Annotated in this window: 47 protein-coding genes and 2 pseudogenes (1 of these 49 running past the window's edge); 21 read left to right on the forward strand and 28 right to left on the reverse strand. The window is 65.7% G+C overall.

Annotated elements, in window-relative coordinates; all coding sequences use genetic code 11:
• Nucleotides 1-719 precede the first annotated feature (719 nt).
• Nucleotides 720-2,234, forward strand: a complete 1,515-nt coding sequence (locus A3CW_RS52490) for a hypothetical protein (RefSeq protein ID WP_154678024.1) — start codon at nucleotides 720-722, stop codon at nucleotides 2,232-2,234.
• Between the two features lie 126 nt (nucleotides 2,235-2,360).
• On the opposite strand, the gene A3CW_RS0124435 is transcribed toward A3CW_RS52490, so the two are convergent.
• Nucleotides 2,361-3,523, reverse strand: a protein-coding gene (locus A3CW_RS0124435; RefSeq protein WP_154678027.1) for an IS3 family transposase whose coding sequence is annotated in 2 segments (ribosomal slippage) — nucleotides 2,361-3,268 and nucleotides 3,268-3,523 — 1,164 coding nt in all. Because the reading frame shifts where the segments join, the coding sequence is not laid out codon by codon here.
• 453 nt (nucleotides 3,524-3,976) lie between these two features.
• On the opposite strand from A3CW_RS0124435, the pseudogene A3CW_RS47475 reads away from it, so the two are divergent.
• The 3 genes and pseudogenes from A3CW_RS47475 to A3CW_RS0124460 all read left to right on the forward strand — a co-directional run bounded on the left by A3CW_RS47475 (nucleotide 3,977) and on the right by A3CW_RS0124460 (nucleotide 6,359).
• Nucleotides 3,977-5,105, forward strand: a pseudogene (locus tag A3CW_RS47475) (IS3 family transposase).
• Nucleotides 5,106-5,198: 93 nt separating this feature from the next.
• A complete protein-coding gene (locus A3CW_RS0124455; RefSeq protein ID WP_028205907.1) occupies nucleotides 5,199-5,666 on the forward strand; it encodes a hypothetical protein in 468 nt (155 codons plus the stop codon).
• Between the two features lie 246 nt (nucleotides 5,667-5,912).
• A complete protein-coding gene (locus A3CW_RS0124460; RefSeq protein WP_028205908.1) occupies nucleotides 5,913-6,359 on the forward strand; it encodes a BspC domain-containing protein in 447 nt (148 codons plus the stop codon).
• 104 nt (nucleotides 6,360-6,463) lie between these two features.
• On the opposite strand, the gene A3CW_RS0124465 is transcribed toward A3CW_RS0124460, so the two are convergent.
• From A3CW_RS0124465 to A3CW_RS0124475, 3 genes are all read right to left on the reverse strand, one after another.
• The gene (locus A3CW_RS0124465) at nucleotides 6,464-7,054 is read right to left on the reverse strand and encodes a YceI family protein (protein WP_028205909.1); all 591 of its coding nucleotides are present in this window, start codon (nucleotides 7,052-7,054) and stop codon (nucleotides 6,464-6,466) included.
• A gap of 54 nt (nucleotides 7,055-7,108) precedes the next feature.
• Complete coding sequence (locus tag A3CW_RS0124470) at nucleotides 7,109-7,696, reverse strand: YceI family protein (RefSeq protein WP_051481689.1); 588 nt, start codon at nucleotides 7,694-7,696, stop codon at nucleotides 7,109-7,111.
• 61 nt (nucleotides 7,697-7,757) lie between these two features.
• A complete protein-coding gene (locus tag A3CW_RS0124475; RefSeq protein ID WP_035513876.1) occupies nucleotides 7,758-8,321 on the reverse strand; it encodes a cytochrome b in 564 nt (187 codons plus the stop codon).
• 118 nt (nucleotides 8,322-8,439) lie between these two features.
• Here A3CW_RS0124475 and A3CW_RS0124480 point away from each other — a divergent pair, with 118 nt between their 5' ends.
• Nucleotides 8,440-9,369, forward strand: a complete 930-nt coding sequence (locus A3CW_RS0124480) for a LysR family transcriptional regulator (RefSeq protein ID WP_028205912.1) — start codon at nucleotides 8,440-8,442, stop codon at nucleotides 9,367-9,369.
• Nucleotides 9,370-9,643: 274 nt separating this feature from the next.
• The gene (locus tag A3CW_RS47480) at nucleotides 9,644-10,024 is read left to right on the forward strand and encodes a hypothetical protein (protein ID WP_051481690.1); all 381 of its coding nucleotides are present in this window, start codon (nucleotides 9,644-9,646) and stop codon (nucleotides 10,022-10,024) included.
• A 14-nt stretch (nucleotides 10,025-10,038) separates the two neighbouring features.
• Here A3CW_RS47480 and A3CW_RS50605 read toward each other — a convergent pair.
• Nucleotides 10,039-10,805 (reverse strand): annotated as a pseudogene (locus tag A3CW_RS50605) (ParB-like protein).
• A 201-nt stretch (nucleotides 10,806-11,006) separates the two neighbouring features.
• Between A3CW_RS50605 and A3CW_RS0124495 the strand changes: the two are divergent.
• A complete protein-coding gene (locus A3CW_RS0124495) occupies nucleotides 11,007-11,822 on the forward strand; it encodes a mechanosensitive ion channel family protein (RefSeq protein WP_028205913.1) in 816 nt (271 codons plus the stop codon).
• 93 nt (nucleotides 11,823-11,915) lie between these two features.
• Here A3CW_RS0124495 and A3CW_RS0124500 read toward each other — a convergent pair whose 3' ends face one another.
• A complete protein-coding gene (locus tag A3CW_RS0124500) occupies nucleotides 11,916-12,602 on the reverse strand; it encodes a DedA family protein (protein WP_028205914.1) in 687 nt (228 codons plus the stop codon).
• Between the two features lie 223 nt (nucleotides 12,603-12,825).
• Here A3CW_RS0124500 and mutL point away from each other — a divergent pair, with 223 nt between their 5' ends.
• From mutL to A3CW_RS0124525, 5 genes are all read left to right on the forward strand, one after another.
• Nucleotides 12,826-14,985: a DNA mismatch repair endonuclease MutL gene (gene mutL, locus A3CW_RS0124505; RefSeq protein WP_051481691.1), complete on the forward strand. Its 2,160-nt coding sequence runs from the start codon at nucleotides 12,826-12,828 to the stop codon at nucleotides 14,983-14,985.
• Nucleotides 14,982-15,962, forward strand: a complete 981-nt coding sequence (gene miaA / locus A3CW_RS0124510; RefSeq protein WP_028205916.1) for a tRNA (adenosine(37)-N6)-dimethylallyltransferase MiaA — start codon at nucleotides 14,982-14,984, stop codon at nucleotides 15,960-15,962. The genes mutL and miaA overlap by 4 nt, the downstream gene beginning before the upstream one ends.
• 241 nt (nucleotides 15,963-16,203) lie before the next feature.
• Nucleotides 16,204-17,610, forward strand: coding sequence for a D-arabinitol 4-dehydrogenase (dalD, locus tag A3CW_RS0124515; RefSeq protein ID WP_028205917.1), 1,407 nt, complete (start codon nucleotides 16,204-16,206; stop codon nucleotides 17,608-17,610).
• A 123-nt stretch (nucleotides 17,611-17,733) separates the two neighbouring features.
• Entirely contained in the window at nucleotides 17,734-19,215 is a 1,482-nt protein-coding gene (gene xylB, locus A3CW_RS0124520) for a xylulokinase (RefSeq protein ID WP_028205918.1), read from the forward strand.
• A gap of 42 nt (nucleotides 19,216-19,257) precedes the next feature.
• Nucleotides 19,258-20,205, forward strand: a complete 948-nt coding sequence (locus A3CW_RS0124525; RefSeq protein WP_028205919.1) for a sugar-binding transcriptional regulator — start codon at nucleotides 19,258-19,260, stop codon at nucleotides 20,203-20,205.
• A gap of 108 nt (nucleotides 20,206-20,313) precedes the next feature.
• On the opposite strand, the gene A3CW_RS0124530 is transcribed toward A3CW_RS0124525, so the two are convergent.
• The 6 genes from A3CW_RS0124530 to A3CW_RS0124555 form a co-directional block, all read right to left on the reverse strand.
• Complete coding sequence (locus A3CW_RS0124530) at nucleotides 20,314-21,423, reverse strand: ABC transporter ATP-binding protein (protein WP_028205920.1); 1,110 nt, start codon at nucleotides 21,421-21,423, stop codon at nucleotides 20,314-20,316.
• A 29-nt stretch (nucleotides 21,424-21,452) separates the two neighbouring features.
• Nucleotides 21,453-22,139, reverse strand: coding sequence for an HAD family hydrolase (locus A3CW_RS0124535; RefSeq protein ID WP_245623731.1), 687 nt, complete (start codon nucleotides 22,137-22,139; stop codon nucleotides 21,453-21,455).
• 11 nt (nucleotides 22,140-22,150) lie between these two features.
• On the reverse strand, nucleotides 22,151-23,020 hold the full coding sequence (locus tag A3CW_RS0124540) for a carbohydrate ABC transporter permease (RefSeq protein WP_028205922.1): 870 nt from the start codon (nucleotides 23,018-23,020) through the stop codon (nucleotides 22,151-22,153).
• Complete coding sequence (locus A3CW_RS0124545; RefSeq protein WP_028205923.1) at nucleotides 23,017-23,961, reverse strand: carbohydrate ABC transporter permease; 945 nt, start codon at nucleotides 23,959-23,961, stop codon at nucleotides 23,017-23,019. Before A3CW_RS0124545 ends, A3CW_RS0124540 begins: the two co-directional genes overlap by 4 nt.
• 144 nt (nucleotides 23,962-24,105) lie before the next feature.
• Nucleotides 24,106-25,440 carry an ABC transporter substrate-binding protein gene (locus tag A3CW_RS0124550; RefSeq protein ID WP_028205924.1) on the reverse strand — a complete coding sequence of 445 codons (1,335 nt, stop codon included), beginning with the start codon at nucleotides 25,438-25,440 and terminating at the stop codon, nucleotides 24,106-24,108.
• A 73-nt stretch (nucleotides 25,441-25,513) separates the two neighbouring features.
• Entirely contained in the window at nucleotides 25,514-26,317 is an 804-nt protein-coding gene (locus A3CW_RS0124555) for an L-iditol 2-dehydrogenase (protein ID WP_245623732.1), read from the reverse strand.
• Between the two features lie 328 nt (nucleotides 26,318-26,645).
• Here A3CW_RS0124555 and A3CW_RS47490 point away from each other — a divergent pair, with 328 nt between their 5' ends.
• Genes A3CW_RS47490 through A3CW_RS0124570 form a run of 3 tightly spaced genes read left to right on the forward strand, consistent with a single transcriptional unit; the run spans nucleotide 26,646 to nucleotide 29,394 of the window.
• Nucleotides 26,646-27,629 carry a metal ABC transporter solute-binding protein gene (locus tag A3CW_RS47490; RefSeq protein WP_081771790.1) on the forward strand — a complete coding sequence of 328 codons (984 nt, stop codon included), beginning with the start codon at nucleotides 26,646-26,648 and terminating at the stop codon, nucleotides 27,627-27,629.
• A 24-nt stretch (nucleotides 27,630-27,653) separates the two neighbouring features.
• Nucleotides 27,654-28,619, forward strand: a complete 966-nt coding sequence (locus tag A3CW_RS0124565; RefSeq protein WP_051481692.1) for an ABC transporter ATP-binding protein — start codon at nucleotides 27,654-27,656, stop codon at nucleotides 28,617-28,619.
• Nucleotides 28,612-29,394 carry a metal ABC transporter permease gene (locus A3CW_RS0124570; RefSeq protein ID WP_028205927.1) on the forward strand — a complete coding sequence of 261 codons (783 nt, stop codon included), beginning with the start codon at nucleotides 28,612-28,614 and terminating at the stop codon, nucleotides 29,392-29,394. Before A3CW_RS0124565 ends, A3CW_RS0124570 begins: the two co-directional genes overlap by 8 nt.
• 3 nt (nucleotides 29,395-29,397) lie before the next feature.
• Here the strand turns inward: A3CW_RS0124570 and A3CW_RS0124575 are convergent, their stop codons facing one another.
• Entirely contained in the window at nucleotides 29,398-30,876 is a 1,479-nt protein-coding gene (locus A3CW_RS0124575; protein ID WP_028205928.1) for a xylulokinase, read from the reverse strand.
• Between the two features lie 609 nt (nucleotides 30,877-31,485).
• Between A3CW_RS0124575 and A3CW_RS47495 the strand changes: the two genes are divergently transcribed.
• The gene (locus tag A3CW_RS47495) at nucleotides 31,486-32,940 is read left to right on the forward strand and encodes a nucleobase:cation symporter-2 family protein (protein WP_051481693.1); all 1,455 of its coding nucleotides are present in this window, start codon (nucleotides 31,486-31,488) and stop codon (nucleotides 32,938-32,940) included.
• A gap of 230 nt (nucleotides 32,941-33,170) precedes the next feature.
• On the opposite strand, the gene A3CW_RS0124585 is transcribed toward A3CW_RS47495, so the two are convergent.
• The 3 genes from A3CW_RS0124585 to A3CW_RS0124595 are packed head-to-tail and all read right to left on the reverse strand — an operon-like array spanning nucleotide 33,171 to nucleotide 39,249.
• A complete protein-coding gene (locus A3CW_RS0124585) occupies nucleotides 33,171-34,706 on the reverse strand; it encodes an efflux transporter outer membrane subunit (protein WP_035513841.1) in 1,536 nt (511 codons plus the stop codon).
• A 1-nt stretch (nucleotide 34,707) separates the two neighbouring features.
• Entirely contained in the window at nucleotides 34,708-37,971 is a 3,264-nt protein-coding gene (locus A3CW_RS0124590) for an efflux RND transporter permease subunit (RefSeq protein ID WP_028205930.1), read from the reverse strand.
• Nucleotides 37,972-37,986: 15 nt separating this feature from the next.
• Nucleotides 37,987-39,249, reverse strand: coding sequence for an efflux RND transporter periplasmic adaptor subunit (locus tag A3CW_RS0124595; RefSeq protein ID WP_028205931.1), 1,263 nt, complete (start codon nucleotides 39,247-39,249; stop codon nucleotides 37,987-37,989).
• 435 nt (nucleotides 39,250-39,684) lie between these two features.
• Here A3CW_RS0124595 and A3CW_RS0124600 point away from each other — a divergent pair, with 435 nt between their 5' ends.
• Entirely contained in the window at nucleotides 39,685-40,338 is a 654-nt protein-coding gene (locus tag A3CW_RS0124600; RefSeq protein ID WP_028205932.1) for a TetR family transcriptional regulator, read from the forward strand.
• A gap of 66 nt (nucleotides 40,339-40,404) precedes the next feature.
• Here the strand turns inward: A3CW_RS0124600 and A3CW_RS0124605 are convergent, their stop codons facing one another.
• Nucleotides 40,405-41,040: a cysteine hydrolase family protein gene (locus A3CW_RS0124605; protein ID WP_407669764.1), complete on the reverse strand. Its 636-nt coding sequence runs from the start codon at nucleotides 41,038-41,040 to the stop codon at nucleotides 40,405-40,407.
• 145 nt (nucleotides 41,041-41,185) lie between these two features.
• Here A3CW_RS0124605 and A3CW_RS0124610 point away from each other — a divergent pair, with 145 nt between their 5' ends.
• Complete coding sequence (locus A3CW_RS0124610; protein ID WP_028205934.1) at nucleotides 41,186-42,172, forward strand: helix-turn-helix domain-containing protein; 987 nt, start codon at nucleotides 41,186-41,188, stop codon at nucleotides 42,170-42,172.
• 47 nt (nucleotides 42,173-42,219) lie between these two features.
• Here the strand turns inward: A3CW_RS0124610 and A3CW_RS47500 are convergent, their stop codons facing one another.
• The 6 genes from A3CW_RS47500 to A3CW_RS0124645 form a co-directional block, all read right to left on the reverse strand.
• The gene (locus A3CW_RS47500) at nucleotides 42,220-42,969 is read right to left on the reverse strand and encodes a CoxG family protein (protein ID WP_035513844.1); all 750 of its coding nucleotides are present in this window, start codon (nucleotides 42,967-42,969) and stop codon (nucleotides 42,220-42,222) included.
• Between the two features lie 32 nt (nucleotides 42,970-43,001).
• Nucleotides 43,002-43,367, reverse strand: a complete 366-nt coding sequence (locus tag A3CW_RS0124625; protein ID WP_028205935.1) for a DUF427 domain-containing protein — start codon at nucleotides 43,365-43,367, stop codon at nucleotides 43,002-43,004.
• 321 nt (nucleotides 43,368-43,688) lie between these two features.
• Nucleotides 43,689-44,195, reverse strand: a complete 507-nt coding sequence (locus A3CW_RS0124630; protein WP_028205936.1) for a carboxypeptidase-like regulatory domain-containing protein — start codon at nucleotides 44,193-44,195, stop codon at nucleotides 43,689-43,691.
• A 197-nt stretch (nucleotides 44,196-44,392) separates the two neighbouring features.
• Nucleotides 44,393-45,898, reverse strand: coding sequence for a DegQ family serine endoprotease (locus tag A3CW_RS0124635; RefSeq protein ID WP_028205937.1), 1,506 nt, complete (start codon nucleotides 45,896-45,898; stop codon nucleotides 44,393-44,395).
• Between the two features lie 136 nt (nucleotides 45,899-46,034).
• Nucleotides 46,035-47,336 (reverse strand): ATP-binding protein, encoded by a 1,302-nt coding sequence (locus A3CW_RS0124640; RefSeq protein WP_028205938.1) that lies wholly within the window; start codon nucleotides 47,334-47,336, stop codon nucleotides 46,035-46,037.
• Between the two features lie 86 nt (nucleotides 47,337-47,422).
• Nucleotides 47,423-48,085, reverse strand: a complete 663-nt coding sequence (locus A3CW_RS0124645; protein WP_028205939.1) for a response regulator — start codon at nucleotides 48,083-48,085, stop codon at nucleotides 47,423-47,425.
• 419 nt (nucleotides 48,086-48,504) lie between these two features.
• Here A3CW_RS0124645 and dacB point away from each other — a divergent pair, with 419 nt between their 5' ends.
• The 3 genes from dacB (at nucleotide 48,505) to A3CW_RS0124660 (ending at nucleotide 53,048) form a co-directional block, all read left to right on the forward strand.
• Nucleotides 48,505-50,187: a D-alanyl-D-alanine carboxypeptidase/D-alanyl-D-alanine endopeptidase gene (gene dacB, locus A3CW_RS47505; RefSeq protein ID WP_081771797.1), complete on the forward strand. Its 1,683-nt coding sequence runs from the start codon at nucleotides 48,505-48,507 to the stop codon at nucleotides 50,185-50,187.
• Between the two features lie 329 nt (nucleotides 50,188-50,516).
• On the forward strand, nucleotides 50,517-51,491 hold the full coding sequence (locus tag A3CW_RS0124655; RefSeq protein WP_028205940.1) for a sterol desaturase family protein: 975 nt from the start codon (nucleotides 50,517-50,519) through the stop codon (nucleotides 51,489-51,491).
• 177 nt (nucleotides 51,492-51,668) lie between these two features.
• A complete protein-coding gene (locus A3CW_RS0124660; RefSeq protein WP_028205941.1) occupies nucleotides 51,669-53,048 on the forward strand; it encodes an SGNH/GDSL hydrolase family protein in 1,380 nt (459 codons plus the stop codon).
• Between the two features lie 103 nt (nucleotides 53,049-53,151).
• On the opposite strand, the gene A3CW_RS0124665 is transcribed toward A3CW_RS0124660, so the two are convergent.
• The 5 genes from A3CW_RS0124665 to fba all read right to left on the reverse strand — a co-directional run.
• Nucleotides 53,152-54,198 carry an L-threonylcarbamoyladenylate synthase gene (locus tag A3CW_RS0124665; protein WP_028205942.1) on the reverse strand — a complete coding sequence of 349 codons (1,047 nt, stop codon included), beginning with the start codon at nucleotides 54,196-54,198 and terminating at the stop codon, nucleotides 53,152-53,154.
• A 14-nt stretch (nucleotides 54,199-54,212) separates the two neighbouring features.
• Nucleotides 54,213-55,430 (reverse strand): 5-(carboxyamino)imidazole ribonucleotide synthase, encoded by a 1,218-nt coding sequence (locus tag A3CW_RS0124670; RefSeq protein WP_028205943.1) that lies wholly within the window; start codon nucleotides 55,428-55,430, stop codon nucleotides 54,213-54,215.
• 56 nt (nucleotides 55,431-55,486) lie between these two features.
• On the reverse strand, nucleotides 55,487-56,005 hold the full coding sequence (gene purE, locus A3CW_RS0124675; protein ID WP_028205944.1) for a 5-(carboxyamino)imidazole ribonucleotide mutase: 519 nt from the start codon (nucleotides 56,003-56,005) through the stop codon (nucleotides 55,487-55,489).
• Between the two features lie 26 nt (nucleotides 56,006-56,031).
• On the reverse strand, nucleotides 56,032-56,922 hold the full coding sequence (locus A3CW_RS0124680) for a phosphoribosylaminoimidazolesuccinocarboxamide synthase (protein ID WP_028205945.1): 891 nt from the start codon (nucleotides 56,920-56,922) through the stop codon (nucleotides 56,032-56,034).
• A 229-nt stretch (nucleotides 56,923-57,151) separates the two neighbouring features.
• Nucleotides 57,152-57,671, reverse strand: the 3' portion of a protein-coding gene (fba, locus tag A3CW_RS0124685) for a class II fructose-bisphosphate aldolase (RefSeq protein WP_028205946.1). Its footprint extends 545 nt past the window's final position; 520 of the gene's 1,065 nt are visible here — the last part of the coding sequence; the start codon falls outside the window, past its right edge — the gene reads right to left on this strand; its stop codon occupies nucleotides 57,152-57,154.

Here is a 57,671-nt window from a genome sequence, read left to right on the forward strand (position 1 = left end):
ATCGCGCTCGATGCGGCGTGCCGTACGCACGCTGATGCCAGTCTTGGCGGCCGCGACTTCCTGCGGATGGTGTTTGCGCTTGTTCATGTAGAGACGAACCTGTTGGTCGGTGATGCGGGTTCCAGACATGAGCTGACCGCTTCTTCTTTAAGCTTCGATCAGCCCATCCTAAAGCCCCGCCGACGCAGCGCTGCCGGTGGCTCGTCGTCTCCGGCGGCTACGCCGCCTGCGACTCCTCACCACCGGCCAAAACAATCGTCAACGACCGGCCAACATAATTGTCGCCGCCCAGATATCTGAATTTCCGTAGCAAAGCCGTATTCGGTTCCGCTCGTGATCCGTATACAGACTCCATATCAATCGACGATACTAAATACGTAGAATTGCCGATTACGCTTATTGCGGACAAGCCTTCCGGCAGTCGACTTTCGTTCTCACTGAGCCAACAGTCAAATCTCGATGAAGTGATTGGGTGCATTAAGTCCGGCGGCATAGCTTTTCTGCTAGCACCCTTTGGGGCAGGGAAAAGTATAACGACCCGCCAAATCTTTCTCCGGCTAGCTAATGAGTTTCGAAAAGATTCTCATATGTCGGTCCCGCTTGCGCTTAATTTACGAGAGCACTGGGCTCAGCCCTATGCTGACGAAATGCTCGAGAGACACGCCCGGTCTATTGGTTACTCGCCCCGCGAAGATCTTACAATTGCGTGGCGCTCCGGGATGGCGACCTTACTCCTCGATGGCTTTGATGAAGTTGCCGCACAATCGATCATCCGAAAGGATGACAAGACATTTATGCGTGAGGCTCGTCGTGAGGCGTTAACCGGAGTGCGGGACTTTCTGTCAAAGATTCCCGCTGGAATTGGCGTACTGATTTGCGGCCGTGACCATTATTTTGACGATGAAGGCGAGATTACCTCTGCACTTTCCGTCGGGGCTAAAGTGTGCAAGGCATTCCGACTCGGCGAATTTACGGAAGAAGGTGTCCGCGAGTTCCTAGATAAAAATGGGGTTTCCAAAGAGCTTCCTGATTGGCTACCAAGAAAACCCCTTCTTCTCGGATATTTGATACAAAAAGATCTTATTGGTGAAATTACAAACATCGATGGATCTGCAGGATTTGGTCATGCGTGGGATTCGTTTTTGACGAAAATTACCGAACGCGAGGCAGCCCTAGAATCTGCGACTATGGAGGCGCAAACACTGCGTGCCGTAATGGAGCGGCTTGCATTTTCGGTACGTGGTCGATCGTCCGGAACAGGACCAATTACTGGCGCGGATCTCTCCGACGCTTTTTTTGCTGAGACGGGGCAATCTGCTGGTGAAGGGGTACTAGCTCAATTGCAGCGATTGCCTGGATTGACCCAGCGCGAGCAAGATCCGGGTTCCAGATCGTTCGTGGACGAAGATATGCTCGCGGCACTGCAGGGGAGCGCCTTTTTTAGGTTGATCGCCGAGAATTTTAAAAATAACAATTCGTTGCCGATAGCGGAGTTATCAGCAAAAGCTATTAACATGACCACGCATTTACTAAAACGCGAGGGTTATCAGACATCTACGCTAATTTCAGTCGCACAGTCACTTCACCGTCAGTCGTCGGGCAACATCCAAGATACACAAGCCTTGGCCGATCTTACGTCAATCGTACTTAGCTTGGCGATTCAGGAGGGGCTGCACAACATTGATTTTAGGGGTCTGGAAATTTCGTCGGCAACGCTTGGAAAGGTCAATCTAGAGGATGTACTTGTACAAGGGGTGACCGTTCGTGATTGCTTGATTTCGGAACTGGTCGTCAGTGCAGAGGGTATGACCGGTGGAATAACCTTCCACAATTGCCTTATTGTTCGTGCAGTCGGCATCGCAGATGAAAGAGGGTTGCCCAGGGAGATATTCGTGGACTGCAAGGTCGAAAATTTCGACGATATGGCGACCAATAACGCCGTCTTGCAATCGAACCTGCCAGCACAGATGAAAGCATTGATGACGGTACTTCGCAAACTGTACAAACAAGCGGGCGGTGGGCGAAAGATGGCGTCGCTTTTCCGTGGGATCACCCAGCGCCAAGTTTCTGATTATGTAGAGAGGGTAGTTAAAACGCTGGAGGCCGAAGGATTTATTAGCATTACGAATGAAATTGTCCACCCTGTTCGAAAGCAAGCCGCGCGCGTCGAACAGATTTTGGCCGCGCCATCCTTGAGCGCCGACTCTCTTGTACAGAAAATCCGTGCGCTCTAGCGGTCAGTAGCCTAGCTATTGGTATGCCGTGCGGAAAGAGTGGGCCGGGGCTTAGCTATCCGCCAGGTTGCATGGGATAAGTTTCATGCAATCTGGGCGCGAACAGGTAGCGGGAAACTGTAGTGGTCAACTCACCCCAGACACTGCGCTAAGTCTTTCTTCCGCAACCGCTGGTGCGAGTCCGTCGTTGAACTGATGCGGCCGTATCCAGTTGTACCGGTGCATCAAGTAGTGGCTGATATCGCGGTGTGCTTCCTGCGTCGACATGTAACCCATCGAGGGCAGCCATTCCGTCTTGAAACTACGGAACAGCCTCTCCATCGGAGAATTGTCCCAACAATTTCCACGACGGCTCATGCTCTGCTGTATCCGATAGCGCCACAGGCGTTGACGGAATTTCCGGCTCGCATACTGAGCGCCCTGATCCGAGTGGAACAGCAAACCTTGCGGTCGGCCCCGCTGCTCGTAGGCCATCTCCAGCGCCTGCACGACCAGATCGGCATCCGGGCGCATCGAGAATGCCCAGCCTACAACCCGACGCGTGAACAGGTCGAGCACCACCGCCAGATAATGCCAACGGCCTTGAGCCCAGACGTACGTGATATCGCCACACCAGACCTGATTCGGCGTACCAGCCTCGAATTCACGATTGAGATGGTTCGGGATATCGATCCGCTCGACCGTGGCCTGCTTGTAGGCATGGCGACCCGGCTGCTTGCAGATCAGTCCGAGTTCCTCCATCAAGCGGCTGACCTTGAAGCGACCAATCACCGTACCTTCCTCGCGCATCATGCCCATGATGCTGCGGCTGCCGGCAGAGCTTCGGCTCTCGACGAACAGCTCGTGTACCCGGCTACGCAGTGCCATGCGCTCGGCGTCAACGCGCTGGGCGCGCTCCCGGTACGCATACAGGCAGGATCGCGATACGTCGAATACCGCGCAGATCAGTTCGACCGATTCGCTTGCACCAATCTGATCAATTACTTCGTACGTTCGATGCCTTCCGACATCAAGAGCGCGGTAGCCTTTTTTAAAATGGCCTTCTCACGCTCGAGGCGTTCGATACGCGCCTCGAGTTCCTGAATGCGCTGCTGATCCGGCGTGATTGCCTTGCTCTGCGGCGTGACGCCCTGACGCTCCATTTGAAGCTGGTGCACCCAGCGACGCAGTACCGTCTCGCCGACGCCGACTGAGCGACTCGCCTCCATATGGCTATAACCCTGGTCGAGCACCAGACACGCGGCTTGCTGTTTGAACTCCGGGGAAAACGTACGACGTTGTTTGGTTATCAGACACCTCTTCATGGCGAGCATTCTCGCCTAAATCAGTGTCCGGGGTCATTAGACCACTACACTCCCCGATACGCCATCTGAGTGACAGCGCCTGGAGTCGTCGCGAGTAGCGATGCGAGTTTAAAACGGTTTATTACGGCCTCGGCCGCCATGCGGGAAAAGGCGGCGCGAAAATCATCCTGTGCTCTTGTCATTCGTAACCACCCTCGATCACGTGTAGTAACATGCGCCAACTATATTTCTCGGCCCTAGACTCGTATAGGGCCAGTTTTTGACGCCACGAATGGCAAATATCGGACCGAACCGAGGACGCGTGCTGCGTACTGCATTGAATCGTTTTGCCGCGGTTCTCATTGACGAGGCCCGCACTTTTTCCGGGCTGGCCTGACCTTCCCCCTCAGAAGTATCCCACTGTAAAGTTAGTGGCAAGGCCGCAGGAGAAACCTTGTCATGAAGAAGTCGCGGTTCAGTGAAGAGCAGATTATCGGGGTGCTGAAGGAAGCCGATGCCGGCATGAAGGTCGCAGACCTGTGCCGCAAGCATGGCATATCGGATGCGACGTTCTATAACTGGCGTAGCCGCTACGGCGGCATGGATGTGTCGGACGCGCGACGATTGCGGCAGCTGGAGGAGGAAAACCAGCGACTCAAGCGGCTGGTAGCGGACCAGGCGCTGGACATCCGGGTTCTGAAGGACGTTCTCGGAAAAAAGTGAGTTCGCCCGCGCAGCGCCGGGAAGTCGTGCAGCAGGTGATTGAACAGCACGACTATTCGGAGCGCCGGGCGTGCGCGCTCGTTGGCCTGAATCGCCGGGCGTTCCGGCGGCCGGCGCCACCCGACGCCGACTACGAAGTGCGGCAATGGCTGCGCGAGCTGGCCCAGGAGCGACCGCGGTTTGGCTCGCCTCGCCTGCATGTCCTGCTGCGCCGGGAGGGCCTGGTCCAGAACCACAAGCGCACTGAGCGGCTGTACCGCGCAGAAGGCCTGTCGCTTCGCCTGAAACGGCGAAAGAAGCGCCCGAGTCATCTGCGCGTGGTAATGCCGATGCCCAACGGCGCAGACGAAAGCTGGGCGATGGACTTTGTTGCTGACACGCTGGTGCGTGGCCGACGCATTCCCATGTTGACCATCATCGACGCGTGGAATCGAGAGTGCCCGCACATCGAGGTTGACTTCTCGCTGACGGGAGTTCGGGTCGCGCGCGTTCTGGAGCAGCTACGTCAGCGGGGCCGGCGGCCCAATCTGATTCAGGTCGACAACGGGCCGGAGTTTGTCAGCAAGGCGCTCGATGCATGGGCACACGAACTTGGCGTCAAGCTGCAGTTCATCCGTCCAGGCAAGCCGGTGGAAAACGCGCACATCGAGAGCTTCAACAGCCGGCTGCGCGAAGAATGTTTGAACAGCATGCGTTCGTCAGTCTTGACGATGCACGCAAGCGAATCGAAGCGTGGCGAACGGACTACAACTCCGTGCGCCCGCATAGTGCCCTGGGGCAACTGGCGCCGGACCAATTCCGGCAACTGCATCAACCGAAAAACGGCGAGCCCGCTAACTTACGAATGGTGTACTCGGCGGGGTAAGGTCAGGCCTACTCGGAACTGGATGAGGCTCTTGGCCTTGAGTATGGGCAGCCCTATCAGTATTCCCTATATCCACGCACCAGGAAGACAAGAGTGCCACAAGCCGCATCTATCCAACAACTCGAAAACAGGGTTGCGAAGTTACTGAAGCGATGCCCGCACCGACTCGTCATCCAGAACAACAAGGCGGCAGCTCTGAGGCAAGACGAGATCATGGGTGCGCCGAGCGATCCCATAGACTTCGACTACCTCGCTTGGTCGGATCTCCAGATCGCATACGAACACGATTGGCCGACCTTCCGTCGCCTCAAGGGGCACCCGGAAACGATGAATCACTACCTTTGGCATTGGGGCATCTTGTGGGATAAGGGACTTGTTCCATACCCTTGGTCAAGGGAGCTTTTCGGCGTGCCTGCGGACATGCCGGTGGAAGATTTTTTGCCGGCGTTGACTAAGGCACACATCATCATCAGACGAGACATGGCTGCCGGAATTTTGCCGGAATACCCCAGTTACCGAGAGATACTTGCAATCGCCCGCAGTTACGGTTTTCCTTGTTAAATCAAGTGATTGCCTGTAACCTGAAAGCCGCTTGGTTTGGCTTTTAATCCGTTGGTCACAGGTTCGAATCCCGTACGGCCTACCAAAGCATCAAACAAAAAGCCCAGTCTTCGGACTGGGCTTTTTGCTTTGCAGCGTACGGCGCAAGCTCAAGCGACTTGAGAGGCTCGGCGCGCGAGCATGCGTCCAGCATGTATACTCCCTCCTCCCCCGCCGTCCCATCCCCGCTGCACAGGCCACGTCATCATGAAGTTCACGACCCTTGCCTGCGCCCTGCTCGCGCTTTTCTGGCTCAGTCTGCGCGTTCAGGCGCAAATCCAACCGCAACCCGAAGACTACGCATACCTGCGCCGCATTCGCGTGCCGGACGCCGTCGTCAATTGCGTTGCCGCGCTCGACCAGTGGGTGCACAAGGCGCAGCGCTACGATTCGCTGCTCGTGCCCGATCGGCGCGCGCTCTCGGCGACGATCGAGCAACCCGCGCCCGTCAACGCCACGCCCATGCCCGCCGCAAGCGAGGCGCTTACGCCTGTCCCGTCCATCGACACGCTCATCCACCTGCACGCCTTCGCCAAGGTCCGCGGCAAGTACGCCTGGGTTCCCGTGAAGGCCACGTGCGGTATCTGGCATTCGCACGTTGTCGATGTCGCGCTGTCGCCGCGCGGCACGCACGCAACGTCGCCTATCCACTGACGACATTTCGTCGTCCTTATCGCTGCCGGCAACAAAAAAGCCCGCGCGCCAGACAGCGCACGGGCTTCGCATCGAGCGACGCGCGGCCCATGCCGCGCGCAAACTCAGTCTGCCTTGACGCCTTCCACCTGGATCTGCAGCGTCGTAGCCGTCTTGAAACCATACGACTGGCCCCAGTTCACGCCGTAGTCCGCGCGGTCGAATTGCGCCGACGCGTCCGCGCCGCACACTTCACGCTTGAGCATCGGGTTCTGGAAGCACTTGAACGAGTCGATCTTCAGGTTCAGCGGCTTGGTCACGCCATGCAGCGTGAACGTGCCGATCACTTCCACGGGCTTGTCGCCGTCGAAGCGGATCGACGTGCCCTTGTAGGTGGCCGTCGGGTACTTCGCGGTGTCGAGGAATTCGGCCGAGCTCACGTGCTTGTCGAGCTTCGCGTTGCCGGTATCGATCGACGATGCGTCGATCGTCACGTCCACCGTGCCCGTCTTCGCCTCGCGGTCGAGCGTGACCGTGCCCGCGCTCTTCGTGAACTTGCCGCGCCATACCGAGACGCCGCCGAAGTGATCGGCTTCGAAGCTCGGATACGTGTGCATCGGGTCGAGGTTGTAGGTCGTGGCGGCCGCGAGCGCCGGCGTGGCGACGAAGGCTGCGAGCGAGGCGGCAACGGCCGCGGCGAAAATCGTGGTCTTCATGAATCGTTTCCTGGTGCGGGAGAAACTGGGTGAGAAAGCGATGCCGTACGCGCGTCAGTGCGCGGCGGACACGATGTGAAACTTGATCTGCACGTCGTCGGCGACGATCGAGGTGTCCTTCCACTCGCCCGAGCCGATGCCGTACGCGAGGCGCTTGATGGGCAGCGTGCCGTCGAACACCTGGTTGGCGCCGTCCTTGCGGTACTGCACCGGCACGACGACGTCGGTCGTCTTGCCCTTGATGGTCAGCTTGCCGGCCACCGTGAACGCGCCGTTCGCGCCGGACTTGATCTGCGTGGAGACGAAGGTCGCGTGCGGGAAATGCGAGGCGTCGAACCACTCGTCGCCGGCGACTTCCTTGTTGTATTCCGGCGCGCCGAGGTCGAAGCTCGCCACCTCGACGTCGAGCTTCGCGCTCGATGCCGCGACGTTCGCCGGATCGAAGCGCACGTCGGCGGTGAAGTGGTTGAAGCGGCCTTCGACCGGCACGTTCATCTGCTTGAACACGGCGCTCACGGAGTTCTTCGCGGCTTCGGCCGCGGCGTTGGCGTTCGTGGCGAAGGTCGTGGTAAAAGCCGCGCCGGCGGCGAGCGCCGCGCCGAGCGCGACGACGGAAGCGGTATGGGCAAGACGCTGGATCATGGGCAGTCGGTCCAAGGTGGGAGGCATCGGGAAATGGAGACGGCGCTTGCGCGCCGCGAAGTCAGTCGCGCGGCGTGCCGAACGGCAGCATGCGCGCGAGGATGTTCTGTCGGTCGATCAACTGGTGCTTGATGACGGCCAGCACGTGCAGCACGACCACGGTGAGCAAGGTGTAGTTCAGCGAGATATGCACGACGCGCAGCACGCCCTTGAGCGCGGTGTCGGGGCCGATCAGCACGGGCATCGGCCAGATGCCGAGGTACACGACCTGGATGCCGGCCGCCGAGCTATAGAGGTAGCCCGTCACCGGAATCGCGACCATGAGCACGTAAAGCGCGGTGTGGCCCAGGTGCGCGGCGAGCCGTTCCCAGCCATGCATGGAGCCGGGCAGCGCGGGCGCGGTGTGCGTGAGGCGCCAGAGAATGCGCACGAGCACGAGCGCGAGCACGGTCACGCCAATCCACTTGTGCCACGAAAAGTAGCGCAGTTTGGTGGGCGTGATGCCGGGAATGTCGGTCATGACCCAGCCGAGCGCAAAGCCCCAGACGATCAGCGCGGCGATCAGCCAGTGCAGCAGCATGGCGACGCCGTTATAGCGGCCGGCGGGCTTGACGTTAGGGTTCATCGGCATACGACTCCATTATTCGAGGTGTGCACTTTACCCGGCCAAACCTATTCAAACAATCGTCTAAAATGGATGGTTATCATCCACTTTTTCGATAGATCGAAAAGGACCGTACCTCGTGGACCGCACCTCGGACCGCTCCCCTAGCCTCGAGCAGCTGCGCGCGCTGATCGCCGTCGCCGAAACCGGCAGCTTCTCGGCGGCGGCGCGCCAGCTCGACCGCGCGCAGTCGGTGGTCAGCTATACGATCGCCAATCTCGAGGCGCTGCTGGGCGTCGCGCTGTTCGAGCGCGGCAAGCGCAAGCCGGAACTCACGGCCGCGGGCCGCGCGATCCTCGCCGACGCGCGCCGCCTCGATCTGCTCATGGGTCAGCTTAACGCCAAGGCGGCCGGCCTGCAGAGGGGGCTCGAGGGCGAAGTTTCGCTGGCCGTGGACGTGATGTTTCCCTCGCAGCGCCTGGTCGAAGCGCTGCAGGCGTTCGCGTTCACGTTTCCCACCGTCGCGCTGAATCTCACCATGGAAGCGCTCGGCGGCGTGCTCAAGCTCGTGCTCGACGGCGACTGCGCGGTGGGGATCAGCGGGCCGAACCACAACTGGCCGCACGTGATCGAGGCCCAGTCCATCGGCACCGTGGAACTCGTGCTCGTGGCCGCCCCCTGCCATCCGCTCGCCAAGGCGGAGCACCCGGTGCGCATTTCGGATGCGCGCGAGCACACGCAGTTGGTGCTCACCGATCGCAGCCGCCTCACCGAAGGCCAGAACTTCGGCGTATACAGCAATCGCGCGTGGAAGCTCGGCGACCTCGGCGCCAAGCACCGGCTGCTGCTCGCGGGCCTCGGCTGGGGGTCGATGCCGACGCACCTCGTGGAAGCCGATCTCGAAGCCGGGCGGCTCGTGCGCGTCGCGCTCGCGGACCGGCGCTCGGTGAGCTACAACATCTCGCTGATCCATCGCACCGACGCGGCGCGCGGCCCCGCCAGCGAGTGGCTCTGCCACTACCTCACGCAAGGCACGCCGCCGCAAGCGCCGTTGCCCGACGCCCGCTGAAACAACGCGCGAGCGATGCGCCTGCGAGTTGTACGAACGCAACCCCGCGCACGCCTGACAATCCTTAACAAACCCACGCAAGCCGCGTCACGCCGGGCTCACGCGGCAACCGACGCCGACCTCGCGCCATCGGCCTCCGTACGCCCGCATTTATCGAGATGGACCTCCATGCCAGGATCGCGCCACCGCTCGCCGGGAGTGCGGCATGCGCAAAAGCCGCACGCCCCGAATACCCAGCGCGAGCTTTGTGTCACGCGCCCGGTCACTTCGCATCATGGTCAACTTCATCTGCTTTCTGCTCTGGAATCTCGCCCTGCTCTTCGCCGTGCGCGTGGGTTGCTGGCTCATTGGCTGCGCGCGGCCCGATCTCACGCTCAATGGCGCGCATATTTTCATCGGCTTGATGGCGACTGCGCTCGCGTTCGACACGGCGCTCACCTTCCTCGTGTTCGCCGAGGCCGGTGGGCCATGGCAAGCGCACAATCCCGGCGAGACTTACGCTGTGCGCGCCTTCGCCTACGCGCTCGCGGCGTTGATGGCGCTGCTCATCGCCTGGCATGCGCGCCGGCAGGCGTCCCGCAAGGCGCACAATGGACCGCCAGGTGCGCAGGAAATCGAGACGTCTCGCTACAGCAAATCGACGCTGCCGATGTAAGGCGCACGCCGGCTTTAGCCGTTCTTCGCCTTGGCAGGCTTGTCCGCCTTCTCCCCTTTGACCGGTATCACCGCCGGCGCTGGCGCCGCGGCAGGCACCACGCCCGACCAGCCCGGCAGATAACGCGCGTCGGCATCGTGTGCGTGCGATAGCGCGTCGGCGAGCGCCGCGTCGAAATCCTTGCGCAAACGCGTTTCGGATACCTTGCGACGAAGATAGTCGGCCCACAGGAATTCGCTGAACGGCGTCGTGTCCTTCGCGTAGCCTCCTGACGTGCGCAACTCGCCCGCGAGGCTGCGATACGGATCGTCGGCAAGGCCGAGCAGCTGCTTCGGCAACTGGTCGAATTCGCAGCGCTCGCCTGCGGCATCGAACGGATGCACCCACTGGTTGTGCTCCATCATGCGCCAGAAGATGGTGGGCTCGAGCCACGAGAGATCCTTGAGCACGGTCACCCGCACGCTCTCCACCGATTCTTCGAGCCACGCGCGGCCAAGGTGGTGATGATCGACCACGTAGTAGCGCGACTTCGGCCCGAGCACGGCGGAAACCAGTGCGAGTCGATGGCCGCCGCGCGGCCTTTCTTGTCGAGCACCTGCCAGTGCGCGCGCTTGGCGTTCACCTCCCGAAAGCCCACCGTGATCTGCGTGGGACGCAGCTCGTCGAGCTTCACGGTGATGAGATGGAGATCGGTGTTGGGAAGGTTCATGGCGGGCCTCCTGTTTAGTGTCGATTGGTGTCGGGGTCGATCGCGCAACGATACAGCCGAACGGCCATGCATGCGGCATCAATCGAACGCGTACCGCGCGCTCCGTGCGCAGGGTCAACCCTGAGACCGCCGGGCACGTTGGATGCACGCTTTCGCCGCTTCGCCTATAAATGCGCTAAGGGACAGACGGCGCGAACCACGGCGCCCGTCATGCTCCCGCCGATGTCAGTTGCACGTCTTCCAGGCTCAACCAACGACACAAGCGAGGGCATTTTGGATCTCGAAACCATCCGCGTATTCATCATGACCCGGGGCATCGACTTCGGGACCAAGGTCGTGGCGGCGATCGTCCTGTGGGTCATCGGACGCTGGGCCATCAGCCTCGTCGCCGGTTTGCTGCGCAAGGTGCTCGCGCGCAACGAGCGCATCGATCCCACGCTCGCGCATTACCTCAGTTCGATCCTCGCCGCCGTGTTGAACCTGCTGCTGGTCCTCGCGATCCTGCAGGTGTTCGGCGTGCAGACCACCTCGTTCGCGGCGCTTCTCGCCGGTCTTGGCCTCGCCATCGGGACGGCGTGGGGCGGCCTGCTCGCGCATTTCGCGGCGGGCGTGTTCATGCAGGTGCTGCGGCCGTTCAAGGTGGGCGACTTCGTGACGGCCGGGGGCGTGACGGGCACCGTCAAGGAACTCGGCATCTTCGGCACGACCATCATCTCGCCGGACAACGTGGTCAACATCATCGGCAACAACAAGATCTTCTCGGACACCATCTCGAACTACAGCGCGACGCCCGTGCGCCGCGTCGAGCTGACCGCGAAGATCGCCAACGGCGTCGATCCCGTCGATGCCGCCAACCGCCTGCGCGCGGCCATCGCGAAAATTCCGAACGTTTCGCCGGAGCCGCCGCCCGACGTCGAGATTCTCTCGTTCACACCCGAAGGCCCGCTACTGGCCGTGCGGCCCTACACCAACAACGACACCTACTGGCAGGTGTACTTCGACACCAACCGCGCGATTGTCGAGACCTTCAAGGGCGCGGGCTATCCGACGCCCGAAACGCCTTCGATCATTCGCCGCGTGGGCTCCTAGCGCGGCGTTCAACGCACTCGCCAAAACAAAACGGCATCGCCTTCGCAGGCGATGCCGTTTTTCATTGCGTTGCGGCCTGACGATGCCGGGCGCTCAACCGCCGTTGGGCTTGCGCACAGCGCCGCCGCGCGAGTCCTTGCGCAGCATCTTCCACACGCCGCCGATCAGGATCGGCACGATCGCCGCGCCGATGCCGACGAGCACGATCACGTTGAGGTACTGGCGAATGAACGGAATGTTGCCGAAGAAGTAGCCGAGCAGCACGAGCAGCAACACCCAGAACAGCGCGCCCGTGATTGTGAAGAGCTGAAAGCGTCGCATTGGCATTTGCGAAACGCCCGCCACGAACGGTGCAAACGTACGCACGACAGGAATGAAGCGCGCGAGCACGATGGTCTTGCCGCCGTGGCGCTCGTAGAATTCGTGCGTTTTCTGCAGCGCGGTGCGATCGAGGAAGCGTTCGAGCACGGGAATGTGCGTATTGAACACCTTCGGCCCAATGGCGCGCCCAATCAAATAGTTGACCGTATTGCCGAGAACCGCCGCCACGAGCAGCAGCACGATCAGCAGGCCGAGATTCATTTCATGCGTAGCGGCAAACGCGCCGCCGATGAAGAGCAACGAGTCGCCGGGTAGAAACGGCAGCACCACGAGCCCGGTTTCGCAGAACACGATCAGGAACAGCACCGCGTAGACCCAGCCGCCGTATTGCTGGATGAAGACACCGAGAAACTTGTCGATGTGCAAGACAAGATTGACGAACTGCAGGAGCGTATCCAAAAGTGTCCCTTATTGAGCGTGGGCCGCGCGCCTGAAAAAGCGCGTTCGCCCTGTGTTGCGCGAGAAGCCAAATTGACCGCGCCATGATACCGAAAGTGCCCGCGCGCCACGAAAATATCCCGTCAATTTCGGTGAATTTGCGCACAAAGCGCTGCTACATGAAGGTTTCGCGGGCGCTGAAGCGCGTCGGGTCCGGTCGCGCCGACTCGCTATAATTGCGCGCATGTCTTCGAATTCCGAACCCACCGGCGCCGTGCCGGATTCCGCCGGCGCTGCCGATACTGCCGGCACTCCAAGCGCGACCAGCGCCGAAGTCGCGTCGCGCGCCGCGCAGCCCGCCCGCGCGATCCAGGCGCTGCCCGATCAGCTCATCAGCCAGATCGCCGCGGGTGAAGTGGTCGAGCGGCCCGCCTCCGTCGTCAAGGAACTGCTCGAAAACGCGCTCGATGCGGGCGCGAGCACGCTGCGCATCCTGCTCGACGAGGGCGGCGTGAAGCGCATCTCCATCGCCGACGACGGCTGCGGCATTCCCGAAGCCGAACTCCCGCTCGCGCTCATGCGCCACGCCACCAGCAAGATCCGCTCGCTCGCTGAACTGGAGAGCGTCGCGACGCTCGGGTTCCGGGGCGAAGCGCTGGCGTCGATCGCTTCGGTGGCCGAGATGTCGATCACGAGCCGCAGCGCCGACGCGCCGCACGCCGTGAAAATCGAGGGGCACACCGGCGCAATCTCGCCGGCTGCGGGCGGCCAGGGCACGACCATCGAAGTGCGCGAGCTGTACTTCAACACGCCCGCGCGCCGCAAGTTCCTGAAGAGCGAGCAGACCGAACTGGGCCATTGCCTCGAGATGATCCGCCGCAGCGCGCTCGCGCGCCCGGACGTGGCGATCTCGGTGCTGCACAACGGCCGCGCGGTCGAGCACTGGAACGCGAGCGATCCGGCCACGCGCGTCTCGAAGATCCTCGGCGAAGTGTTCGCCACGGCACATCTGCCGCTCGACGAGCGCGCCGGGCCGCTCGCCGTGTACGGTTGTGCGGGCCTGCCTACGGCGAGCCGCAACCGCGCCGACCAGCAGTATTTCTTCGTGAACGGCCGCTTCGTGCGCGACAAGCTGCTCACCCACGCGGTGCGCTCGGCTTATGAGGACGTGCTGCACGGCGAGCGCTATCCGTCGTACGTGCTGTTCCTCGACCTGCCGCCCGAAGCCGTCGACGTGAACGTGCACCCCTCGAAGATCGAAGTGCGTTTCCGCGATTCGCGCTCGATTCACCAGTTCGTGTTCCATGCCGTGCAGCGCGCGCTCGCGCGCCACGCGGGCGCCTCGCCCGAGACGACCTCGGGCGGCCATGCCGCCGCGCTCATCGAGCCGCGGGCGTTGCCGGGCGCCGGGGTGCTGGGCGCCTCGGTCGGGCTGGCTTCGGGCGTCGCCGACTCCCAGCGCGCAGGTGCAGCGCCCGGCGCGGCGGGCGGCTTCGGCGCGGACGGCAAGTTCGGCACCGCGAGCGTGGCGAGCAGCTTCGGCGGCGGCGCGGGTGGCCTGCCTTCGCGCGCGTCGGGTTTCGGCCAGCCAGGCGGCGGCGGTGCAGGCGCGAACAGCAGCAACACCTGGCTGCGCCAGTCGCGCATGACGCAAGGCAGCCTGCCTGTCGCGCAGCCGCTCGCGCTTTATGACGCGTTGTTCGGCCGCAAGGATGCCGGCGCCGGCACGGCGCAAGGTTCGACCGTGCCGCAGGCGCAAGACGGCGCAGCCGGTGCATTCACCGCCGGCGCGCCGCACGCCGCCTTCGAAGCCGGCGAGGACCACCCGCTCGGCTTCGCGCTCGGCCAGGTCCACGGCATCTACGTGCTCGCGCAGAACGCGCGCGGCCTCGTGATCGTCGACATGCACGCCGGGCACGAGCGCATCCTGTACGAGCAGTTCAAGCAGGCTCTCGCCGAACGCTCGCTCGCCGTGCAGCCCTTGCTGATCCCGATCTCGATGACGGCCGATCCCGTCGAAACCGGCACCGTCGAGGAAGAAAAGGCCACGCTCGAAGCGCTGGGCTTCGATCTCGCCGTGCTCTCGCCCACCTCGATCGCGATCCGCGCAGTGCCCGCGCTCCTCAAGGACGCCGATCTCCAGGCACTGGCGCGCGCCGTGCTCGCCGATCTGCACGCGTACGGCGGCTCGCGCGTGCTCACCGAGCGCCAGCACGAGATGCTCGGCACGCTCGCCTGCCATCACGCAGTGCGCGCGAACCGGCGTCTCACGCTCGACGAAATGAACGCGCTCCTGCGCCAGATGGAAGCCACCGAGCGCGCCGACCAGTGCAACCACGGCCGGCCGACCTGGTACCAGCTCACGCTCGCCGATCTCGATCGGCTCTTCATGCGCGGTCAATGACGCAGTCCACGAAACAAGAAAGCGGCGCGTTGCCGGTTGCCTGTCTGCTCGGCCCCACGGCCTCGGGCAAGACGGCGGCCGCGCTCGCGTATGCCGCGCAGTCGGCGGCGCGCGGGCGCACGGTGGAGATCGTGAGCGTCGATTCGGCGCTCGTGTATCGCGAGATGGACATCGGCACCGCGAAGCCGAGCGCCGCGGAGCGTGCCGCCGCCGCGCATCATCTGATCGATATCGTCGATCCTCTGGATGCCTATTCGGCCGCCGACTTTCGCGCCGACGCACTGCGCGTGACGGGCGAGATCGTCGCGCGCGGGAACATGCCGCTGCTCGTGGGCGGGACGATGCTCTACTTCAAGGCGCTCACGCAAGGCCTGAACGACCTGCCCTCGGCCGATCCGGCCGTGCGCGCGCAACTCGACGCCGAAGCCGCGCGCGACGGCTGGCCCGCCATGCATGCCCGCCTCGCGGAGGTCGATCCCGCCACGGCTGCACGCCTCGCCCCGAACGACTCGCAGCGTATCCAGCGGGCGCTCGAAATCTTCATGCTGAGCGGGCAGCCGATGTCGGTGCTGCTCGCCACGCCGTCCACGCGCGAGGATGAAGCCGCGCGCTACCGCTTCGTTCCCGTCGCGCTCGAGCCGTCCGATCGCGGCGTGCTGCACGCGCGCATCGAAGCGCGCTTCGACGCGATGCTCGCGGGCGGCCTCATCGACGAGGTGAAGGCGCTGCGCGCGCGCGGCGACCTGAACCCCAACCTGCCCTCAATGCGCTGCGTGGGTTATCGCCAGGTTTGGGAGTACCTCGATGGCGAGGTCGATTACGACACGATGCGCGACAAGGGCGTGTTCGCCACCCGCCAGCTCTGCAAGCGCCAGCTCACTTGGCTGCGCGCGATGCCGGAGCGCATCGTCGTGGATTGCTGCGCGCAGGATGCGACCGATCAGGCCGTCGCGGCGGTAGCGCAGATCGGCGGCTGAGGCCGCCGCCCCCTTTCCCCGCTTTCTCCTTCCCGGCGCTTTGTGCGCCACAACATCCCCGCTCAGCCCGCGGGTGGTGCACGTCCGTGCGCCGCATGCGCGCGCTCCCCCGCCGCAGCGCGCCACCGAAATCCGCCCTCGCCCGCTTGACTTTCGACCGACCGGATACGATCATTCGTTCATCACTAGAGCAATTGCTCAGGCTTGAGCCGATCGGCCGCTTTGAGTAAGGAGACACCGAATGAACACCGAACGCAGCAATGCGAACGTGATCCTGCACATCGGCGCCGGGTCGTTTCACCGGGCGCATCAGGCGTGGTACCTGCATCGCGTGAACCTCACGCGCAAGCCCGACGAGGCCGCATGGTCGCTCAGCGTCGGCAACATCCGCTCCGACATGAACGCCGTGATGGACGCGCTGGCCGCGCAGAACGGCGCCTACACGCTCGAAACGGTCACGCCGCAGGGCGAGCGCGCTTACGAGACGATCCGCTCGATCACGCGCGTACTGCCTTGGTCCGCCGATCTCGCGAGCCTGATCGACGCAGGCGCCGACGCGAACTGCAAGATCATCGCGTTCACGGTGACCGAAGGCGGCTATTACCTCGACGAGCACGACCGCCTCGACACCGCGAACCCCGACCTCGACACCGATCTCAAGGGCGGCCGCACGACGATTTACGGCGCGCTCGCCGCGATCCTCGAAGCGCGCATGGCGCGCGACGGCGGCCCCGTCACGCTGCAAACCTGCGACAACCTGCGCAGCAACGGCAAGCGCTTTCATGCGGGCATGCGCGAGTTCCTCGCCCTGCGCGGCGCAACGGATCTGCGCGCCTGGTTCGACGCGAACACGGCGTGCCCCGACTCCATGGTCGACCGCATCACGCCGCGCCCCACGCCCGACGTGCGCGAGCGCGTGAAAGCGGCGACCGGCGTGGACGACGCCTGCCCGGTGATGGGCGAGGCGTTCATCCAGTGGGTGATCGAGGATCACTTCTGCGCGGGGCGGCCCGCCTGGGAGCGAGCCGGCGCGGAGATGGTCGAATCGGTGATGCCCTACGAGGAAGCGAAGATCCGCATCCTCAACGCCACGCACAGCTGCATTGCGTGGGCGGGCACACTCGTCGGGCTCGACTTCATCCACGAAGGCACCCACGACGCCGACATCCGCACCTTCGCGCGCGAGTACGTGAGCGAGGACGTGATTCCCTGTCTCACGCCCAGCCCGCTCGATCTCGCGAAGTATCGCGACGTTGTGCTCGAACGCTTCAGCAATCCGTACATCCAGGACACGAACCAGCGCGTGGCCGCCGACGGCTACTCGAAGATCCCCGGCTTCATCGCGCCCACGCTCGCGCAACGCATCGCCGGGGGCGCAACACCTGCCGCCACGGCCATGCTGCCCGCGCTCTTCCTGCGCTTTCTGGAACGCTGGCACAAGGGCACGCTGCCCTACCGCTACCAGGACGGCGTGATGGACGAAGCGGCCGTGCACCGCATGTTCGATAGCGGCGACCCCGTCTCGACGTTTCTCGGCGACAAGCTGCTGTGGGGCGGCCTCGCCGGCAACCCGACACTGGGCGGCGCGGTGCGCGGCGCGCTCACGCGCGTCGACGCGTGGCTCGCCTCGCGCGGCTGCAGCGTTTGAAGCAACACCACGGCCTGATCCGCAACACCCGCGCCACGCGCGCCCTCCGGGTCGGAGCGCATGGCGTCGCGCCCGGCGCGCGGCTAAAGTAGCGCAACTCCTCAACACGACTTCAGCGCGCCTATGTATCTCGGCATCGACCTCGGCACCTCCGAAGTGAAAGTCCTGCTGCTCGCGCCCGACGGCCGCGTGATCGGCACTGCCGGCACGCCCTTCGTCGTCTCGCGCCCCCACCCCCGCTGGTCCGAGCAGAATCCCGCCGACTGGTGGGACGGCACGCGCCGCGCGCTCGCCGCGCTGCGCGAGGCGCATCCGCACGATTTCGCGCAGGTGCGCGGCATCGGCCTTTCCGGGCAGATGCACGGCGCCGTGCTGCTCGACGCGCACGACAACGTGCTGCGTCCCGCCATCCTCTGGAACGACATGCGCGCGGTGGACGAATGCGCCGAGCTGACCGCGCGCGCGCCGCAGTTGCATCGCATCGCGGGCAATCTCGCCATGCCGGGCTTCACTGCGCCCAAGCTGCTGTGGGTCGCGCGCCACGAGCCGCAGATCTTTCGCGAGACGGCCTGTGTGCTGCTGCCGAAGGACTATCTGCGCCTGCAACTCACCGGCGGCAAGGTCTCCGATCCGTCCGATGCCGCGGGTACGCTCTGGCTCGACGTGGCCAAACGCGACTGGTCCGACGCGCTGCTCGACGCCTGCAACATGACGCGCGCGCAAATGCCCGCGCTCGCCGAAGGCAGCGCGCCCTCCGGTACGCTCCTGCCCGCGCTCGCGCGCGAATTCGGTCTGCGCGAGGACGTGGTCGTGGCGGCGGGCGGCGGCGACAACGCGACGAGCGCCATCGGTATCGGCGCCACGCAGCCCGGCGACGGCTTCGTCTCGCTCGGCACCTCGGGCGTGCTTTGCGTGGTGGGCGACCGTTTCCGGCCGAATCCCGCTTCCGCCGTGCATGCGTTCTGCCACGCGATTCCGGACCGCTGGCACCAGATGAGCGTCGTGCTTTCGGCGGCAAGCTGCCTGCGCTGGGTCTGCAAGCTCACGGGCACGAACGAACCCACGCTGCTCGCCGAAGTCGAGCAGCTCAGTGCGCCAACCCTCGCCGAAGCCCCGCTCTTCCTGCCGTATCTCTCGGGCGAACGCACGCCGCACAACGACCCGTATGCGCAGGGCGTGTTCTTCGGCATGACGCACGCGACCGACCGCGCGCTGCTCGGCTACGCCGTGCTCGAAGGCGTGACCCTCGCGCTCACCGACGGACTCGACGCGCTCGCGGCCGCCGGCACCGAAGTGGGCGCGCTGTCGATGCTGGGCGGCGGCGCGCGCAGCGGCTACTGGGCGCAGCTGGTTGCGGACGCATTCAACACGCCCACGCGCCAGCACGGCGGCGGCGAGACGGGCGCGGCGCTCGGCGCGGCGCGCCTTGGCTGGCTCGCGGCGGGCGGCGACGCGCGCGACGTGCTGACCAAGCCGCCCGTGGTGGCCGAGTACACGCCAAATGCGGCGCGCCACGCGGCGCTGCGCGAGCGGCTCACCGCCTACCGCGCGTTGTACCGCCACGTGCGCCCGCTCTTCGAGCCCTCGCGCGAGCGCCTCGCGTAACGCGTGCCGTACACTTCGGCTCCGAATCCACCGACCATCATCGTGCCCAAGTCCACCGAAAAACTCGATCTCGCGACCCGCGCCGCCTGGCTCTACTACGTGGCCGGCAACACCCAGAACGAAATCGCCGAGAAGCTGCAGGTGTCGCGCCCGGTCGCGCAGCGCCTCGTCGCGTTCGCGGTCGAGAAGAACCTCATTCGCGTGCGCGTCGATCATCGTCTCGCCGATTGCCTCGCGCTCGCCGACGCGCTTTCGAAGCGCTACGGCCTTTCGGTCTGCGAAGTGGTGCCCGTGGACAACGACACACCTGAGGAAATCGACCGCAAGCTCGCCGTGGCAGGCGCACAGGTGATGGAGCGCTACCTGAGCGAAGAGCGGCCGATGGTGGTGGCCGTGAGCAGCGGACGCACGCTCAAGGCCGCCGTCGACCAGATCGCGCAGCTGGAGCGGCCGCAGCATCGGCTGGTTTCGATGGTGGGCGCGATCGCCCAGGACGGCTCGTCGAACCGCTACGACGTCGCGCTGCATATCTCCGAGAAGACGGGCGGCAAGCACTTTCTGCTGCCCGCGCCGCTCATCGCGGATAACGAGGCCGAGCGCGCGCAATGGTGCAATCACCGGCTCTATCGCATCGTCGAATCGCTGTCGGGCGAGGCGGATGTCGCGTTCGTCGGCATCGGCAACATCGGCGAGCATTGCCCGCTGCATGAGGACGGCTTCATCACCTCCGACGAAGTGCGCGAGCTGATGGGCCAGGGCGCCGTGGCCGAAATGCTCGGCCTGCCGATCGACGCCGCAGGCAAGCGCGTCGATTCCCCCACGGGCCGCCGCGTGACGAGCGTGTACCTCGAGTCGCCGCCGCGCCGCCCGACCATCGGCTTCGCCGGCGGCGCGCGCAAGCGCGAAGCGGTGATCGCGGCGCTCAACGGCGGCTGGCTCTCCGGGCTCGTCACCGACGAGTTGTGTGCGCGCGCCGCGATCGACCGCTGATCGAAAAAACGCCCGCATGAAGCGGGCTAACAAAGGCAACCTCAGGTACCTCGCCACACAGAACACCGCCTCACGCTGCGAGGCGGCGCGTCCAGCAAGCCAGTGAGATCACGCAGCCAGTTGCTGCGCGAAGCGACGCTCGAACGCCAGGCCGTCCGCATTGAAGAGATGGCAATGATCGGGCGTCGAGCCGACCTTGAATGCCTCGCCGCGCTCATGCCGCTCCAGCGGCGGAATGCGCGCGATCAGGCCATCGGGCGCGACCGGACATTCGGCGTAGAGGTAAGCAGCGTCGCCGAGCGACTCGACCGCCATCGCCTTTGCGCTCACGCCTTCCGCGCCCGTCATGACGTGCAGATGCTCGGGGCGGATGCCCACCGTCACCTTGTCGCCCTCACGCGCGTTGCCCGGGTCGACGGCCACCTTTTGGGTATCACCCGTTTCGTAGCGCACGACGATGCCGTCGCTGCCGATCTGCTGCACCGTGCCGTCGAGGAAATTCATCTTCGGCGAGCCGATGAAGCCCGCCACGAAGCGATTCGCCGGCGCGTGATACAGACGGTTCGGAGTGCCGACCTGTTCGACATTGCCCGCCGAGAGCACGACGATCTTGTCGGCGAGCGTCATCGCTTCGACCTGATCGTGCGTCACGTAGATCATCGTCGTCCTGAGTTCGTCATGCAGGCGCGCAAATTCGAGGCGCATTTTCACGCGCAGCGCGGCGTCGAGGTTCGAGAGCGGTTCGTCGAACAGGAACACCTTCGGCTTGCGCGTGATCGCCCGCCCGATCGCCACGCGCTGGCGCTGGCCGCCCGAGAGCTGCTTGGGCTTGCGGTCGAGCAGATGGTCGATGTGCAGGATCTTCGCGGCGTTCTTCACGGCCGCGTCGATTTCGGGCTTCTTCGCGCCCGCGAGCTTGAGGCCGAACGCCATGTTGTCGTACAGCGTCATGTGCGGATACAGCGCGTACGACTGGAACACCATCGCGATGCCGCGCTTGGCCGGCGGCACGTCGTTCATGCGCGTGCCGTCGATCATCAGATCGCCGCCGCTGATGTCCTCCAGCCCCGCAATCATGCGCATGAGCGTGGTCTTGCCGCAACCGCTCGGGCCCACGAACACGACGAACTCGCCATCGCCGATATCGAGGTTCACATCGCGCAGCACTTCGTTGTCGTCGTAGCGCTTCAGTACGTCTCTGAGGATCACGCTTGCCATGATGTGTCTCCGTTTCTGTGCAAACCGGTTCAGTTCGAACGCGTTTGCGCCTGGTTCATCCAGTGGGCCACCCGCGCGGGCAGCGTCGTCATGTCGTCGAAGATTTGGCTTGCGCCCGCTTCGCGCAACTCGTGCGCGTGCGCGTCGCCGCCCACGTGCGTGCCGCCCACGAAGCCGAGCACCGTCATGCCGGCCGCGCGCGCCGCGCTCACGCCCGTCACGCTGTCCTCGACCACGAGGCACGCGGCGGGCGCGACGTCCATGCCCTGCGCCGCCGCGAGATAGACGTCGGGCGCGGGCTTCGGCCGGGCGACGATATCCGCGCAATACACGCGCGCGCCAAAGAAGCGATCGAGTCCGTTGCGCGCCAGCACCTCGCGCACCACCGCCGTGTAGCTGTTGCTCGCGCAGGCCTTGGTGAGCGTCACGGCTTCCAGTGCCGCCACGACGCCCGGAAACAGCGGCGCCTCGCGCGCTTCGGCCTCGGCCACGGTGCGGATCGCATCGACGTCGGCGGCCGTGAGGCTGCGCCCGAGCGCGTCGCCCGCGCCGCCCAGCACGCGCTCGATGCGCTGGCCGAGCAGCGGCATGACGACGGGCGCCGCGTCCACGCCGGGCCAGCGCGCCTCGAGCTCGCGCACCAGCACGCGGGCCGCCACGGCTTCGCTGTCGATCAGCACGCCGTCGCAATCGCAGATCAGGGCTTGAATGGGCATCGCATTGGCCATTACTTGACGGCCCCGAAGGTAAGGCCGCGCACCAGTTGCTTCTGCGAAAGCCAGCCGACGATCAGCACCGGCGCGACCGCGAGCAGCGATGCCGCAGAGAGCTTCGCCCAGAACAGCCCCTCAGGACTCGAATACGACGCGATGAACACCGTAAGCGGCGCGGCGTTCGAACTGGAGAGGTTGATGCTCCAGAACGCTTCGTTCCACGAAAGGATGATGAGCAGGAGCGCGGTGGAAGCCAGCCCCGGCACCGCCATCGGCATGAGCAGATAGACGATTTCCTGCCAGGTGGCCGCGCCGTCCATGCGCCCGGCTTCGAGAATGTCTTTGGGAATCTCGTTGAAGTACGTGTACGCCATCCACACTGCGATCGGCAAATTGATGAGCGTGTAGACAATCACCAGTCCGCTCACGGTGTCGAGCAGCCCCGAGTTCTTCCACAGCAGGTAGATCGGCACGAGCACCCCCACCGAAGGCATCATCTTGGTGGAAAGCATCCACAGCAGAATTCCCTGCGTGCGCTTGTTCGGGAAGAACGCCATCGCGTAGGCCGCGGGCACGGCGAAGATCAGGCAGACGATCGTCACGCCGGCCGAGATCAGCACCGAATTCCACGCGAACGCGAAGTAGTTGCTGCGCGCGAACACCTCTCTGAAGCTGTCGAGCGTCGGCTGGAAGAAGATCGTCGGAATATAGGCCTGCTGCTCGGTCTTGAACGCCGTGATCGTCATCCAGAAGATCGGGAAGAACAGCGCGATCGCGATCAGCCAGGCAAGCAGCCCCGGCAGCACGCGCCCGATGAACTGCAGCGGCGACGAATGTTTGACCGCGTCGGGCGATTGCGCGGGCGTAGCGGTAATCTGGCTCATTTTTCGTACTCCCCTTTGAGGTTGCGCGCGAGCATGCGCACGAGGAAGAACGACACGATGTTCGCCAGCACGACGGCGAGAATGCCGCCAGCCGAAGCGATGCCCACGTCGAACTGCTGCAGGCCCATCGAGTAGATCAGGTAAGTGAGGTTGGTGGTCGCGTTGCCGGGACCGCCGCCCGTGGTCGTGTAGATCTCGGCGAAGATCGAGAGCAGGAAGATGGTTTCCATCATCACGACAACGGCAATCGCGCGCCGCAGGTGCGGCAGCGTGATGTAGAAGAACAACGCAATGGGGCCCGCGCCGTCGATCTTCGCAGCTTCCTTCTGCTCCTGGTCGAGCGACTGGATCGCCGTGAAGAGAATGAGGAACGCGAACGGCAGCCACTGCCACGCCACGATCATGATGACCGCGGTGAGCGGATAGACGGCGAACCAGTCGATCGGCGTCATGCCCATCGAGCGCATGGCGATGGCCACGAGGCCGTACACCGGATGCAGGATCATGTTCTTCCAGATCAGCGCGCTCACCGTGGGCATCACGAAGAACGGCGCGATCGCGAACAGGCGCGCCACGCCCTGACCGATGAACTTGCGGTCGAACAGCACCGCCATCAGCACGCCGCCGACCACGGTGATCACGAGCACCGCCACGATCAGCTCGATGGTGTGCACGATCGACGGCACGAACGAGGGATCGGTGGCGAGGAACTTGTAGTTGTCGAAGCCCGCGAAACCCTTGAGATCGGGATTCAGCAGGTTGTATCGCGTGAACGAATACCAGATCGTCATCGCGAGCGGGATCGTCATCCACAGCAGCAGCACCGCGACGGACGGCGACACGAGCCAGCGTGAGGCCGTCCGTCGCGATTCGACCTGCTGCGGTTTCTGTGGCGTGCGCGCTCGATTGAATATAGGCATGGGGAGATGGAGATGACGCATGAGGACCACCCTTCTCGGTTGCGCGCCTGTGCGAGGCACGGCGCGGCATCGGCTGTCGCGAGGGTGCGCGCCGCGCCGGTTGGCCCGGCGCGCGCTCGCGCTACTACGCTGGCTGCCTGAACGGCGCAGCCTGACTTCTCGCAGTTACTTCTGATACCCGGCTTGCGCCACGGCGCGGTTGGCAGCGGCATTACCGGCGGCAAGCGCCTGATCGACGCTCATCTGTCCCGCCACGGCGCCCGCTACGCTCTGGCCCACGACCGTACCGAACGACTGGAACTCAGGAATCCCGACGAACTGGATACCCGTGTACGGCACCGGCTTCGCGGTCGGATGATTAGGATCGGCGGTCTGGATCGCCTTCAGCACGAAGTCGGAGAACGGCGCGGCCTTCTTGTACTCGGGATTCTGATAGGTCGAAATCCGCGTACCCGACGGCACCGAAGCCCAGCCCTCGTCCTGCGCGACCATCTGGACGTACTCTTTCGACGTGGCCCATTCGATGAACTTCTTGGCGGCGTCCTGCGACTTCGACGACTTGGGCACCGCGAGCGCCCACGACCACAGCCAGTGCGCGCCATTGGGCGTGACTTCGGTCGGCGCGGCCGCGAAGCCGATCTTGTCGGCCACCTGCGATTGCTGCTTGTTGTAGAGGATGCCGGCCGCCACCGTCGCGTCGATCCACATCGCGCACTTGCCCGAGGACATCAGCGTGAGGTTTTCGTTGAAGCCGTTCGAGCTCGCTCCCGGAGGGCCGTCCTTCTTCAGCATGTCGACGTAGAAGTTCACCGCCTTCTTCCACTCGGGCGAGGTGAGCTGCGCCTGCCACTTCTCGTCGAACCAGCGGCCGCCGAAGGTGTTGGCGACCGTCGTCACGTACGCCATGTTCTCGCCCCAGCCGGCCTTGCCGCGCAGGCAGATGCCGTAGGTGCCGGCGGACTTGTCGGTGAGCTTGTCGGCAAAGTCCCTGATCTGGTCATAGGTCGGCTGCTCGGGCATCTTGAGGCCCTTCTTGTCGAACAGGTCCTTGCGGTAATACGTCATCGAGCTTTCGACGTAGAACGGCAGCGCGTAAAGCGTGCCGTTGTACGAGAGGCCATCGCGCGCGGTCTTCACCACGTCGTCGAGGTCGTAGCTCGCGGGCAGGTTCGTCATCGGCACGATCCAGCCGCGCTTGCCCCATTGCGGCGCCTCGTAGGTGCCGATCATCATTACGTCGAACTGGCCGCTGTTGGTCGTGATGTCGGTGGTCGCGCGCTGGCGCAGCACGTTTTCTTCGAGAATCACCCAGTTCAGCTTGATGCCCGGATTGGCCTTTTCGAACGCCGGCGAGAGCTTCTTCAGCTCGATCATGTCCGGGTTGTTCAACATGGCGATCGTTACGCTCTGCGCGTGAGCCGCGCTCGCCGCGGCGACGAGTGCACCCGCACTCACCGCTCGACTTATGCACTTTGCGGCGGTCTTCATTGCTGGCTTCATGACGTTGTCTCCTTGTTCGTTGCGTTATGTCTTGCTGCTGTCGTGATGCGTTGTGCAAGGGTTGCGGGAAAGGTCAGCTCATCCAGTTTCCGCCATCGACGTTGAGGGTCTGCGCGGTGATGTAATCGGCGTCGGCGGAGGCGAGAAAGAGCGCGGCGCCCGTGAGATCCTCGGGCAGGCCCATGCGCCCGAGCGGCACGGCCTCACCCACGAGGCGCTTCTTCTCGCCGGGCGGACGATGCTCGTAGCGGGCGAAGAGCGCGTCGACCTGCTCCCACATCGGCGTGTCCACCACGCCAGGCGCGATGCCGTTCACGTTGATGCGATGGGGTGCCAGCGCAAGCGCCGCCGACTGCGTGTAACTCAGCACGGCGGCCTTGGTCGCGCAGTAGTGGGAAACGAGCGCTTCGCCGCGGCGGCCCGCCTGCGACGACATGTTGATGATCTTGCCGCCCTGGCCCTGCTCGACCATGCGGCGCGCCACGGCCTGCATGAGGAAGAACATGCCCTTCACGTTCACCGCGAAGAGGCGGTCGTACACGTCCCAGGATTCGTCGAGGAGCGGGCGCATGTCGAAGAGCGCCGCGTTGTTGAAGAGGATGTCGATGCGGCCGAAGCGTTCGACCGCGCTCTCCACGATGCGATCGATGTCTTCACGGCCGGTCACGTCGGCGGAGAGCGCGAGCACGCGCTCGGGGTACGCGGCGGCAAGCGTTGGGGCGACGGACCCGGCGGGCTTCACGTCGACGAGCACGCAGCGCGCGCCTTCGTCCAGATAGCGCTGCGCGACCGCCTCGCCAATGCCGCTCGCCGCGCCAGTCAGCACGGCTACCTTGTCCTGCAAACGTCCGGCCGCTGGGGTCGCGGTGTGTGCCACAGGTTGTCTCCAATTTCGTTCGTGCGGGGCGTGCCCGGCAGACAGTCCAGAGGAGCAGCTGAGCGATCGCCCGACATGTGAGCATTTGCTCTGTCGTTGATCGAATGATCGGATACGAGTCGGAGACTGTCAAGGCGAACAAACGCGATTGGCCGAGATTTCGATGGTGCGACGCGCAAGCCTCGACTGGCTGCGGCCTGCAGATCCGGCCCCCTGACCGGGTGTCAAGCCGACTCGCCAATCAAAGTGATACGTTATATCATCTCGCCTTCGCGACGCCGACGCGCCCTCGCCCGCTTTCAGGCTCCCTATAGACAAGGATAGAACCATGATCACGTTCAGCCGCGCCAACTGCCCGCCCCGGGCTCCCACAACAGGCACGCGGCGTCGCGTCACGCTCGCGCGCCTCGCGGCCGGGCTTGCGCTCGCGCTGGGCGCCACTTTCGGCAGCGCGAGCGCGGCCCTGGCGGCGCAGGCTGGCAGCGCCACGATTCCCGTTGTTGCGGCGGAGAACTTCTATGGCGACGTCGTCAAGCAGATCGGCGGCAACTACGTGGACGTGACGAGCATCCTGAGCAACCCCGACCAGGACCCGCACCTCTTCGAGGCCAGCCCGAAGACCGCCCGCGCGCTACAGAATGCGCGCGTGGTGGTGTACAACGGCGCCGATTACGACCCGTGGATGACCAAGCTGCTCGGCGCCACCGGCGCTGGCAAAAGCGGCACCAGCCGCACGACGATCGTCGCGGCGGACCTCGTCGGCAAGAAAGCGGGCGACAATCCGCACCTCTGGTACGACCCGAAGACCATGCCCGCCGTGGCGCGCGCCGTGAGCGCCGCGCTAGGCGCGGCGGACCCCGCGCACAAGAGCGTGTACGATGCCAACCTGGCAACGTTCCTCGCCTCGCTGCAACCGGTCGACGCCAAGGTCGCGGCGCTGCGCGCGCGCTACCAGGGACAGCCCGTCACGGCCACGGAGCCGGTGTTCGGCTATATGTCGGATGCGATCGGCCTCGACATGCGCAACCTGCGCTTTCAGCTCGCGACGATGAACGACACCGAGGCGAGCGCCTCGGACATCGCCGCGTTCGAGCGCGACCTGCGCGAGCGCCGCGTGCGCGTGCTGATCTATAACAGCCAGGCGACCGAGGCGCTCACGCGGCGCATGCTGGCGCTGGCCAAGCAGTCGAAGGTGCCCTCCGTGAGCGTGACCGAGACGCAGCCGGCCGGCGTGAACTTCCAGCAATGGATGCTCGCGCAGCTCGACTCGCTCGACAAGGCGCTGGCAGTGGGAACAGCAGGGCAACACTAACCGTATTCAGCAAGGACAGACGTCATGACCGGGGCCGGCCCTTCGCCCACCGATATCGCTTCACAGCAAACTGGACAGCGCAACGGCACGCACCGCGCGCCCGCGCCTGTGCTCACGCTAGCGGGCGTGACGCTGACGCTCGGCGAACGCACGATCCTGCGCGACGCGAACTTCGCGGTGAACCAGGGCGAATTCATCGGCGTGCTCGGGCCGAACGGCGCGGGCAAGACCACGCTCATGCGTGCCATTCTCGGCCTCGTGCCGGCCTCGCACGGCGCGATCCGCGTGCTGGGCGAGCCGGTCGCGCGCGGCAACGCGAAAATCGGCTATATGCCGCAAACGCGCACGGCGCTCGCGAGCCGCCGCGTGCGCGGCCGCGACTTCGTGGCGATGGCCGCCGACGGGCACCGCTGGGGCCTGCCGCGCGCCGACGCCGCCACGCGCGCCGACGTTGCGCGCGTGCTCGACCTCGTGGGGGCGACCGCGCTGGCCGATCGCCCGCTTTCGGAGCTTTCGGGCGGCGAGCGCCAGCGCCTGCTGCTCGCGCAATGCCTGCTCGGCGACCCGAAGCTGCTGCTGCTCGACGAGCCGCTCATCAGCCTCGACCCCAACCACCAGCGCGGCGTGGTCGAACTCGTGCGCCGCGTGCAGCGCGAGCTGGGCATCGCGGTGCTGTTCTCCGCGCACGAGCTGAATCCGCTCCTCAACGCGCTCGACCGCGTGCTCTATCTCGGCAACGGCGTGGCCGCGCTCGGCAGCGTGGATGAAGTCATCACCGCGCCCGTGCTCTCGCGCCTCTACGGTTCGCCTATCGAAGTGATGCGCATGAAGGGCCGCATCTTCGTGATGTCGGGCGACGTGGAAGTCGAAAAGCACGACCACGAGCATGAGCACGACCATGGCCATGACCACGGCGGCCACGCGCACGATCACGGTCACGCCGACGGCAACAACAACGACAACACACACGGCCACACGCACGATGCTTGAATACGATTTCATGGTGAACGCCTTCGCGGCGTCGGGCATCGTCGCGGTGCTCGCGGGCGTGGTGGGCTATTTCCTCGTGATGCGCGGTCAGACCTTCGCGGGCCACGCGCTCTCGCACGTGGGTTTCACGGGCGCGACGGGCGCCGTGCTGCTAGGCGTTTCGCCGATGTGGGGCATGGTGGGCTTCACGCTCGCCGCCGGCGTTTCAATGGGCGCGCTCGGCGAAAAGCTCGCGGGCCGCGATGTGGCGATCGGCGTGATTCTTTCGCTCGCGCTCGGCTTCGGCCTGCTGTTTCTGCACTTCTTCACGTCGTATGCCACGCAGGTCACGGCGCTGCTGTTCGGCAACGTCCTGGGCGTGAACCGCGAGACGCTCGGCGTGCTTGCCGCCCTCGCCGTGGCGAGCCTGGCGGCGCTGGCCGCCATCATGCGGCCGCTGCTGTTCGCCTCGCTGCAACCCGAACTCGCCGAAGCGAAGGGCGTGTCGCTGCGCGCAGTCTCGATGCTGTTCCTCGCCATCGCCGCGCTCGCGGTGGCCGCGTGCACGCAGATCGTCGGCGTGCTGCTCGTCTTTACGCTGATGGTCGGTCCGGCCGCCGCCGCGCAGAATCTCACCACGCGCCTGTCCACCGGCCTCGTGCTCGCCGCGCTGCTCGCGCTCGTGCAAGCGTGGCTCGGCGTGACGCTCGCGTTCTACACCGACTGGCCCACCAGCTTCTGGATCACCGCGCTCGCCGCGCTCGTCTATGGCGCGAGTCTGATCGGGCGTCGCTAGTCATCAAGATGCCGGTGCAAACCAGGTTCGAACGCGGCCGTACAGATCGATGAAGCGCGCATAGCGCTGCGCGAGCGCGGCGTCCTCGCGCGGCGACGCCACCTGCGTCGCGGCCGGCGCAAGCGCCGCGAGCTCGCTCATGCGCCAGTGCCCGCAGGCGAGGCCGCCCAGCATCGCGGCGCCGCGCGCCGCTGCGTTCGGGCAGTCGATCGCGTAGAGGTCCGCGTCGAGCGTGTCGGCGAGCAACTGCCGCCAGCGCGCGTCCACGGAGCCGCCGCCCGCGAGCTTGAGCGTCGCCACACTGCGCGCATCCCGCGTGCCTCCATCGGCGGCTTCACGGGTGCTGCGCACGGCGTCGAGGCCCGCGCGCAACGCGAACGCGACGCCCTCGAACGCCGCACGCATGAGCGTGCCGCGCGAGTCGCCAAGCGAAGCGCCGAGCCAGCCGCCGCGCGCCGCCGGGTCGAGCCACGGCGAGCGCTCCCCGCTCAGGTAAGGCAGGAACGCGAGCGTCGCCGATGGCGGCACGGCGAACCCATCCGCATAGGCCGAAGCCCAGTCGTAGGCCAGCCAGCCGCGCGCCGCTTCCAGCGCCACGCCCACGTTCTGCATGGCGGCCATGGTGTACCAGCCGCCCGTCGCCGAGCGGTAGCGATGCAGCCCGCGCCGCGCGGGCGGCTCGCTGCGCGCGGTCACGACGATCTGGCCGCCTGTGCCCGTCGTGAGGAGCGCATCGCCATCGTCGGCCAGGCCGCTGCCGAACGCCGCGCAAGGCGTGTCGCCCGCGCCCGTCGCGAGCACGATGCCGGCGGGCAGCCCGAGCGCCTGTGCGGCTTGCGTGCTCAGCGCGCCGCTCGCTGCATGCGACGCGGCCAGCGGCGCGAACCACCGCGCGGGCAATCCCAGCCGCTCGATCAGGGCGAAGTCCCACGCGCCATCGGGTGCGGCGAGCGCCGTCGCGCACGCGTCCGACGGATCGGCTTTGACCGCGCCACCCAGCGCCACGCGCAGCCAGTCTTTCGGCTGCAGCGCCCAGCGCGCGGCTTGGGCGACCTGCGGCTCGTGCTGCAGGACCCAGCGCAGCAGCGGCCCGGCCATGCCAGGCGCGACGGGGTTGGGCTGCGCATGCCCGGCGTCGTCGGGCCACGCATCGAGCAGCGCATGCGCGCGCGTGTCGGGCCAGAGCATCGCGGGGCGCAACGCGCGGCCCGCTTCGTCGGTGAGCACGACGCCATGCATCTGTCCGGAAAAGCCGATTGCCCGCACCGCGGCGCGCTCGCTCTCGGGCAGCCGCGCGCAGGCCACGACGAGCGCGTCCCACCAGCGATGCACGGCGATCTCGGCCCAGCCGGGCTGCGGTGTTTCGAGCGCGTAGGCCACGCTCGCGGCGGCGCGCTCGACGCCGTCGCCATCAATGATGCCGAGCTTGAGTGAACCGGTGCCGAGGTCGATACCGAGAAAACGCGTCTGCGATGGGTTCATGGGAAACGGTGTGCGAGGTGGGTGAGGACGGGAAAAACAATCATACCGGCGAGATGCGCGGCGAGATCCTCGGCGCCGGATGCGCGTTAAGCGGGGTCTTCAAACCTGCCGCGAACCCGCGCGCAACACAGCCGATTTCGACGCGAAAAACGTCCATTCGCGGGTTAACCCGGTGGGTGAGCGCGCGATGCAAAATGGCTCACATGCCGCGTTCGAAATAGAGATCATAACGGCGCGGCCATATGTGACATGACCCGTTGGGCATCGCCAGCCTGGGCTCGCCGCCCCCGCACACGCTCTGGCACGGTTCGGACCCGCCACGCCCGCGCCGCGGCGCCCATCGCGCAAAGGCGCTCAACCGCCGCAAACAGGGGACTTCCCGCTTTGCGCCGCCGCTCGCGCGGTCCGAACCGGCATCCAGCGTTGCCGCCATGAAGCCGCCGCGCACGGCCCACGCGCGCCGATCCCACCCTTATGTCGCCGGGCTATCGCCACGGGCGCATATCGTCACCGGAAAGCACGGAATAGTCTCCAGTGGTCTTGTTGCATATTTTCTTACCGCATACCTTGGAGGCCATATCCTTAAACAAAGAGACGGAGACAGACGACATGCAAGCCAAGGGCATTGAGGACCAGGCCGCCCAGCGGTCTGGCCAGAAGCAGGTCCACCCCTGCGACGAGCGCCTGCCGTTTAGCCAGCTGCTGACACTCGGTATCCAGCACGTGCTCGTGATGTACGCAGGCGCGGTGGCCGTGCCGCTCATCGTCGGCGGCGCGATCGGGCTGCCGAAGGACCAGATCGCCTTCCTCATCAGCGCCGACCTGTTCGCCTGCGGCATCGCCACGCTGATCCAGACGCTCGGCCTGTGGATCTTCGGCATCCGCCTGCCCGTGATCATGGGCTGCACGTTCGCCTCGGTGGGCCCGATGATCGCCATCGGCACCAATCCCTCGCTCGGCCTTCTCGATATCTTCGGCTCGACCATCGCGGCGGGTGCGATCGGCATCGTGATCGCGCCGATGATCGGCAAGCTGCTGCGCTTCTTCCCGCCTGTCGTGGTAGGCACCGTGATCGCGGTGATCGGCCTCTCGCTCATGGAAGTGGGCATCAACTGGGCCGCGGGCGGCGTGGGCAACCCCGACTACGGCAACCCCATCTACCTCGGCCTCTCGCTGCTCGTGCTGATGCTGATCCTGCTCATCAACAAGTTCGGGCGCGGCTTCATCGCCAATATCTCGGTGCTGCTCGGCATCGTCGCGGGCTTTGCCATCGCGCTGGCGCTCGGTCGCGTGAACCTCGAAGGCATGGCCAGCGCGCCGTGGGTCGGCATCGTCATGCCGTTCCACTTCGGCATGCCGAAGTTCCACAGCCTGCCGATCGCGACGATGGTGATCGTGATGTTCGTGACCTTCATCGAATCGACGGGCATGTTCCTCGCCGTGGGCGACATGGTCGAGCGCCCCGTCGATCAGGCCACGCTCGTGCGCGGCCTGCGCGTGGACGGTCTCGGCACGCTGATCGGCGGCATCTTCAACTCGTTCCCGCATACGTCGTTCTCGCAGAACGTGGGCCTCATCGGCGTGACGGGCGTGAAGAGCCGCTACGTGTGCGCGATGGGCGGCGTGATTCTCGTGCTGCTCGGCCTCTTTCCGAAGATGGCGCAGATGGTCGCCTCGGTGCCCGCCTTCGTGCTGGGCGGCGCAGGCATCGTGATGTTCGGCATGGTGGCGGCGAACGGCATCAAGGTGCTCTCGCGCGTGGACTTCGTGAAGAACCAGCACAACCTCTTCATCGTGGCCGTGAGCGTGGGTTTCGGCCTCGTGCCGGTGGTGTCCCCGCACTTCTTCGCCAAGCTGCCGCCCGCGCTTTCGCCTTTGCTCCATAGCGGCATCCTGCTCGCTTCGGTTTCGGCGGTGGTGCTGAACCTGATCTTCAACGGTGCGAAGAGCGAGAAAGCCGCCGAGCGCGCCATCCGCCGCGCCGGGCACGATCTCGAAGGCCGTCCCAACGCGGATCAGGCGCCGGATGCGGGCCACGAAATGCCGCGCTCGGCCGCGCACTGAGTCGATCGAATTGAGCTGATCGAAACGGGTTTGAATGTATTGAGTTGACGCGAGAGGTGCCCCGCTCGCAGGTGTCCATCTATACACAGGCGGGCGGGGTCTTTTGCTGGTTCGGCGCCATGGGAAACCATGGCGCTTTTTTTTTACCCGCTTTGCGCACGCCCACACGCGAAAAAAACGCCACGGTCTTCCGTGGCGTTCTTGGCTTCCGATTCCGAAGCCGTAGCGCGTTACCCCGCCGTCGCAGCCGAAGCCGCCACCGGCGCGCTGGCCGCGCCGTAATCGGCCGGCGCATCGGGCTCGCGCGGCGTCTCGCCCGAGTGCGCGATCCAGCCGCCGCCCAACGCGCGATACAGATCGACGAGGTTGGTCAGCCGCGCGAGGCGCGCCGTGACGAGCGACTGCTGCGCCGTGTAGAGGCTGGTCTGCGCGGCCAGCACCGGCAGATAGCTGTCCACGCCGTTCTTGTAGCGCAGTTCCGAAAGCGTGAGCGAGCGCTGGTTCGCAAAGGTGCTGCGCTCGAGCGCGGCGATCTGCTCGTCGTAGGTGCCGCGCGCAGCCAAACCGTCGGCCACTTCGCGGAACGCCGACTGGATCGACTTCTCGTAGTTGGCGATCTCGATGCGCTTCTCGACATTCGCGAGTTGCAGGTTCGCGATGTTCGACCCGCCTTCGAAGATCGGCAGCGTGATCTGCGGCGCGAAACTCCATGCTGCCGTGCCGGCCTTGAAGAGCCCGCCGAGCGACAGACTTTCGGTGCCGAACGCCGCCGTGAGCGAGATCTTCGGGAAGAACGCCGCACGCGCCGCGCCGATGTTGGCGTTTGCCGCGAGCAGCGTCTCTTCGGCCTGCATGATGTCCGGACGACGCGTGAGCAGATCCGAAGGCAGGCCTGCCGGAACGTCGTTGAGCAGAGGCTGGCCGTCGAGCGGCAGGCCTTGTGGCAGATCCGCCGGCAGCGGCTCGCCGATCAGCAGCACGAGTGCGTTTTCGGCCTGGGCGCGCGCCCGCAGTTGCGCCTGCATGTTGGCCTGCGCGTTCTCGACCACCGTCTGCGCCTGACGCAAATCGAGCTCGGTGCCGGTGCCCGTATCGAACTGCGCCTTCGCGATGTTGTACGAGTCCTGCGCCGTCTTGAGCGTTTCCTGCGTGACATTGAGCAGGTCGTCGTCGGAAAGCATGGTCAGGTACTGGTCAGCGACTTCCGAAACCAGCGTGATTTCCGCCGCCTTGCGCGCATACGCCGTCGAGAGGTACTGCGCCAACGCCTGGTCTTTCAGGCTGCGGATGCGCCCCCAGAAGTCCAGTTCCCACGAAGCCTGCACGCCCACGTTGTACACGCTGTACGGGTTGTTCACCGTGGTCTGAAAGTTCCTCGGCACGCGCGTACGCGTGTCCGTGCCCACGCCGTTGATCGCGGGGAACAGATCGGCGCGTACGATCTGATACTGCGCGCGCGCCGCCTCGACGTTGAGCACCGAGACGCGCAGATCGCGGTTGTTCTTCAGCGCGATGTCGACGAGTTGTTGCAGGCGCGGATCGACGAAGAATTCGCGCCAGCCGATGTCGGTCGCCGCGGCGCCATTGGCGCTCGGGGCAGCCTGGCCGTTCTGGCCATTCGCGCCCGCAGCAACCGGCTGCGTGGCGTACACGCCGCCTTGCGGGAAACTCTGCGACACCGGCGCTTCGGGCCGGTGGTACCACGGCTCCATCGTGCAACCCGCGAGGAGCGCGGTAGCCAATGCAATTACGGATAGTTTATGCATCTCAATGTCCTTCCTTGCCCGGGCCGTCGCCGTTGCCGCCGTCGTTGCCACCCGTGCCGCCCTGACCGCCAGCGCCACCGCCATCCGCGCCGTTGTCCTGGTCATGGTCGTGCGCGTGGTGCTCTTCGTAGTGCTGGAGCGCGACGTCCGCGTCTTCTTTCTCGCCGGCGAACTTCGCGCGAATCACCACGAAGAACATCGGGATCATGAAGATCGCGAGGAACGTGGCCGTGATCATCCCGCCGATCACGCCCGTGCCGATCGCGTGCTGCGAAGCCGAACCCGCGCCGTTACTGATCGCGAGCGGCAGCACGCCGAGAATGAACGCCATCGACGTCATGAGAATCGGCCGCAGACGCAGTCGCGAAGCTTCGAGCGCCGCCTCGATCGGTCCCATCTTCCCTTCGGCCTGCAGGTCGCGCGCGAACTCCACGATCAGAATCGCGTTCTTCGCCGACAGACCCACGGTGGTCAACAGACCCACCTGGAAGAACACGTCGTTCTCGAGGCCGCGCAAGGTCACCGCCAGCAGCGCGCCGAGCACGCCGAGCGGCACCACCATGATGACCGCGAACGGAATCGACCAGCTTTCATACAGCGCCGCGAGACACAGGAACACGACGAGGATCGAGATGCCGTACAGAATCGGCGCCTGCGAGCCCGACTGGCGCTCCTGGTACGACAGGCCCGTCCATTCGTAGCCGACGCCCGCGGGCAGCTTCGCCGCGATCTGCTCCATGGCCGTCATGGCCTGGCCGGTCGACTTGCCCTGGCTCGCCTGCCCCTGGATTTCCATCGCCGAAATACCGTTGTAACGCTCGAGCTTCGGCGAACCGTACGTCCAGTGGCCGCTCGCGAACGAAGTGAACGGCACCATTCCGCCCGAGCTGTTGCGCACGTACCAGAGACCGAGGTCTTCCGGGTTCATGCGGAACGGCGCGTCGGCCATCGCGTACACCTTCTTGATACGGCCGTCGGTGTCGAGGAAGTTGTTCACGTACGCCGATGCCCATGCGATCGAGAACGTCTGGTCGACCGCCGCCGACGTCACGCCAAGCGCATTGGCCTTCTCGCGGTCGATATCCACCTTGAACTGCGGCGTGTCGTTCAGGCCGTTCGGGCGCACGAGCGCAAGCGACGGGTCCTTCGCAGCCATGCCGAGCAGCATGTTGCGCGCTTCCATCAGCTTTTCGTGGCCGACGCCGCCGCGATCCTGCAGTTCGAAGTCGAAGCCCGACGCGGTGCCGAGTTCAGGAATCGAAGGCGGATTCACCGGGAAGATCATCGCGTCCTTGTAGCTCGCGAAGTGACCGTACATGCGGCGCACCAGCGCCTGGACCTTCTGGTCCGCATGCTGACGCTGCTTGTAGTCCTTCAGACGCACGAACACGAGACCCGAGTTCTGGCCGCGGCCCGCGAAGCTGAAGCCGTTCACGGTGAAGGTCGATTCGACGATGCTGCCTTCGTCCTTGAGCAGCCAGTCCTGGATGGTGGCGAGCGTGCGCGCCGTGGTTTCCTGCGTGGAGCCCGAAGGCGTCTGCACGATCACGAACATCGTGCCCTGGTCTTCATCGGGCAGGAACGACTTCGGCAGGCGCACGAACAGCAGGCCAACCGCGACGATCACCGCGAGGTAGATGATGAGCCAGCGGCCCGAGCGCTTGATCACGTGGTGCACGCCGCTGTGGTACTTGTCGCGGCTCGTCTCGAACGTGCGGTTGAACCAGCCGAAGAAGCCCTTCTTCTCTTCGTGGTGGCCCTTCGGAATCGGCTTGAGGATGGTCGCGCACAGCGCCGGCGTGAGAATCAGCGCGACGAGCACGGACAGCACCATCGCCGCCACGATCGTGAGCGAGAACTGCCGGTAGATGGCGCCCACCGAGCCGCCCGAGAACGCCACCGGCACGAACACCGCGGAGAGCACGAGCGCCACGCCCACCAGTGCGCCGGTGATCTGGCCCATGGCCTTGCGCGTGGCTTCCTTCGGCCCTAACCCCTCTTCCACCATCACCCGCTCGACGTTCTCCACGACCACGATCGCGTCGTCCACCAGCAGGCCGATGGCGAGCACGAGACCGAACATGGACAGCGTATTGATGGAGAAGCCCACCATCGCCATGATCGCGAACGTACCCAGCAGCACCACCGGCACCGCGATCGTCGGAATCAACGTCGCGCGCAGGTTCTGCAGGAACAGATACATCACGAGGAACACGAGCACGATGCCTTCCAGCAGCGTCTTGATCACTTCCTCGATCGACAGGCGCACGAACGGCGTCGTGTCGTACGGGTACTTCACGACGAGGCCGTGCGGGAAGTACTTCGAGAGGTCGTCGATCTTCTGGCGCACGAGCTTCGCGGTCTGCAGCGCGTTGGCGCCCGTCGCAAGCTGAATGCCGAGGCCGGCGGTCGGCGCACCGTTGTACTTCGTGTCGAAGTTATAGTTTTCGCCGCCCAGCGTGATGCGCGCCACGTCCTTCAGACGCACCTGCGAGCCGTCCTGGTTCACCTTCAGCAGGATGTCGCCGAACTGTGCCGGCGTCTGCAGCAGCGTCGCTTCGGTGATGGTCGCCTGGAACGACTGACCTGCCACCGCCGGCGTGCCGCCGAGCTGGCCGCCCGCGATCTGCACGTTCTGCGCGGTGATCGCCGCTGTGACGTCCGATGGCGTGAGCTGGAAGTTCGTGAGCTTGTTCGGATCGAGCCAGACACGCATCGCGTACTGCGAGCCGAACAGCGTGACCGTACCCACGCCGTCGATACGGCTGATCGGGTCCTGGATGTTCGACGCCACGTAGTTCGCGAGGTCGTACTTGGTCATGCTGCCGTCTTCGGACACGAACGCCAGCACCAGCAAGAAGCTGCTGCTCGACTTCGTGACCTTGATGCCGAGCTGCTGCACCACCTGCGGCAGGATCGGCGTGGCGAGCTGCAGCTTGTTCTGCACCTGCACCTGCGCGATGTCCGGGTCGGTGCCCGCGGCGAAGGTCAGCGTGATGGTAGCCGTGCCCGAGTCATCGGAAGTCGACGAAATGTACAGCAGGTGATCGAGACCGCTCATCTGCTGCTCGATCACCTGGGTGACCGTGTTTTCCACCGTCTTGGCCGACGCGCCCGGGTAGCTCGCGCTGATCTGGATGGACGGCGGCGCGATGGTCGGATACTGCGCGACCGGCAGCGTGAACACCGACGCCACACCTGCGAGCATCAGAATGATGGCGATCACCCATGCAAAGATTGGGCGATCAATAAAGAACTTTGCCATGAAGCAGGCTCCCCGTTATTGCGCTGCGGAGGCGGCAGGCGCAGCCGAGGCAGCCTTCGGCCCCGATGCGGCGCTGGCGGCGTTCGCATAGCCCGAAGCCGTTGCCATGTCGGCCGAAGGCGCGCCCGACGGCGGCGGCGGCGGCAGTTGCGCGGCAACCGGCTTGACCTGCGCACCCGGCTTGACCTTGTCCGTGCCCTGAACGATCACGCGGTCGCCGGCGTTCAGACCGCTCTGGACGACCCAGTCCTGGCCCTGCGTGCCCGCAGTGGTGATCGGCGTCGGCACGACCTTGTTGTCCTGGTTGACGACGTACACCGATGCCTGGCCCTTCTGGTCGTGCTGCACGCCGACCTGCGGCACGAGGAACGCGTTGTTGTTGATGCCTTCTTCGATGCGCGCGCGCACGAACATGCCCGGCAGCAGCACGCGGTCGGGGTTCGGGAAAATCGCGCGAACCGTGACCGAGCCCGTGGTCTGGTCGACGGTGACGTCGGAGAACTGGAGCTTGCCCTTTTCCGAATAGGTGCGGCCGTCTTCGAGCACGAGCGAAACCTTCGCGGCGTTCGGGCCGTTGGTCTTCAGGCGACCTTCCTGGATCTCGCGGCGCAGCTTCAGGCCATCGAGGCTCGACTGCGTGACGTCCACGTACATCGGATCGAGCTGCTGCACCGTCGACATCAACGTGGCCGCGCTCGCCTGCACATAGGCGCCCGGCGTGACCTGCGAGATGCCGACCTGGCCCGAGACCGGCGAAACGACGTCGGTATAGCCGAGATTGATCTGCGCGGTGTCGACGGCGGCCTTGCCGGCGGCGACGTCGGCGGCGGCCTGGCCCTGGGCGGAAACAGCGTTGTCGTAGTCCTGCTTGCTCACCGCATTGGCCTGCACGAGCACCTTGTAGCGCGCAACCAGTGCGTTCTGCGTGACGAGGTTGGCCTGCGCCTTGGCGAGCGTGGCCTTGGCGTTGTTGAGCGCGGCGATATACGGCGCCGGGTCGATCTTGTAGAGCCGCTGACCGGCCTTGACGAGCGCGCCTTCGATGAATTCGCGGCGCAGCACGATGCCGTCCACCCGTGCGCGCACTTGCGCGACGAGGAAGGCACTGGTACGGCCGGGAAGCTCGGAGACGACCGGCACGGAGGACGGCTGGACGGTGACGATACCCACTTCGGGGGCTTGCGGCGGCGGCGCCGACTGCTTTTGCCCGCAGGCTGCGAGCACGATGGCAGCCGTCGCGACACTGATTAGGCGGAATGGAACCCGTTCGACGCGCATGGAGCGACCTCTGTCTATAACTGACAATAAAAGCGTGCGGCGTCCTGCAACGAGGAGGACGACCACGCACGCCAGCATCTGGCAAATACCTGACGGATAAACCCGGTACTTCTTCTAGGAAGGCGCGTTCCGGTCTGCATATCCGTCCGGGCGATACTGCCGCGCGCCGCCGCGAGAGGCGTCGCGCATTGGGGTTTCTACGACCACTTGGCCAAGGACGGATATTAACCGGACATCACCACTTGAGGCACCCAGGTGGTGGGGTGCTATTATAGATACATTCGCGAACGAATGTAAAAGGACGTTACGTAACCGTTGAGTGGTACTTCAGGAGCGATCCGCGCATCACCTCCATATTACAAATCAATACATTACGGTTCGCACCCCAAATACATTTATTCCCCCTAACCCGCAGCAACGCACTCAACTTACAAAATGGTCCGCCGAACGAAAGAGGAAGCGCTGGAGACGCGCAACCGGATCCTCGACGCCGCCGAACACGTCTTTTACGAAAAGGGCGTGTCGCGCACTTCGCTGGCCGACATCGCCCAGACCGCTGGCGTGACGCGCGGCGCGATTTATTGGCATTTCGAAAACAAGGGCGACCTGTTCACGGCCATGTTCGACCGCGTGGTGCTGCCGCTCGACGAGCTGAAGGTGGCATCGACGGATCCCGGCGAGCCCGACCCGCTCGGGCGCATGCGCGATTTGTGCATTCTGTGTCTGCGCAATACGGCAACCGACGCGCGCCGCCGCCGCGTGTTCGAGATCCTGTTCCTGAAGTGCGAGTTCGTCGAGGAGATGGGACCCGTGATGGCGCGCCATCAGACCGATATGCGCGAGGGCCTGGCGAGCATCGAGCAGGGTTTGCGCAATGCGATGTCGAAGGGCCAGCTGCCCGCCGACCTCGACCCCAAGCGCGCTTCGCGCGTGCTCCATTCGTTCATTGGCGGCGCGCTGCGCGATATGGCGATCCTGCCGGACGTGTTCGACGTGGCGAGCAACGCCGAGCTGCACGTCGACGCGATGCTCGACGCGCTGCGCTTCAGCCCGTCGCTGCGTATTGGCGCGAGCGAGCCGGACGCCTGAGCCCTGCGCGCGCATCCCGGATCGATCGAGGCGGCCCACTGACGAGGCCGCCTTTTTCTTGACCGCTCAGGCCGACACGCGGTTCGCGCGGGCCCGTTGATTCGACGCGTAGATGTTGTCACGCGCGAGCGGCACGCCTTTTTCGACGGCGGCAAGCCAGGCATCCGTGCTCACGACCGCAGCGAAGCGCGAGTGCATCACCGCGCTGAACACGCGGTGGATCTCCTCGGCGCTAGCCGTTCCCGCCTCGTTCGCGTACGGCACCGAACCCGTCGCATCGGCCAGAAACTCCACGGCAAGACCCGCGTGGGTCGCCTCGAACACCGTCGAGGCGTCGCAGTTGTGCGTCATGTAGCCGGTCACCGTGAGCGTGTCGATGCCGTGCTCGGCCAGCCACGCTTTGAGATCGGTGCCCGCGAAGGCGCTCGGCAGCGCTTTTTCGACATAGTGATCGCGCTCGCGCGAGGCCACGACCGGATGCAGGTCGGCGCCCACGCTGCCGCGCGCGAAGAGCGGCGAGTCCGCCGGGGCGAAGTTCTGCACGACCACGACCGGCACGCCGGCCGCGCGCGCGGCGTCGATCGCGCGGCCGATATTGGCGAGCGACGTCTCGATGGGGGGATATTCGATCGGCAGATCGCCGCTGACATATTCGTTCTGCACGTCGATGACGACGAGCGCCCGGCGCGGATTCGCGGACATGGCCATGCCTCCTGGGGGTGAAAGGAACCGACCGGTCCGAAGACGCGAAGTCGATGGCGGGATTGTGGTGCCGCGCGCGCCGCCGTGACAGTGGCCCGGATGACAACTTTCGCTAAAATCGGGCCATTCCTCTTCGGGACTCGTCATGGCCACTGCTCCCCGTCAGGCGCCTTCACCGCCCCCGTTGCGCGTCGCCGTCATCGCCTTCGACCGCATCAGCCCGTTCCATCTCTCTGTGCCTTGCGTCGTGTTCGGCGAAGACCGCAGCGAAGGCGGCGTGCCGCCGTTTGAACTCGCCGTCTGCGCTGCGGAGCCCGGCACGCTCACGACCACGGCAGGCTTCACGATCGGCGCGCCGCGGGGCCTCGAGGGGCTGCGCGGCGCGGACGTGATCGTCGTGCCGAGCTGGCGCGACACCCACGAGGCGCCGCCCGCCGCGCTTTGCGACGCGCTGCGCGAAGCGCACGAGAGCGGCGCGATCCTCGTCGGGCTATGCCTCGGCGCCTATGTGCTCGCGCATGCGGGCCTGCTCGACGGCCGCCCGGGCACCACGCACTGGGCCGCCGCCGACGATTTCGCGCTGCGCTTTCCGGCCGTGCGCTTCGATCCCGGCGTGCTCTACATCGACGACGGCGACCTGCTCACCTCGGCGGGCACGGCGGCGGGACTCGATTGCTGCCTGCATCTCATGCGGCGCCTGTGCGGCTCGAGCGCCGCGAACTACGTGGCGCGGCGGCTCGTCGTGCCGCCGCATCGCCAGGGCAACCAGGCCCAGTACGTGCAGCAGCCGCTCGCGGCGGCCGGCCGCGGCGACCGTCTGCCGGGTCTGCTCGACTGGATTCGCGCCCACCTCGACGCGCCCCACACGCTCGATTCGCTCGCGCAGCGTGCGCTGATGAGCCGGCGCACCTTCACGCGCCAGTTCCGTTTGACGACGGGCTCGACGGTCAGCGCCTGGCTGCTCGGCGAGCGCCTCGCGCGCGCGCAGCAGTTGCTCGAAAGCACCGATCAGCCGATCGACGCGATCGCCCAGCGCGCGGGCTTCGGCTCGGCCGCGTCGCTGCGTCAGCATTTCGTGGAGGCGTTCAGGATCTCGCCGTCGGCGTGGCGGCGGGAGTTCCGGGGGGCGTGAGGGGTTCGACGGGCGGCGCACCTTGCGCGCGCCGCCCGCTGCCGCATTCAGGTCGCGGTAAACCAGCGCGCCGCATACAGCAGCAGCGCGACGAAAAAGATCATCGCGGCCCACGCCCAATACGGCATGGCGTGCGGCGGCGGCTCGTGATTCAGCGTGCTTGCCGCGCGGCCCGAGAGCGTGCCGCCCGCATGGTGCTGCGGCAGGATATGCGCGCGCCGGGCGAGACCGGCGAGGTTGATCGGCCGCAGGAACACGTGCTGCCGGCGCGGCTGCTCGCCCGCCACGCGGTTCGGCGCCTGGCCGTGCTTGACCGCAACCACGGCGCAGAACTCCGTGAAGAAGTCGTCGGCGAGTTCGTGCAGGGCGTTCTCGATCTGGCGCGGCGGCAGCTCGGAAAGCGGTCCCGTGAGCGTAGCCCACACCGAGTAGTCGATCCGCGTGCTCACATCCTTGCCCGTACCCGGCTCCCGCGTCGTGGCGCGCTCTTCGGGGCGCAGCGCGACGTCGATCTGGCCACGCAGCGAGCCGATGCCGTCCGCGCGGGCGCGAAAGCTCAGCACGCGCCGGGGCGTGAGCGGCACCTGCGCCGTGTCATTGGCAATGTGGGCACGCACTTCGTAGCGTGCGCGCAGCGGCCCGAGCGGCACCGTGAGCGTGATCGCGTATTCGCCGGGGCCGAGCCGCCTGAACGACTCGCAATGCTCCATGCTCGCGCGCACGAGCGCCACGTCCTGCAACGCCGCCCAGACGGCGGCCGGGTCGAGCGGAATTCTCAACGCATCGTTTAGTTCCATGGCGGCTCCCCTATGCAAGCTACCGGGCCATATCAGGAGGTCTGGTCGATCCGGTCTACGCGAGTCGCGTAGAAAGCCAGATACCCCTTGATGCCGCGTGCGTCATCGAGCGGCGCTTCGTAGCTCCAGGCCGCGTCGTCGACGCGCCCGTCTTCGGTACGCAAATGGAAATACGTCGCCTCGCCCTTGAACGGGCAATGCGAGGTCTGGCTGGAGCGTTCGAGTCGCGCCATGTTCACGTCGGCGCGCGGAAAGTAGAAGACGTCGGGGTAGCCGGTTTCGCAAAGGGTGACGGCGTGCAGCGTATCGGCAATGGTGATGCCGCCATGAATCACGCGCACGCGGTGACGGTTCGCGACGAGTTCGATGCGATGGTCCGCAGCCGGTTCGACCGCCATGTTCGGCTCCCCTGTTGGTAGGCGGCGCCTGCGGCGCCCTGCCCTCGCCGGCCGGCAGCCCGCACCGGTTCGCGTGGCACGCCGCCATGAAGGCGCGTGCCGTGCAATGCCACGGGATGGCCGCTCGCCAGTCGCCTGTCGCCGCGCCGATCACGCAATCGACGGCGACCGACGGCAACACGCGAACCCGCTCGCGACACGCCTGAGCGATCGCGGCCTCCCCTCGGCTTCATTATCGGCCAAACTCGTCCTGGCTGCGTGAATCTTATGCGCGGCGCGCGTGCGGCAGCGCCCAAACGCGGCCTGGCCCGGCTGGGCGCCTTACCAGATGAACGCCGCCCGCGCGCTGCCGTTCGAGCCCACCGTCACGGCACTGGTCTTGTCGACGCCCGCATGGCTCACGTGCACGCTGTAGCGGCCCGGACGAACCTTCACGAGCATATACGGCCCGCGCGAAGTCGTATCGAGCACGCTTGCGCCGTGCGAGTCGGTGATCTGCACGCGCACGTCCGCGACGTACTCACCGCTGCGCTGGGTAAAGCGCAACGCCAGTGGCCACTGGCGCTCCGCACCGAGCAGCGCCTTGGATTCATCCAGGCCCACCCCGCCGGAGACGTACGACACGTCGCCCTGCTGCTGGACTTGCGGCATGCCGCCGCCATTGGTGTTGCCGGCGCTCGTGTTGTCGGTGGTCGAGCCGCCGACCGTGCCCGAGGCATCGCCCTGCTGCGCCGCCGCGCCGCCCGCGTAGCCGAGAGCAAGTGTGGCCGCGAGGATCGCCGCGTAAGCGGTCGTATGGACGGGGCGCGAGTTGTGGAAACGCTTCATCGATCGCTCCTTTCAGGTGGTCCGATGTAATGCTTCCGCAAGGGGCATGCCCGATCCGCGCGCAAAAGGTTTTGTGCGCCCCAAAAAAACCGCTGCCGCCGAGGCCAGGGGCCAACGGCGGCAGCGCAGGTACAACGTAATGAAACCTGCTCTCGCCGCGAATCCGGCGCACGGAGCCGGATTCGCGACAGCAGGGATCAGCCGAGATCGACGGGCACGAAAATCTGTGCGTCGTCTCGCTGGATCAGGAGTGCAATGCTGTTGCCAGCCTTCGAAACCATTTGCTTGAGCTGATCGGCGCTCGTCACCGGGCGGCCGTTCACGGCGAGAATCACGTCGCCGGGCTGGACACCCGCATTCTCGGCCGCGCCACCCGACTGCTCGACGAGCAGACCGTGGTCGAGCGAGCCGTTGCTCTTCTCTTCCGGCGTGAGCTGGCGCACCGCGACGCCGAGGCGCCCCTGCATCTGCGCTTGCGGTGCGTCGTTCGAAGCCACCTTCGCGTCGCCCAGCGCGCCGATGGTGGCGGTGAGGTTCTTCGTGCTCTTGTCGCGCCACACCTGAACATCGGCCTTCGTGCCCGGCTTCATGCCCGCGATGAGCGAAGGCAGATCGGACGAATCGTCCACGGCCTGGCCGTTCACGGACAGGATCACGTCGCCGGGCTTCAAACCCGCCTTCGCGGCCGGACCGCTCGCGTCCACCGAACTCACCAGCGCGCCGCGCGGCTTGTCCATGCCGAACGAGTTGGCGAGCGTCTGGTTCATCGACTGCACCGCGACGCCGAGACGCCCGCGGCTCACATGACCGGTCTTGACGAGTTCGTCCTTGACCTTGATCGCCTCATTGATCGGGATTGCGAACGAAAGGCCCTGGAAGCCGCCCGTCTGCGAATAGATCATCGAGTTGATGCCGATAACTTCGCCCTGCAGATTAAAGAGCGGGCCGCCCGAATTGCCGGGGTTGACCGGCACGTCGGTCTGGATGAACGGCGTGTAGTTTTCGTCCGGCAGCGAGCGCGACTTCGCGCTGATGATGCCCGAGGTCACCGTGTTGTCGAAGCCGTACGGCGAGCCGATCGCCACCACCCACTGGCCGACCTTGCTTTGACGCGGGTCGCCGATCTTCACGGTCGGCAGATCCTTCGCGTCGATCTTGAGCACGGCGACGTCCGACTGCTTGTCCGCGCCCACGACCTTCGCCTTGTATTCGCGCTTGTCGGTGAGCTTCACCGTCACGACGTTGGCGCCGTCCACGACGTGCGCGTTCGTGAGAATGTAGCCGTCCGGGCTGACGATGAAGCCCGAGCCGAGGCTCGCGCTCGGCTGGTCCGCCTGCGGACCATTGTCGCCGCCGCCCATGCCGGGCGCGCCGCCGTAGAAGTGCTTGAAGAACTGGTAGAACGGATCGCTCGGATCGATCGGCAGTTGCTGCGAGCCGCTGCCGCCGCTGCGCATCGCCGTCTGCTTCACGACGTGCTTGGCGCTGATGTTGACGACCGCGGGCCCGTAGGTTTCCACGAGACCCGAGAAGTCGGGAATGCCAGTCTTGGCTGCGGCTTCGGCCGGCATCAACGCCGCGGCCTGGGCCTGCGAGATAACCTGCGGAGCAGGCAGATCACGGTGCCCTGCGACGTAGCCCGCCGACAATGCGACGACCACGGCGGCTGCCACGGCACTGCGGGAAAGAACTTTTGTATTCATTGCGGACTCCTTGCGCGGGGTACTCATCACGACGTACCGAAGAGTAAGCCGTGTCGCTTAAAGGAGTCTTAAGTACGCGGAAATCGCAATAATCGCGCAAACGCCCGCGCGGCGGGCATTTGCGGGCGATTCGGAGTCAGAACCGCACGTCCACGAGCAGGCCGCCGGCGGGCGAATCGCCGAGTGTGATGGTCGCGTCGTGCTGATCCGCGATTCGTCGCACGATAGCGAGCCCGAGGCCCGTGCCGGCGATATCGGTGCGCGCGCGGTTCACGCCCGCGCCCACGCGATAAAAGCGATCGAACACGCGTGCGCGCTCGCCTTCCGGGATGCCCGGCCCGCTGTCCGCGATGCGCACGCGCGGATGCCCGTCGACGACGGCGAGGCTCACGTCCACGCGGCCGCCCGCGGGCGTGTATTTGGTCGCGTTGTCGAGCAGGTTGTTGAGCATCACGCGCAATGCATCGGCGTCGCCATGCACGCTCGCCACCGCGCTTTCCTCGATGCCGAGATCGACGCCGCGCTGCTGCGCGAGCGGTGCATAGTTGAGCACGCAATCATCGAGCAGCGCATGCAGATCGACGTTCTGCGCACGCGCATGACCGTCGGGTTCGGAACGCGCGAGGGCGAGCAGTTGCTCGGCAAGACGCGTGGCGCGCGTCACGCCCGCCTGCAGATCGACGAGCGCTTCGCGGCGCGTGTCGTCATCCTTTGCGCGCGCAACGAGTTGCGCCTGGATCTGCACGGCCGCCAGCGGCGTGCGCAATTCATGCGCGGCATCGGCGACGAAGGCCTTCTGCGTGTCGATGGCCTGCGCGAGGCGTTCGAGCAGCGCGTTCAACGCATGCACGAGCGGCGTGACTTCGCGCGGCAGACGCTCTTCGGGCAGCGGGTCGAGCGCTTCGGGATGACGCGTATCGAGTGCGCGCGCGACGCGCGAGAGCGGCCTGAGCCCGCGCCCCACCATGATCCAGACCGCGATGCCGAGAAACGGCAGCACCACGATGAGTGGCCAGAGCGTGCGCAACGCCACGTTCGCGGCGAGCCGGTTGCGCACGGAAACGGGCTGCGCCAGTTGCACGACATTGTCGCCGACGATCGCGCCATACACGCGCCAGTCGCCGCGATCGGTGCGCTCCGTCGAAAAGCCGAGTTCCGCGCGCGGCGCAAGCGGTGCGCGCGGATGCGAGTAGTACATGAGCACGCCGTTGCGATTCCAGATCTGCAGCACGATGCCTTCGTCGCCCGTATCGCGCGAACTGAGGATCTCGTTGAATGGCTCGGAGGGCAGCGCCTCGGCGATTTCCTGCAGCTGGTAGTCGAACAGCTCGTTGGCTTCGGCGAGCGCCTGGCGATAGATCAGCCAGCCCGCGAGCCCGACGCCCGCGACGACGATCGCGAGCAGCCAGAACAGCAGTTGTCGTCGGATGGAACTCATCGGCTAAAGGGGTCTCCTTGTCGATCCGGAGTTAGCGCTTGAGCGCTGACTCCGGTCCCATGCAAGGCCGCGCTTGATTACCGGCTTCATGCGTCTTTGGCGATCATGTAGCCGAGGCCGCGCACGTTGCGGATCAGGTCGGCCCCGAGCTTCTTGCGCAGCGCGTGAATATAGACCTCGACGGTATTGCTGCCGATCTCCTCGCCCCAGCCGTACATCTTCTCTTCGAGCTGGGTTTTCGAGAGCACGGCGCCCGGCCGCGCGAGCAGCGCTTCGAGCAGCGCGAATTCGCGCGCCGAGAGCGCGACGGGCGAACCGTCCTGGGTGACCTGGTGCGAGGCCGGATCGAGCGTGATCGAACCGTGGCGGATGGTCGAATCGCTGCGGCCCGCCTGGCGGCGGATCAGCGCGCGCATGCGTGCGCCCAGTTCGTCGAGATCGAAGGGCTTGATGAGGTAGTCGTCCGCGCCGGCGTCGAGACCCTTCACGCGGTCGGCCACGGCGTCGCGCGCGGTGAGGATCAGCACGGGCAGCGCCGCGCCGCGCGCGCGCAGGGTGCGCAGCACGTCGAGACCGTCGCGCCGCGGCAATCCGAGATCGAGCAGCATGAGATCGTAAGAATCCGCGCTCGCGGCCGAGAGGGCGGCGTCGCCGTCTTCGACCCAGTCGACCGCGAAGCCTTCGCCGCGCAGCGCCTTGCGCACGCCTTCGGCGATCATGCGGTCATCTTCGACTAGCAGTATGCGCATCGTAATGTTGGCCAGGCGGCGACACGGCGCCGCGCTGCGTGAGTGGATGACGATGCGAGCATTCTAGCGCCTGAACAGGGGCGCCGCGCCGCTGCGGCGCGCAGCCGGTCGCGCTGCAATGGCGCGCACTGCGGGCGGTGTTTGAATCACGCCACGCAATGTGCAACGTTTTCTCGCCGGTAATGCGCGCACGCGGCGGGAGGTCTTTACAATGTGCGCTTTTGCGGCGCTCCACCCGTGATTCGGCCGCGATGCGCGTGTTCAGGCTTGTACAGTACGTTCAAGCGAGCGCATCGCGCGCGCACCACGAATCACACGCCGCCCCAATTTTCGCGTCCGCGCGCGGCACCGGCGAGCCCTGGCTTGCCGGTGCCGCGCCCGGCCCAAGCACCGCCCCTGCACTCGCCCGAACGCTTTTCATGCTGCCCGCTTCGCTGTCCCGCCTACGCTCCTTGTTCAGACTGCCTGCCTCGCGCACCGACCGCACGCATCGCGCCGCCGCCACCCCGCGCCTGCCTCGACCGCTCGCCCTCGCCCTGGCCTGCGCCACGCTCGCCGCGGGCTTCGCCGCCGCGCCGGCCGCCTACGCGCAGCCCGAAGGCGCACGCCTGCCCACAGTCAACGTGACCACCGTGCTGCCGCCCACCGTGATGGCGGGCCTCGAGCGCGCACACGTGCCGCTCTCGTCGTTCAGCGTGGTGATCGAAAAGGTCGGCGACCGCCAGCCCAGCGTCGCCGTGAATGCCGGCCAGCCGATGATGCCCGCCTCGACGATGAAACTCGTCACGACGTGGAGCGGCCTCGCGATGCTCGGTCCCGACTATCGCTGGAAAACGAGCGCCTATACCGACGGCGAAGTCGATGCGAGCGGCACGCTGCACGGCAACCTCTATATCAAGGGCACGGGCGACCCGAAGCTCGTGCCCGAAGAGCTGATCGACCTCGTGCAGAAGATTCGCGCGGCGGGCATCGCGCGCATCGACGGCGCACTCGTGCTCGACAAGAGCGAGTTCGATCCGTCCACGCGCGACCTGCCCTCGTTCGACGGCGACGACAGCGCGCCCTACAACGTCGGCCCCGATCCGCTGATGTACGCGTTCAAGTCGGTCTCGTTCACGTTCTCGCCCTCCCGCCAGGGGGTGTCGATCGACGTGGTGCCGCCCGTTGCGCAGTGGCAGATCGACAACCAGATCCGCGAGCGCGCCGGCGCGTGCGGCGGCATGCTGCCGAGCCCGCAGGTTTCGCCCGGCGGCAACGGCGTCGTCACCGCGAGCTTCGCGGGCAGCTACGCCATGCGCTGCGGCGAGCGCACGCTCAACATGGCCGCGCCCGTGGACCACAGCACGTTCTTCGCGGACGGCTTCCTCGCCCTCTGGCAGCAATCGGGCGGCAGCCTCTTCGCCACGCCGGCCGGCGCGGTACGCGAAGGCGTCGTGCCGCCGCGCGCGCGTCTTCTCGCCGTGCACCAGAGCCCGCCGCTCGCGGACGTCGTGCACGACATCAACAAGTTCAGCAACAACGTGATGGCGCGCAATCTGTTCCTCACGCTCGGCGCCGTCGAGGGCAAACCGCCTTCGACCACGGCCAAGGCCGCCACGGCCGTCAATGCGTTCTTGCGGCGCAGCGGCCTGAACATGCCCGAACTCGTGCTCGACAATGGCTGCGGCCTCTCGCGCGAAGAGCACATCAGCGCGCTCTCGCTCGCGAACCTGTTGCAGAACGCGAACGCGAGCCCGGTCGCGCAGGTGTTCATCGACTCGCTGCCGATCGTCGGCGTGGACGGCACGATGCGCAACCGCCTCACCAACGCGGGCGTGGAAGGCAACGCGCATATCAAGACGGGCACGCTGCGCGACGTGCGCGCCATCGCCGGTTACGTGGCGGCCGAGAACGGCGAGAGCTGGATCGTGGTGAGCCTCATCAACGATCCGCGCGCCGAGTCCGCACGCGCCGCGCACGACGCGTTGCTCGAGTGGGTCTACAAGGGCATGCCCGAAGAAAAGCCCGTGTATGTCGAGCCGCATCCCAAGCGCGCGGCAAAAGAGTCGAAGGTCGCGAAGGCCACGCACAAGGCGCCGGCCAGGCGACGCGGCGCGCATTGACCACGCGCTGAGCGCACGCTGTTTGCACACGGCGTGCACGCTGTGTCCACGCCGGGCGGGCGCCGCGGACCTGTCCCCGCGCGCCTCACCCGAGCCCGCCGCGATGCGCCGGGCTCGAAGTTTTCCTCTAGCAAAGCGCCGCCCGTCCTGGGCGCGGGCCGTGTACCCTGACGGGCAAAGGCCGGTAATGCATTGAAAGTTTTGTCTTGCGTGCCCGGCCATCGAGCCGCGCACCCTGCGAACGCACACCAACGCGGCCAATACGATACGAGACAACAAACGCCGCGCTGCCCACCAGCGCCGCCCACGGGACAAGGAGGACGACGTTCGTGCAGTTCGACGCGCAATGGCTGCTGCTCGCCCTCGCTCCCGTGTTTCTCGCCTGCATCGGCTGGGAAGCGTGGCATCTCTCCCGCACGCGGCCGCGCGCTGCATCGAACGACACCCCCGACAGCGCCCGGTACGCCTGGCCCGATACGCTATGCAACGCCGCGCTCGCGCTCATGCACCAGGGCGCGGACAAGCTCGCATGGCTCGTCGCCGTGCCCGTCTATGCCTACGTTTACCGGCACTTCCGGCTCGTTTCGTGGCAGCCTGGGCTCGTCGCGTGGATCGCACTGTTCATTGCGCAGGACCTGCTCTACTACGTGTTTCATCGCGCGAGCCATCGCGTACGCTGGCTCTGGGCCGCGCACGTCGTCCACCATTCGTCGGAGCGCCTGAACCTTTCCACGGCGTTTCGCCAGAGCCTCATGTATCCCGTGGCGGGCATGTGGCTGTTCTGGATTCCGCTCGCCCTGCTCGGCTTCACGCCGGAGCAGATCGTCGCAATCGTGCTCGTCAATCTCGCGTTCCAGTTCTTCGTGCACACCCAGGCCGTGGGCAAGCTCGGCTGGCTCGAATACGTGTTCAATACGCCTTCGATGCATCGCGTCCATCACGCGCGCAACGCGCGCTATATCGATCGCAATTACGCCGGCGTGCTCGCGATCTGGGACCGCCTGTTCGGCAGCTATGTCGAGGAAGACGCGCACGATGCGCCCGATTACGGCATCGTCAAGCCGCTTGCGTCATGCAATCCGCTTAAGGCGACGTTTCACGAATGGCTCGCAATGGTGCGGGACTTCGCGCGCATGCCCGACTGGCGCTCGCGTGTCTCCGCGCTGTTCGCGCCGCCCGATTGGTGCGAGCGCCACGACGCACTGGGCCTCGCATCCGTGACGGCGCCGGCGACGCCCGCGGGAACGCGCTTCGGCGTGCCGGAAAACAACACCGAGGGTGAGTTCGGGTCGCGCAACAGTTGAGAGATTGCGTAGTCTGTCGGCCTTGGCCCTGACCCTGGGGCAGCAGCACGCAGGGGGTTGCATGCAAGGCCGGCGATCGGGAAAAACATCGACAACGGGTGCTCGTGCCACGAGCACCCGTTGCATGAGTAGGCAAGCATGGCATCAAAGGCCACACACAGAGGAGATGAAGTGAATATGAAGCATCAAGGACCGAGACACCGTACGCTGTTGCGCGCCACCCAGATCGCTGCCGCGAGCGCCGCTTTTGCGCTGCTCGCCGCCTGCGGTGGCAGCAGCGGGGGGAACAACAACGCGAGCACGCCGCCGCCGTCGGGCGTCAACATGCAGGTGGTGGCGTTCGGCACGAGCTTGACCGACGCGGGCACGTATTCGGAGCAGATTCTGCCGGGCTTCGGCGGCGGCCGCTTCACGACCAACCCGGGCGAAGTCTGGGCGCAGCACGTGTCCGAGTACTTCGGCAACACGCTTTCACCGGCCTTCGAAGGCGGCTTCGGTCTGCCGCTCACGGCCACGGGCGGGCTTGACTACGCGCAAGGCGGCGCGCTGGTGACGGGCGGCGCCGCGACAGATAACAGCGCCTTGACGAAGCAGCCGGTGGACTGGCAAGTTTCGCAGTACCTCGCGCAGCACGGCAGCTTCAATGCAAATCAGCTCGTGCTCGTGGAAGGCGGCGCGAATGAAATTCTCGGCCTGCTGAGCACCGACTCCAACAACGTCCAGGCCGCAGGCCTGAAGGCATTCGGTGCGGCGCTGGCAAACTCGACCTTCTTCACGCAGCTCGCTGATCCGACGATCCAGCAACAAACGGCGCAGGGCCTAGTCACGGCAGGTTTCACGGCCGCGCAAGCGCAAGCCCTCGTCCCAGCCGCTATTGCCCTGGGTGTCGTCAAAGCGGATACAACCGGCGCCTTTGCCTCGGTCACGCCGATCCTTGCTGCGGCCACCAAACTGGCCACTATCGTCAGCACGCAGATTGCCGGCACGCCCAAGGTCGCAATCGCTACCGTCCCCGATATCGGCAAGACGCCGGCAGCGTTGGCAGCCGATGAGGCGACCCCCGGAACAGTGCCGGGCTCGGCGACCGCGGCTGACACGGCGCTCACGCTCGTCTCGGCGATGTACAACCTCACGCTACTGGAGACGCTGCACCCCACGTTGGCAGCCAAGCAGGCCGTCGTGATCGATACGTTCTCGTGGCTCGACCAGTCGATCCAGAACGCGGCCAGCCTCGGCTTCACGGTGACGAACACGGGCACGGCGTGCAACATCTCGCAGATGGAGACCGACGCCACGAACTACGCGCTCGCGAATCCGCAGGCGGCGCTCGGCTTGCCGGCCACGACGGATCCGGCCATCCTCCAGAAAGCGGCTGCGACCTACGGCAGCAACTTCGGCAGCTCGCTATTCTGCTCGCCGCAAACGCTCACGACGGCCAACGCGCCTACGACCTACATGTTCGCGGATGTCGTACACCCGACCACCGCGCTGCACGCGCAGTTCGCGACATTCGCTGAAACGCAGCTGGCTGCTGCGGGCATCGGCAAGGCGCCTTAATAAGCGTCGCCTGCACCGGATCTTCCGGTGCAAGAAAAAACACCCCACGGACCGTCAGGGTCGTGGGGTGTTTTTCATTGAACGCGAGAAAACGTGCTCAGCCCTACTGCTGCGCCTCGAACGCGGCCGCCGCCCGCCCTAACCGGTCATTGACCGCGATCCACTCGATCGTCTCCGGCAGCTTCTCGATGAGAATGCGCGAGACATTCGCGCGATCGAGCGCGCGCAGCAAGCCATACAGCTCACGCGCATATTCCTGCGGCTCTTCCGGCGCGGTGACGAAATGCACGCCCTGAGCCTGCGCCCAAACGCCTGCGCGTGAGGCGCGCGCCACCAGCGCCACCGTTTCACCCGCATCGCGCGCCGCCGCAAGCAGCGGCTCCAGCGCGTCGAACGGCAGCAGCGCGAGCGGCGTGCGCGGCGCGTAGTGCGCCTTGAGCGTGCCCGAGGCGCGCGGCGCCGTGGCGTCCGAACCATCGGGCAAGCGCGGCGCCTCGCCCAGCACGCGAGCAATGTCGTGCGGCGTCACGTGACCGGGCCGCAGCAACGCGGGAAATCCGCGCGAGAGATCGAGAATCGTCGATTCGATGCCCACGTCGCATGCCCCGCCGTCGAGCACATGCACCGCCGCGCCGAATTCGTCGCGCACGTGCTGCGCCGTGGTCGGGCTCACATGGCCGAAGCGGTTCGCCGACGGCGCCGCCACGCCGCCATGGCCGCCGCGACGCGCGGAAAACGCCGCCAGCAACTGCTGCGCGACCGGATGCGACGGGCAGCGCAGCCCCACCGAATCCTGGCCGCCGCTGACGGCATCGGGAATACGTTCGTGGCGTTTGACGATCAGCGTGAGCGGGCCAGGCCAAAACGCGTCGACGAGCTTTTGCGCCGCCTCGGGCCACTCCGCGGCCCAGTACTGCGGGTCGCCGCCGGGCGGCAAGTGGACGATCACCGGATGGTTCGCCGGCCGCCCTTTGGCCGCGTAAATTCGCGCGACCGCCTCGGGGCTCGCCGCATCGCCGCCCAGACCATAGACGGTCTCGGTCGGGAACGCGACCAGCTCGCCCGCATCGAGCAGCGCGGCGGCGTGCTCGATGTCGGCTGCGGTCAGAGGCGGCGTGCCAGCGTGCGGTGCGTTCTGCTGATCGGACATGATCCGGCCCAACCTCAGCTCGTGGCGATGTGCAGCAGGCGCGCGCAGTCGCGTGCGGCCGTGCGCGCTTCGTCGAGCGTCGGCGCGGTGAAGTTCACGTGGCCCATCTTGCGGCCCGGACGCGCTTCTTCCTTGCCGTACAGATGCAGGCGCGCGGCCGGCATCGCGGCCACCTGGTCCCACGGCGGCGTGACGGGCGCGGCGCCCTTCTGGGGCTTTACCTCGCCCACGGCGCAGGGGAACCACACGTCGCCGAGAATGTTCAGCATCACGGCCGGCGAGTGCTGGCGCGTGTCGCCGAGCGGCATGGACGTCATGGCGCGCACCTGCTGCTCGAACTGGCTCGTGGCGCACGCATCGGTCGTGTAGTGGCCCGAGTTGTGCGGACGCGGCGCCATTTCGTTGGCGACGAGCGAGCCGTCTTCGAGGATGAAGAATTCCACGCACAGCACGCCCACATAGCCGAGCTTCGCCGCGATCTGGATCGCGGCCTGCTGGGCCTGCTGCACGAGCGCCGGGCTTGCGTCCGGTGCGGGCACGATGGTGTGCGAGAGCACCCCGTTGCGGTGGGTGTTCTGCGCGAGCGGATAGACCGCGGCCTGGCCGTTCGTGCCGCGCGCGATCAGCGCGCTCACCTCGAACTTCAGCGGCAGGCGCTTTTCCAGCACGCACGGCACGCCGCCGAGCGACGCATGGGCCTCGCGTACTTCTTCGGCATTGGAGACACGAATCTGGCCTTTGCCGTCGTAGCCCAGGCGCGCGGTCTTGAGAATGCCCGGCAGCACGGCGGCGAGCGTCTTGTCGTCGATGCCGGCGAGCGCCTGCGACGACTCGATCACCACGTGCGGCGCGACCGGCACGCCGGCCGCCGCGATAAAGCGCTTCTCGGCGATGCGGTCCTGCGCCACCGCCACGCAGCGGCCGGCCGGGCTCACGAAGGTCGACTTCGCGAGCGTGTCGAGGCTCGCCGCGGGCACGTTCTCGAACTCGGTCGAGATGGCCGCGCACAGGCGCGCGAGTTCGGTGAGCGCGGCTTCGTCGTCGTACGCGGCGCAGATGTGGCGGTCGGCCACGGTGCCCGCGGGGCTCGTCGCGTCGGGATCGAGCACGGCGACGCGGTAGCCCATCGCCTGCGCGGCAAAGCAGAACATGCGGCCGAGCTGGCCGCCACCCACCATGCCCAGCCAGGCGCCGGGCAGGATCGGTGAAACCGGTGAATTGTCAGGAGTCATCTTGGTGGTCGGCCGCGGGATGGCCGCGGCGCGTGGGGACGATCAAAGCGGGGCAATCAAAGCGGGGGCAGCACCATGGCGTGCGCCGCTTCGTTCTGGCGCACGCGGAAAGCCGCGAGCTTGTTCGCGTATTCGGTGTTGGTCACGCTCAGGATCGAGACAGCGAAGAGCGCCGCATTGGCCGCGCCCGCCTCGCCGATGGCGAAGGTCGCGACCGGCACGCCCTTGGGCATCTGCACGATCGAGTGGAGCGAATCCACGCCCTTCAGATACTTGCTGACCGCCGGCACGCCCAGCACGGGCACCGTGGTCTTGGCCGCCAGCATGCCCGGCAGGTGCGCTGCGCCGCCCGCGCCGGCGATGATCGCGCGCAGGCCGCGCTCGCGCGCTTTTTCCGCGTACTCGAACATCTCGTCGGGCATGCGGTGCGCCGAGACCACCTTGGCCTCGTACGCGACGCCGAACTCCTGCAGGATCGCGACCGCGTGCTTCATCGTGTCCCAGTCGGAGCTGGAGCCCATCAACACGCCGACAAGCGGCGCCGCATGCTGGTGAGCCGTCTGAACTTCGCTCATTGTGCTTCCTTCTTCCCTCTTCTCGCTCACGCGAGCTTTTGACCCGTGAGACGCTCGAGCGCCTCCTGATACTTCGCCGACGTTTTGGCGACCACGTCGTCGGGCAGCTTCGGCGCCGGCGGCTCCTTCTTCCAGTCCTGGGTTTCGAGCCAGTCACGTACGAACTGCTTGTCGAACGACGGCGGGTTCGAGCCCACCTGATACTGGTCGGCCGGCCAGAAGCGCGACGAGTCCGCGGTGAGCGCCTCGTCCATCAGATACAGCTGGCCGTGGTTGTCGAGACCGAATTCGAACTTCGTGTCGGCGATGATGATGCCGCGCGTGGCCGCGTAGTCGGCAGCTTCCTTGTACAGCTTGATCGAAATTTCCTTGATGGTGCGCGACAGCTCGGTGCCGATGCGGCGCTCCATCTCTTCGTACGTGATGTTCTCGTCGTGGTGGCCCATTTCGGCCTTGGCTGCCGGCGTGAAGATCGGCTCGGGCAGCTTCTGCGCGTTTTCCAGGCCCGGCGGCAGCTCGACGCCGCACACGGCGCCCGTTGCCTGATAGTCCTTCCAGCCGCTACCGGCCAGATAACCGCGCACCACGGCTTCCACGAGGATCGGCTCGAGGCGCTTCACCACGACGGCGCGGCCCTTGACCTGCTCCACTTCGTCCGCGGCCACGACGGTTTCCGGCGCGACGCCCGTGAGGTGGTTCGGCACGACGTGCTTGAGCTTTTCGAACCAGAAGTCGGCCATCTGGTTGAGCACCTCGCCCTTGCGCGGAATCGGCTCGCCCATGATGACGTCGAACGCCGACAGACGGTCGGTGGTGACGATCAGCAGCTTGTCGTTGCCCACGGCATAGTTGTCGCGGACCTTGCCGCGGCCGAGCAGCGGCAGCGAGCGGAGCGTGGATTCGTAGAGGGTAGACATCGTCGTGATTCGCTAAAAGGACAATCGAAACGGAGGCGGGTTCGGTCCAGAATCGCGGTTGCAACCGCGCGAGGAAACCGTAAAACCGAAGGTATTGCGAGGGTAAACCAAAAACCGGCAAATTTCCCGGAAAAGCCCATCGCCGTTCCCCCAAAACAGGCGGAAACGGCGATGTGTTGACGACTTCAGGCGTCCGGCGAGGAGCGGAACGCCTGGCGCAGAAGCCCGCTTAGCGAACGATCTGCGCGAATTCGCCCGACTTGTATTTCTCCGCGATCTTGTCGAGCGCGACCGGCTTGATCTTGCCGGCCTGACCTTCCGAGCCGAACGCGAGGAAGCGGTCCACGCACACCTTCTTCGCAGCTTCGCGAGCCGGCTTCAGGTAGTCGCGCGGGTCGAACTTCGACGGGTTTTCATACATATAGCGACGGATCGCGCCCGTGATCGCCAGACGCAGGTCGGTGTCGATGTTGATCTTGCGCACGCCGTGACGGATGCCTTCCTGGATCTCTTCGACCGGCACGCCGTACGTTTCCTTCATGTCGCCGCCGAATTCGCGGATCTCGGCCAGCAGTTCCTGCGGCACCGACGACGAACCGTGCATCACGAGGTGCGTGTTCGGAATGCGCGTGTGGATTTCCTTGATGCGCTGGATCGACAGAATGTCGCCCGTGGGCTTCTTGGAGAACTTGTACGCGCCGTGCGAGGTGCCGATGGCGATGGCCAGCGCGTCGCACTGGGTGAGCTTC

It is taken from the genome of Paraburkholderia nodosa DSM 21604 (genome assembly GCF_000519185.1).
GTDB lineage: Bacteria > Pseudomonadota > Gammaproteobacteria > Burkholderiales > Burkholderiaceae > Paraburkholderia > Paraburkholderia nodosa.

Coding starts and splice junctions, on each gene's coding strand:
- A3CW_RS52490 (WP_154678024.1), top strand. CDS start 720: ATGGCGACCTTACTCCTCGATGGCTTTGATGAAGTTGCCGCACAATCG.
- A3CW_RS0124460 (WP_028205908.1), top strand. CDS start 5,913: ATGAAGTTCACGACCCTTGCCTGCGCCCTGCTCGCGCTTTTCTGGCTC.
- A3CW_RS0124465 (WP_028205909.1), bottom strand. CDS start 7,054: ATGAAGACCACGATTTTCGCCGCGGCCGTTGCCGCCTCGCTCGCAGCC.
- A3CW_RS0124470 (WP_051481689.1), bottom strand. CDS start 7,696: ATGATCCAGCGTCTTGCCCATACCGCTTCCGTCGTCGCGCTCGGCGCG.
- A3CW_RS0124475 (WP_035513876.1), bottom strand. CDS start 8,321: ATGAACCCTAACGTCAAGCCCGCCGGCCGCTATAACGGCGTCGCCATG.
- A3CW_RS47480 (WP_051481690.1), top strand. CDS start 9,644: ATGGTCAACTTCATCTGCTTTCTGCTCTGGAATCTCGCCCTGCTCTTC.
- mutL (WP_051481691.1), top strand. CDS start 12,826: ATGTCTTCGAATTCCGAACCCACCGGCGCCGTGCCGGATTCCGCCGGC.
- miaA (WP_028205916.1), top strand. CDS start 14,982: ATGACGCAGTCCACGAAACAAGAAAGCGGCGCGTTGCCGGTTGCCTGT.
- dalD (WP_028205917.1), top strand. CDS start 16,204: ATGAACACCGAACGCAGCAATGCGAACGTGATCCTGCACATCGGCGCC.
- xylB (WP_028205918.1), top strand. CDS start 17,734: ATGTATCTCGGCATCGACCTCGGCACCTCCGAAGTGAAAGTCCTGCTG.
- A3CW_RS0124530 (WP_028205920.1), bottom strand. CDS start 21,423: ATGGCAAGCGTGATCCTCAGAGACGTACTGAAGCGCTACGACGACAAC.
- A3CW_RS0124535 (WP_245623731.1), bottom strand. CDS start 22,139: ATGCCCATTCAAGCCCTGATCTGCGATTGCGACGGCGTGCTGATCGAC.
- A3CW_RS0124540 (WP_028205922.1), bottom strand. CDS start 23,020: ATGAGCCAGATTACCGCTACGCCCGCGCAATCGCCCGACGCGGTCAAA.
- A3CW_RS0124545 (WP_028205923.1), bottom strand. CDS start 23,961: ATGCGTCATCTCCATCTCCCCATGCCTATATTCAATCGAGCGCGCACG.
- A3CW_RS0124550 (WP_028205924.1), bottom strand. CDS start 25,440: ATGAAGCCAGCAATGAAGACCGCCGCAAAGTGCATAAGTCGAGCGGTG.
- A3CW_RS47490 (WP_081771790.1), top strand. CDS start 26,646: ATGATCACGTTCAGCCGCGCCAACTGCCCGCCCCGGGCTCCCACAACA.
- A3CW_RS0124565 (WP_051481692.1), top strand. CDS start 27,654: ATGACCGGGGCCGGCCCTTCGCCCACCGATATCGCTTCACAGCAAACT.
- A3CW_RS0124570 (WP_028205927.1), top strand. CDS start 28,612: ATGCTTGAATACGATTTCATGGTGAACGCCTTCGCGGCGTCGGGCATC.
- A3CW_RS0124575 (WP_028205928.1), bottom strand. CDS start 30,876: ATGAACCCATCGCAGACGCGTTTTCTCGGTATCGACCTCGGCACCGGT.
- A3CW_RS47495 (WP_051481693.1), top strand. CDS start 31,486: ATGCAAGCCAAGGGCATTGAGGACCAGGCCGCCCAGCGGTCTGGCCAG.
- A3CW_RS0124585 (WP_035513841.1), bottom strand. CDS start 34,706: ATGCATAAACTATCCGTAATTGCATTGGCTACCGCGCTCCTCGCGGGT.
- A3CW_RS0124590 (WP_028205930.1), bottom strand. CDS start 37,971: ATGGCAAAGTTCTTTATTGATCGCCCAATCTTTGCATGGGTGATCGCC.
- A3CW_RS0124595 (WP_028205931.1), bottom strand. CDS start 39,249: ATGCGCGTCGAACGGGTTCCATTCCGCCTAATCAGTGTCGCGACGGCT.
- A3CW_RS0124600 (WP_028205932.1), top strand. CDS start 39,685: ATGGTCCGCCGAACGAAAGAGGAAGCGCTGGAGACGCGCAACCGGATC.
- A3CW_RS0124605 (WP_407669764.1), bottom strand. CDS start 41,040: ATGTCCGCGAATCCGCGCCGGGCGCTCGTCGTCATCGACGTGCAGAAC.
- A3CW_RS0124610 (WP_028205934.1), top strand. CDS start 41,186: ATGGCCACTGCTCCCCGTCAGGCGCCTTCACCGCCCCCGTTGCGCGTC.
- A3CW_RS47500 (WP_035513844.1), bottom strand. CDS start 42,969: ATGGAACTAAACGATGCGTTGAGAATTCCGCTCGACCCGGCCGCCGTC.
- A3CW_RS0124625 (WP_028205935.1), bottom strand. CDS start 43,367: ATGGCGGTCGAACCGGCTGCGGACCATCGCATCGAACTCGTCGCGAAC.
- A3CW_RS0124630 (WP_028205936.1), bottom strand. CDS start 44,195: ATGAAGCGTTTCCACAACTCGCGCCCCGTCCATACGACCGCTTACGCG.
- A3CW_RS0124635 (WP_028205937.1), bottom strand. CDS start 45,898: ATGAATACAAAAGTTCTTTCCCGCAGTGCCGTGGCAGCCGCCGTGGTC.
- A3CW_RS0124640 (WP_028205938.1), bottom strand. CDS start 47,336: ATGAGTTCCATCCGACGACAACTGCTGTTCTGGCTGCTCGCGATCGTC.
- A3CW_RS0124645 (WP_028205939.1), bottom strand. CDS start 48,085: ATGCGCATACTGCTAGTCGAAGATGACCGCATGATCGCCGAAGGCGTG.
- dacB (WP_081771797.1), top strand. CDS start 48,505: ATGCTGCCCGCTTCGCTGTCCCGCCTACGCTCCTTGTTCAGACTGCCT.
- A3CW_RS0124660 (WP_028205941.1), top strand. CDS start 51,669: ATGAAGCATCAAGGACCGAGACACCGTACGCTGTTGCGCGCCACCCAG.
- A3CW_RS0124665 (WP_028205942.1), bottom strand. CDS start 54,198: ATGTCCGATCAGCAGAACGCACCGCACGCTGGCACGCCGCCTCTGACC.
- A3CW_RS0124670 (WP_028205943.1), bottom strand. CDS start 55,430: ATGACTCCTGACAATTCACCGGTTTCACCGATCCTGCCCGGCGCCTGG.
- purE (WP_028205944.1), bottom strand. CDS start 56,005: ATGAGCGAAGTTCAGACGGCTCACCAGCATGCGGCGCCGCTTGTCGGC.
- A3CW_RS0124680 (WP_028205945.1), bottom strand. CDS start 56,922: ATGTCTACCCTCTACGAATCCACGCTCCGCTCGCTGCCGCTGCTCGGC.